Origin of the sequence: Pararhodobacter sp. (genome assembly GCF_034676545.1) — a bacterium.
In the GTDB taxonomy this organism is placed as follows: Bacteria; Pseudomonadota; Alphaproteobacteria; order Rhodobacterales; family Rhodobacteraceae; genus Pararhodobacter.
In genome coordinates this window covers 1-56,583 of record NZ_JAUCBZ010000012.1, presented here as the reverse complement: position 1 = coordinate 56,583, position 56,583 = coordinate 1, and the positions used below count along the sequence as shown (strand labels likewise).

Below are 56,583 nucleotides of genomic sequence, written 5' to 3'. Positions count from 1 at the left end.
CGTCAAGCATCTGGACGGCACGGATGCCGAAACCTATCTGTGCGCGGCCATCGCCTGGGCCAATGACAAGCTCTATGGCACTCTGGGCGGCAATATCCTGATCCACCCCGCGACGATCCGCAAGATCGGCCACACCCGGTTCGAAGAGATCCTGGCCGAGTTCCGCTATGGCACGATTGCGATCAACGCCTGGACCGGGCTGGGCTTTTTGCTGGCACCGGTGCCGTGGGGCGGGTTCGCGGGCGCGACGCTGCAAAACGTGGAATCGGGGATCGGCACGGTGCACAACAGCTTCATGCTGGACGCCACCGAACGCACGGTGGTCGAGGCCCCCTGGAGCCCGTTCCCGCGCAACCTCTTGTCCGGACGCTTCACGCTGTTGCCGCGTCCGCCATGGTTCATCACCAACCGCCGCCAGCACAAGATCGGCCGCCTTCTGACCCGGTTTCAGTACAAGCCGGGCTGGCTGAAACTGCCGCGGATCTTTATACACGCCTTGCTGGGGTAAACTGGGAAAGGTATGGGCGCGGCCATGACCGATCAAAAGCCGATAGGAAAGCTCGCGGTGCGCGCCGCCACCAAGGGGGCCAAGCGCGACGCCAAGAAACGCGAGCTGGCCGAAAGCGCCATCGAGGCGCTCAAACGCTATGGCTACGCCAATACCACCCTGCGCGACATCGCCGCGCAGTCCGATTTCTCCTTGGGCATGTTGCACTATTACTTTGAAAACAAAGAGCAACTGCTGATCTATTGCGTGCGGCTCTACAAAGAGCGGTTCGCCGCCGAGATCAGCGCCCGCATTGCCGGGGCCGACACCCGCGAAAGCCTGTTTCGCGCCTTTGCCGAGGGGTTGGCCGCCGCGATTGTCGAGGACGCGGACACCCACCGGCTGTGGTATGACATCCGCAATCAGGCGCTGTTCGACCCGGTCTTTCAGCCCGTCGTCACCGAGATCGAAGCCTCGCTGATCGGGCTGGTGGCGCAGATCGCGGGCGAGGGTGCCTCGGGGGCGTCGATTCAGGTGCTTTACGGCGCCGTGGACGGCGTTTTCCGGCATCTGCTCGAGGGTCAGATTGCCGGAAACCGGCGCGGTATCCCGGACCTCGCCGAAGAATTTTGCGCGGTCCTGGCGCTGGCGCGTTGATTGCCCCCTGACGTGTCGGCGTCGACCCTGTGCGGCGCGGTTCCGGCGCGGGTCTGGCGCGCGTCCGAACCCTGTTCACGCGCCCGTGCAGAGCGCCGAGGTGGACCTCGACCTCTGGCGCAAGACCCGGTAATCTCGGCTGAAATGACGCTGCACCCCACAAAGGAAACGCTATGAAAAACATTGCCCTCGGTCTTGCCCTGCTGGCCCTGACCGCCACGACGGCAACCGCCGATACATCGCTTGCCATCACCATCGAGCTTGACGATGCCTATCTCAACACCACAACCTATCAATGCGGTGCAAAGGGAACTGTGCAGGTCCATTATGCCACGTCGGAAACCGACAGTCTGGCGCTGGTGCCGGTTGACGATGACACCCGCGTTTTCGTCGGCGTTATCTCGGCATCCGGCGCGCGCTATGTCGCGGGGCAATATGAGTGGTGGTCAACCGGCGAAGGGGCCACGTTGAAAAACCTCATGACCGAAGAAACCGTTTTGGACTGTGTCACCGAGGGGCAATAAACCAGCAACCGCGGGCCAAAGGCGCAAAACAGTCGCGCCAATGGCCCGCAACGCGCCGTCCAAACCGGGTCCGACCGTTAGCCGCCATGCGCCGCATGGCTGTGATCGAAGCCGAATTTCGACGTCTCACGGCAGACATGGCGCGCGCATTCCAGCTCCAGCACCGTGTGATCAATGTCGAACTGCTGATGCAGCGCGGCCTTGATCGCCGCCTTGATCGCGTCAGCGCGGCTCCATTCCCCCGCCACGATCACCACATGCGCGTTGAAGGCCGCGCGATGCTCGGTCATCTGCCAGAAATGCGCGTGATGAATGCCGTCCACGCCCTCGGTGGCCAGCACGGCCTGCAACACGGCCTCGGTGTCGATATCGGGCGGGCTGCCCAGCATCAGGATGCGGATGACCGGCCCGATTTCAAGGAACGCGTGCCACAGGATATAGCCGGCGATCAACACCGTCACGATCGGGTCGATGATCCACCAGTCATAGAGGATGATCAGCGTCCCCGCGACGATCACCGCCACCGAGCCCAGGGCATCGGCCACGTTGTGCAGAAAGGCCGCGCGGATGTTCATGCTTTCTTTGGACAGCGAATAGGTCAGCAGCGCCGTGGCAACATCCACCGCCAGCGCGATCCCGGCGATGATCACGATCATCCAGCCCGCCACCGGCTGCGGCTCGAGGAACCGCCCGGCGGCCTCATACAGCAGATACAGCCCGAGGATGATCAGCGTCGTATAGTTGACCAGCGCCGCGACGATCTCGATCCGGCCATAGCCAAAGGTCATCGCCGCATCGCGGGGTTTGCGGGCAATCTTGCGGGCGGCAAAGGCGATGATCAGCGAGATCGCGTCGGAAAAATTGTGCAGCGCATCGGCGATCAGCGCCAGCGACCCCGACAGAACGCCGCCGATCACCTGCGCGACGGTCAGCCCCATATTGACCGCTATCGCGGCAAAGACCCGGCGGTCGCCGGCCTCTGGGTCAACGTGGTGGTGGTGATGTCCATGTGCCAAGGTCAAATTCCTTCAAATGCCATGCCAAGGGGCGGTGATTCCCGCTAGCCTGATAGGCTTATGCAAGCTACAGTCGCTATAGGGTCAAGAGGAAAAGCTCAATGGCGCAGTATTCCATCGGCGACATGGCGCGCCGGAGCGGCGTGAAGGTCACCACCATCCGCTTTTACGAGGCGCGCGGCGTGTTGCCGGAACCGGACCGAACCGAGGGCGGGCAGCGCCGATACGGTCAGGCGGCGCTGGAACGGCTCACCTTCATCCGCCATGCGCGTGAACTGGGCTTCGAGCTGGACGATATCCTGGAACTGGCCAGCCTGACCGATCGCCCGGATCTCTCGTGCCAGCACGCGCATGAAATCACCGACCGTCATCTGAAAACCGTGACGCGGCGCATCGCCATCCTGAATGATCTGCGCGATGAGTTGGCGCGGATGCTGGCGCGCTGCGAAGGCGGCGAGGTGGGGCATTGCCGGGTGATCGAGATCCTCGGCGATCACCGGCTGTGCAAGGCGCAAACGCATCGCTGATATCACAGACCGGCGGGCGATCTTCAGCGTTGGTGCTTTGCCGGATTGCGCCACGGCGCGGGGGCTGCGCAGGCTCGGCGAGGGTGACACAGAGGGCTGGTTGCCCCTTCACACCCGCGCCTGGTTTGTCGCGACGCGGGATGCGGGTGGCGTCGCCGCCGCGGAAATACCGTCCCGCGACCTTCGGTCGCATCCGCTCCACGGCGCAAGCGCGAACCTTTTCGCTGGCGCGGAGCACGGGGCACCGGTTCATGCGCTTACGGCTGGGCAACGCCGCATTCACGGTGCCAATCGGGGCCTTTTGCCATCATCCATGCCAATCTTGCCTCTGCCATGGAGGCGGCGAATTTCTCTGGGGAGCGTGGCGCGCGGAACCGTCGGGCCAATTCCGTCGCGGGCGCGGTGTTTCTCGACCCGGCGCTGTTGACTTCGTTGGCGTGACTCCAAATAGTGAGAAAAAAAACACAGGTGTAATTCCTGTCCGCGGGAGGCAGCATGCTTTTGATCCGAATGATCGACGGACTCAATGAGGTCGTCGGTAGAGTAATCTCTTGGGTTGCCATAATTTTTGCCGGTTTGATCATCTATGACGTCGTGTTGCGCTATGTGTTCAATGCGCCGACACTTTGGGCGTTTGATCTGACCAAACATCTCTATGGATTCTACTTTGTCCTGCTGGGCGGCTATGCCCTGCGACATCAGGCGCATGTGCGCGTGGATCTGGTGACGGGTATCCTGAAACCTCCGGTGCGGCGCATTGTCGAGCTGTTGGGCTACCCGCTTTTCTTCTTTCCCTTTGCCTGGGTGTTCACCCATCAAAGCTACCTTTTCGCGCTGCGCTCCTGGAATCAGGGCGAAACCACCTATGGCTCGATCCAGATGCCGGTGTATCCGGTCAAGATCGCCATGGCCGTCGCGGCCGTGCTGCTGTTGCTGCAAGGGATATCAGAGTTCTTGAAGCTGGTACTGAACAAGACCGAGGAGACCGCCGATGTCGGGTGAAACGATTGCCCTGATCATGGCAGGGATTCTGGTGCTGGGCCTGTTCATGGGTCACCCGCTGGCCTTTGTGCTGGGGGGTACGGCGATTCTGGGTGCGGTGATTGCCGGGCGGACACAGATCCTGGGGATCGTCGTGAACCGGATTTATGGCGATGTGCTGGATAACTATGTCCTGATCGCCATTCCGCTCTTTGTTCTCATGGCGCGATTCCTGTCCGACAGCGGCGTGACCGACAAAATGTTCGAGGCGCTGCGCCTGCTCTTGGCGCGTGTCACCGGCGGGCTTGGCCTGGCGGTCGTGGTGATCTCGATCCTGCTGGCCGCAACCACCGGCATCATTGGCGCGTCGATCACCGTGATGGGGGTCATGGCGCTGAAGCCGATGCTGCAATACGGCTATTCCAAACGCCTGAGCACCGGCCTGATTGCCGCCTCTGGCTGCCTGGGTATCCTGATCCCGCCGTCGATCATGCTGATCCTGATGTCGACGAACTCGTCGCTGTCGGTGGGCCAGCTTTTTGCCGGGGCGATGGTGCCGGGCGTGTTGCTGGGGCTGCTTTATGGCCTCTATGTTGCCGCCGTCGCGTTTTTCCGCCCTGATCTGGCCCCGGCCGTCAAGCTGGATGAGCGCATCAGCCGTGGTGCCCTGATCAAGATGCTGATGGTCGAGGCCCTGCCGCCCCTGTTGCTGATCTTCGGCATTCTGGGCACGATGCTGGCCGGGATCGCCACCGCGACCGAGGCCTCGGCGGTTGGCGTGTTGATGGCGCTCTTGATCGTGATTTTCCGCGGAAAATTCGAGTGGGCAAGCTTTACCAGCGCCATGCGCGAAACCGCCCGCACCTCGGCGATGATCCTGTTCATCGTGGTCGGCGCGACGGCGTTCACCGGCGTGTTCAACATCACCGGCGGTTTGCGCGCGACGCAAGCCCTGCTGAAGTCGCTGGACATGGAGCCCTGGATGCTGATCACCGTGATGATGCTGATCGTCTTTGTGATGGGCATGTTCCTTGACTGGACCGGGATCGTGCTGCTCAGCTTCCCGATCTTCCTGCCGGTTGTGCAGGAAATGGGCATTGATCTGTTGTGGTTCGTGGTGCTGATGGCGGTGGTCTTGCAGACCTCGTTCCTGACACCGCCCTTTGGTTACGCGCTGTTCTATATGCGTGCCATTGCCCCGCCCGAAGTCAGTATCTCTGACATCATCATCGGCGTCCTGCCCTTCATCGGGCTGATCGTGCTGATGGCGATCGCCATCGCGTTCTTCCCGCAGCTCGTCACCTGGCTGCCGGAGACGTTGTATACCAACTAAACCTAAGACCAACGACTTGGAGGAGTTTCGACATGACACTGAAAACAACCGCATTGGCAGCCGTCGGCGTCCTTGCCGCAGGCATGGCCGCACCGGTCGCCGCACAGGAAAACTGGACCATGACAACGGTCTGGCCAGCATCGCTGGAACTGATCGAAATGGATCGTCATTTTGTCGAATTGGCAAACCTGTTGACCGGCGACGCCCTGTCGATCGAGCTCTTTGACGGCGGCACTCTGGTGCCCGCAGGCGAAGTGTTCGGCGCCGTGGAATCGGGCACCGTTCAGGCGGGCGCTGACTGGCCGGGTTACTGGGCAGGGCGTGACACCGCGTTCTCGCCGCTGGCCACCCACGCCAGCCTGTTCAACGCCGTGGACTATGTGAACTGGATCCAGCAATGGGGCGGTTTCGAGATCTACAACGAGATCTATGGCCAGTATGGCATGGTGTACCTGCCTTACGGCGTGACCAACAACGAATCCGGCTTCCGCACCAACACGCCGATCTCCACCACCGCCGACCTGCAAGGTCTGCGTCTGCGCCTCTCGGGGCTGGAGCAAGGTCGTCTGTTGACCCAACTCGGCGGCAGTCAGGTGTCGATGGCCGGTGGCGAGATCTATCAGGCGCTTGAGCGTGGTGTGATCGACGGTGCCGAATTCTCGACGCCGAACGTTGACTGGTCGGGCGGTTTCCAGCAGGTCACGACGCATTGGTCGCTGCCCGGTTGGCACCAGTCCTCCTCGGTCTTTGGGGTGATGATCAACAAGGCCGCCTGGGATGCGCTGAGCGACGAGACCCGCGCGCAACTGCGCGTCGCCGCTGACGCCACCATGCTGTGGTCGCTGGCCTTCACCGAGCGTCGCTCGAACGAAGCCTACGCCCAGTTCCAGGAGGCCGGGATCGAGATCACGCGTCTTGACGATGCCACGCTGGCCACCATTCAGGAAATGGCCAACGCCACGATCGAAGAAGTCGCCTGCGAAAACCCGCATTCTGCGCGCGTTTATCTGAGCCAGGTTGAATATCTGAACGACTACGCCCATTGGCGTGACGCGTCGGCTCCGTTCAACCTTGGCCGCACGCCGAACGGCCCGGACGTCGAAGTTCTGCGCGCCTGCGCCGAGCGCTAAGACCCACCATTGCCGGTTTCAACGGCGGCCCGCCCGGTTCACGCCGGGCGGGCTTTTCAGGGTCAAAAGGGGTCGCTGATACGCAAGCAGCGACCCCTTGATATTTCAACTGCGGCTGGTTGATCGCGTGACACCGAGGCCCGCGCGCCCTGCCCCGGCGATCAGGCGGGGCGCGCGGATGTTTCAGGTCATCGAGCGCAGGCGCAGCTTGAGGTGCTTGGCCTGAAGATAGGTCTCCAGCCCCTCGGGGCCGAGTTCACGGCCAAAGCCGCTCATTTTCCAGCCGCCGAACGGGGCTTGCAACTCGCTGGTGTCGTTGACGTTGACACCCACCGCGCCGAAATCAAGCCGTTCGGCAATCGACCAGGCGCGCTCCAGATCGCCGCTGTAGACATAGGCGGCGAGGCCGTATTCCAGCCCGTTGGCGATTTTCAGCAGCTCTGCGGTGCTGTCAAACGCGGCCATGCCCACCACCGGACCAAAGGTTTCCTCGGTCATCGGCAGGCTGTCGAGCGGCGCGTCGGCAATCACCGTCGGGCGATAGAACAGCCCGTCGTCAAAGCCACTGCCGGTGGCGCGCCCGCCGCCCGCGACCAGCCGCCCGCCGCGTGCCGTGGCATCCGCCACATGGCGGTCCATCCGCGCAATCACCCCGGCGTTCTGCACCGGGCCATAGCCGATGGCCGGGTCCATCCCGTCGCCGATCACCGTTTCATCGGCAAGGCTGGCGAAAATCTCGGCAAAGCGCGGCGCCACGCTTTTCGCCACCAGCACCCGGTTCACGGTGATGCAGATCTGGCCCATGTTGGAAAAGGCGCGGCGATGCGCGGCGCGCGCGGCTTCCTCCAGATCGGCGTCGTCGAACACGATGAACGGCGCGTGGCCGCCCAACTCCAGGCACAGACGTTTCATGTTGCCCGCCGCGGCGCGCATGATCGCCTGCCCCGCCGGCACCGAGGCGGTGGCCGACAGTGCCCGAATGCGCGGGTGCGTTGACAGCGCCTCGCCGGCGATCGGGCCAAGGCCCGGCAGATCGGCGATGGTGCCCGGCGGAAAGCCCGCCTCGTGCAGGCAATCAACGAACATGGCGATGGCCAGCGGGGTCTCGTGCGGGGATTTGACGATGATCGGGCAACCCGCCGCCAGCGCCGGGCCGATCTTCCACGCATAAAGGTCAATCGGATAGTTCCACGGCACAATCGCCGCCGTCACGCCAATCGGGTGATAGGTCACCAGATTGCGGATATGCGGCGCGGACGACGGACGAATCGACCCCCCCGTGCGCACCGCCTGCTCGCCGTAATAGCGCATCACCTCGCAGCCAAAGAGGATCTCTTTCATATTGTCAGAGACCGGCTTGCCCTGTTCCTGCGTCAACAACCGCGCCATGTCCTCGGCGCGTTGCTCGACCAGTGTGGCGGCGCGGTGCAGCATGTCGGCCCGCTGGCGGGCGGGCGTGGTCGAAAAGGCCGGGAACACCGCCTCGGCGGCGATCACCGCGCGCTCGACGGTGGCGGCGTCGGCCAGCAGCGTCGAGCCGACGCGCGCGCCATTGGCCGGGTTGATCACCTCGAACCGGTCCAGACCCGAGGGCATTTCCCACGCGCCATTGATGAAAAATCCGCGATCCAGCATCTCAGCGCATCCTCAGACGACGCCAGAGTTCGGCGTAGTTCTTGTCGTTTTGCCTGGTGGCCTCGGCCTTGTCGGTGGTGTTGGGGCTGACCATCAAATACGGGTCCTTGCCCGCCGCCGCGACCAGTTCGGCGGTGGTCGAGTTGATCGCATGGCCAATCGCAATGGCAATCGAGGTCGAGGTCGCGCCGGTCTTGCCCTTCACGCCGGCAATCTCGATCCCCGCATCGCCCAGGGGCACGTCGGTGTCGATCACGATATCGGCGATTTCATACAGCCGCTTGCCGCAACTGTGGCGCGACGGCGTGGCGCTGGAATGCGGCACCGAGGTCACGGCGATCAGGGTCATGCCTTTTTTCTGCGCAGCCACCGCGATATCCAGCGTCACCGCGTTCAGACCCGAATGCGAGAAGATCAGCATGGTGTCGCCGGGGTCGGTCTGATGGCTGGCAAAGATCGCGTCGCCGTAGCCTTCCTGCCCGTGAATGAACCGGTATTGCAGCGCGCCCGCGTCGCCCAGCACCCGGTGAAACGAGATCATCGAGCTTTCCACCATCGGCCGGAACCCGGTGACGGTGCCGGTGCGCGGATACATCTCCATCGCCGCGAACGAGCCGTGGCCGGTGCCAAAGGTGAACACCAGCTTGTCGTTGAGGATCGACTTGGCGCAGGCCTCGGCGGCGGCGGCGATCGCGTCGCCTTGGGTGTCGCGCACTTTGGTCAAACGGTCGATCACCGTCTGCAAATAGCGGTGTGGCATATCTGTCATGGTCTGTCCTTTCAGTCTGCCGTGATCGCGTCGAGCGCGAGTTTGAACATGGTCAATTCACCGGATTCGAGGGCCTCGGCCCCCAGCTTTTCCTGACTCAGCGCGTCCACCGTGCCGTAGCACAGGGTCGCCACCGCAACGCCCAGATCGCGGCCCGCCGCCAACAGCGCCGAGGTCTCCATATCCACCGCGACGACGCCTTTGGCCGCCATGTCGCGGCGCATCTGTGCGGCGCGCGCGTTGCCCTTGGCGTCGATGCCGAACATGTCGCGGTAAAAGGCGTCATAGGTGGCATAAAGCCCGCGCGTCGGGGTTTCGCCCGCCGCAGTGGCGCTGGCGGCCAGCCGGTCGGCCAGCGATGTGTCAGCCGCCACCCGCTCGCCCATTGGCACGCCATACGCCGGCGAGGTGCCGTCAAACACCAGCGCGTCATCCGAGATCAGGAAATCCCCGCCCGAGGCCGGCGGGAAATACATCGCCGTGCCGATGCGCACGAAGCGTTTGATCCCCAGATCGGCGAATTCATGCAGCACGATGGTGGCAATCGGCGCGCCCATGCCAAAGGCGGCAATGCTGACCTTCTTGCCGTTCCATGTGCCGGTCACCGTGGCGAGGCCGCGCTTGACCGGCAGGAACACCGGATCTTGCAGCAGCGCACCAATGCGGCCCACGCGCTCGGGGTCGCCGACAAGGATCGCGCTGGACCCCAGTTCGTCGGCGGAATGACCCGTGTACCAAGCTCTTTTCATGTCGTCATCCTTTCTAACCGCGCGTTCAGCAATGCGGCGGCGGCCTCCAGCCCTGCCTGAGCGGCCTTCATCTTGTCTGCGCCCGCCATTTCAGCGGCGATATATCCACCCGCAAAGGTATCCCCCGCGCCGGTGGCGTCCTTGATTTCGACGGCTTGGGTCGGCAATTCGCCTGACCTGCTGCCCTGCCGCACGGCAACCCCGCGCGCGCCCCGGGTTTCCACGATCACCGCCTGCGTCGGGCCGATCAGCCCGACCTCGGACGCGTTGCAGAAAATCACATCCGCCCGCGTTGACAGCCGCGCCCGCAGCGCGGGCGGGAACGCGTCGGGGTCGTTTTTCACCGCCCAATAGAGCCGCGCGCCCGTCGGGCAGGCATCGAGGATCTGATCCATCAACTGCGGCGGCCCGACCGATATGCACAGATGGCTGGCCTGCGCGATCAGCCCGCGCTGCGCCTCGGTCAACCGTTCGCGCCGGTCCAGCGCCGGGTCATAAAGGCACATGCAACTGCCATCGGCCTGATAGATCAGCATCGAGGTTGGCGAGCGCGCAGAATCGGTGACACCGATCCCCTCGGTCGGCACCCCCTGCCCGGCCAGCAGGTCGTTGAACCGCTGCCCCTCGGCCCCGCTGCCAACCCACATCACAGGTGCTGCGTTTTGCCCGGCGCGCACGGCAGCGGCGGCGATATAGGTCGGGCAGCCCCCGGCACGCGGCCAGGCCTGCGGATCACGGCGCGCGATCAGCGTCGTGGTGTCACCCAGCGCCTGCCCGTCCAGCCCCACGGCATAGTCGAGGCTGGCGTAGCCGGTGACGACAAGTTGGCTCATGCCAGCAACTCCAGCGCCGTCTTCATGTCCACCGCCTTGCCGACATAGCGGTCGATATCCTCGATCGAGGCCTCGGCCAGATTGCGGCGGTTGGAATTGGTGGCCTCACGCGCCAAGACCACCTCGAACCCGTGTCCAAAGGCATCGGTGGCGGTGGCGCGCACGCAGACGTTGGTTTTCACGCCACAGATCACCACGCGGTCGATCTTCTGCTCGGTCAGGAACAACGCCAGATCGGTGCCGAAAAATGCCGAATAGCGGCGCTTGACGATGGTGATTTCGCGCGCGCGCCCGGCGGGGCCAAAGCCCTCGTAGAACGCGGCGTTGAACGCGCCGGATATGCAGTGCGTGGGCAGGCGGCGCTGCTCGAAATCCTCGAACCCGGCGCGGTGGCCTTCGGACACATGCACGATGATCGCACCGGCCTTGTCGGCGGCCTCGATCAGGCGCAGCGCCGGGGCGATCACGGCGGGCGCATCCGGGTAAAAATTCTCGCCATCAGGGTGCAGAAACGAATTCTGCATGTCGATGACCAAAAGCGCGGTGCGGTTCATTATGTCCTCCTGCGGGCGCGAACTTGGGTCAGGACCAGCGCGATCAAGACCATCAGATAGGGCAGCGCGCTGATCAAACGGGGGGGCAGACCAACGGTCTGCATACGGATCTGCCCGGCGTCGAGCAGGCCAAAGAACAGGCAGGTCGCCGCCGTCTGCCACGGCCTGTCACGGCCAAAGTAGAACGCGGCGAGCGCGATGAATCCGCGCCCGGCGGTCAGCCCTTCGTTGAAAATGCCCAGCGAATAGAGCGCCAGATGCGCCCCCGCGAGCCCCGCGAAAAACCCGGCAAACGCGGTCGAGGCCTCTTGCACCAGCGCGGGCTTCAGCCCCACCGAACTGACCACCGGCGCGGCATTGCCGGTCGCCCGCACCCACAAGCCGATGCGCGTCGAACTCAGCAGGAACGGCAGGACTGCCACGCAGATCCACGCAAACACCGTCAGCGGATCCAGCGCCGCCAGAATCGTGCCAACCAGCGGAAGATCGGCCACCCAGTCGGACGGAAGGCGCGGCAGCAGCGCCATGTCGGGCAGCCTGAGCGTGCCCGATGAGCCATAAACGATGGTCATCACAAAGCCCAACGCGCCCGCCGCCAACACGTTCAGGCCAAGCCCGGCGATGATCATGTTGGCACCCAGCCGGGTGATGCTCAGCGAGAACCAATAGCCGATCACCGCGCCCGAAACCGCCGCCGCCATCAGCGCCAGCGGCCAACTGCCGGTTGCCGATGACACGATCACCGCGACAAAGGCTCCGACCAGCATCTTGGCTTCCAGCGCAATGTTGACGATGCCCGCTTGCCGGTTCACCAGCCCGCCAATCGCCGCCAGCAGGATCGGCGTGGTCTGCACCAATGCTGCGGCGAGTATCAGTTCAATCATGCCCGTGCCCTCCGTCGCAGGGTGATGCGGCCCAGTTCCACCACCGCGAAAATCATCACGATGCCCTGAATGATGTTCACCAGATCCAGCGGGATATTCGAGAACAGCTGGATCGTCGCCCCCGACGAGGCCAAGGCCCCGAACAGGATCGCGCCCAGCAAGATGCCGACCGGATGGTTGCGCCCGAGCAGCGCCACCGCCATGCCGGTAAACCCGTAACCGGCAGAGAACCCGTCGGTAAAGCGGTACAACTGGCCCAAGCCATGCGCCGCCCCGCCCAGCCCCGCGACCACGCCCGACAGCACCATCGCGCCAATGATCGTGCGCGGCACCGAGATGCCGACCGCGCGGGCAAAGCGACGGTTGAGGCCAACCCAGGCGCCCTCGACCCCGGCCGGGGTGTGGCGGCTCCACAGCGCATAGGCGATCAGCACCGCCAGCCCGATCAGAAACCCGCTGTGCAGCGTCGAGGGCGGCATCAAGCGCGCCAGTTCCGCCCCGTCATGCACATTCGGCGTGACATTGTTGCCCGATTGGCGCGACAGGAACGGGCCGTTGACCAGATAGCCGGTGATCCCCACGGCGACGAAATTCAACATCAGCGTCGAGACCACCTCATCCACCTCAAGCCGCGCCAACAGCCAGCCGGGCACGAACAGCCAGATCGCGCCAAACGCCGCCCCGACGAACAGGCAGATCGGAATCAGCGCCCAGCCCCACTCTGCGGGCAGGCTGAAACCCGCCACGACGCTGGCCAGACCGGCGACGACAAACGCCCCCTCGACGCCGACGTTGAACACGCCCGCGCGGAAACACAGGGCGGTGGCGACCGCGGTGAACAACAGCGGCGTTGCCGCCGACAGCGTCGAGGCAATCCGCCGCGCCGAGCCAAACGACTCGGACAGGATCAACGAGAACGTGTCGAGCGGGTTTTCCCCGATGCTCAACAAAACGACCGAGCTGACCAGCACGGCGATGATCACCGGCACGGCAAAGCCGAACCCTTTTTCGAGCCATTCGCGAACCATCACCGATTTCATTGCGCGCCCTCCATCACCATCATGCGGCCGATCTGGCGGCGGTCGGCATCGGCGGCGACCTCGCCCACCAGACGCCCGTCGGCCATCACCAGAATGCGGTCGGCGAGGATCTGCAATTCATCGAGCTCCTCGGACGCCAGCAGCACCGCACCGCCCTGCGCCCGGAAATCCTCCAGAATGCCGTGAATCGCCGCAATGCCGTTCAGATCGACACCGCGGGTTGGCTGCGAGACCAGCAAAAGCGGCGGCGAGGATGCGATTTCCCGCGCGAAAACAACACGTTGCTGGTTGCCGCCCGACAGGCTGGAAATCGGATCGCGTTGTCGGCCAAAGCGCACCGCCAGCCGCGCCAGCCGCGCGCCAGCCTCGGCACGCAGGGCCCGGCGGTTCAGCCACCAGCCGCGCCCGATGGGGGCACTCCGCTGCGATCCGGCCACCACGTTATCCTCGATCGAGGCGGCCATCGCCAAGCCCTCGTGACGGCGATCTTCGCTGATAAAGCCGATCCCGGCCTGACGGCGCGCCTTGGTGCCAGTGCCCGACAGATCCGTGTCGTGCAAGGTGACGCGGCCTTGTGCGCGGCGCAGCCCGATCAGCGCCTCCATCAACTCGACCTGCCCATTGCCCGCCACGCCCGCCAGCCCGACGATCTCGCCGGCGCGCACCTCGAAATCAATGGCGTGCAGGGCTTGTGACTTGTTGATCGACGGCGCGTTCAGGCCACGGACCCGGAACACCGGCGCACCCGGCGTCTTGCGCGGCGTGCTGTCGCGTTCGGGCGGCGCGCCGTCAACGATATGCCCGGCGATTTCCTCGCCGCTGGTGTCGGCGATAGTGGCGCTGAAGGCCAGCGCGCCTTGCCGGATCACCGTCACCCGGTCGGCCAGCGCGGTGACTTCGCGGATTTTATGGCTGATGAACAAAATGGTGGTGCCGTCGTCGCGAATGCGGCGCAACAGGTCAAAAAGCTCGTTGACTTGCTGCGGGGCCAGCACGGCGGTCGGCTCGTCGAGGATCAGAATCCGCGTGCCCCGGCGCAGCAGGCGGATGATTTCCACGAATTGCTGGATATGCACCGGCGCCGTGCCCGCGCGACGGTGCCAATCAACCTCGATGCCGATCCGGTCGGCCAGTTCGCGGCCCTGCGCCTCGGCCTTGGTCCAGTCGATGCGGGCAAGCGGGCCAAAGCCACCGCGCACCGGCTCATCGCCCAGCACCAGATTTTCCAGCAGCGTCAACTCGGGTGCCAGCATGAATTCCTGATGCACCATGCCGATACCCAGCCCGAGCGCCTCGGCGGGGCCGGAAAACTGCACGGGGGCGTCATTGACGATGACATGCCCGCGATCCGGCCGCTCCAGGCCCTGCAACATCCGCATCAGGGTCGATTTTCCCGCGCCATTCTCGCCGACGATGGCATGGATCTGACCGGGGGCGACCTCCAGCGAAATTCCGCGGTTGGCCTGAACCGGGCCGTAGGACTTCCAGATATCGGACGCGCCGAGGGCAATGTCGGTCATGGGAAAAGGCTCCGGACAGGCGGGATTTGTGCCCGCGAACCGATGCCGGTTCGCGGAGTTTCACGGTTGGGCAGACGCCCGATCAGAACCAGCGTTACTGGAAGAACTCTGGATAACCCTGCTCGGACACGTCCCAGACGTCGATCTCGCCGGCGATGATCGCCAGACGCGCGGCCTCGACCCGGTCAAGGAATGCCTGCGGGATGATATCGCGGGTGTATTCCATCGCCGACAGGCCAACGCCGTTTTCGGCCAGACCAAAGGTCACGGTTTGACCACCGGGGAAGTTGCCCGCGGCATAGGCCTCGACCAGCTGCTGGGTCGCCACATCGACGCGCTTGATCATCGAGGTCAGAACGTGGCCCGGTGCCATCCCGTCCTGATCGGTATCCACGCCAATCGCGTAATGCCCCGACGATTCTGCCGCCGCAATCACGCCAATGCCGGTGCCGCCCGCGATGTGATAAATGATATCCGCGCCGGATTCGAACATGGCGTTGGCCATCTGCTCGCCCTTGGTCGGATCACCGAACGTATCGGCATAGCTGACCTGCACATCAATATCCGGGTTGATCGCCATCGCGCCCTGCATGAAACCGACCACGAATTTGTCGATGCCGGGGCTGCGGATTGCGGCAATCACGCCCAGGATCGGCTCGGGGTTGATGCCCTCGACGCCCTCGAGCGTGGTCATCTGCGCGGCCAGCATCCCGGCCAGATACGAACCCTCATGCTCGCCAAACAGCACCGAGGCGATATTGGCCCCCTCGCGCACCTGATTGTAAATCACCCAATCGGTATCCGGATAATCCTGCGCCAGGGCAACCATCGGCTCGCCATGCGAATATTCGAGGCTCATCACCAGGCCGAAACCGGCATCCGCCGCGCGGCGCATGATTTCTTCGCCTTGCGCCACAACGTCGTTGGATTCAAGCGGCCAACCTTCGATTCCGGCGGCGGCGATCCCCGCCTCGAACCCGGCATAGGCGGTATCGTTCCACGACCCATCGCCAAGGCCGCCCTGCGCCACGATCAGCACGGCGGGCGCCGCATCCGCCAGCGCCGACCCGGCGGACAGCATCAGCGCACTGGCAAGAACCACCGGTTTCGCCGCGATATTGAGTTTCAACGTCATCTTCTCTCCTCCTCCAAAACCGTCCAGAACGACGGGTTACTGCACCAGCGACAGCCGTTGCGGGGCCTTTTGCGCGTGGGTGCGCACGAGGTCCAATTCATAAGAATAATACTCGGCGTTATAGATCGCCTCGGTGGCCTCGACCGGCGCACCGGCCGCGTCAAAGCTCTTGCGCACCACGATGATCAGCGCCGCAGGCGGCGCGATATGCAGCGTCCTGGCCTCATCATCGGTTGCCAGCCGTGCCGTCACATGCTCCGAGCCGCTGCTGATCTCCAGCTTGGCATTTTCGAACGCGGCATAGAGGGAAAAATTGCTCTCGGTGCTTTTGAGAAACTGTCCGAGGATCTCGGCGGGCAACATGTCAAGAATGCGCTGCGGGATCATGGCGCGGTGTATCGCGCAGGGCACGCCATCCACCAGACGCAACCGCACCAACAAGGCGGCAGGCTCCTGAATGCCGAACGCGCGGGCCTCCTCGATGCTGGCGTGTCCGAACGACAAAACCCGCTGCGACGCCTTGTGGCCCTGCGCATCGACGGTTTGGCTAAAGGATTGCAGCCGCGACGAGCGCCGGTGCAGCGTGGGTTGCGAGACAAAGCTCCCGGCCCCTTGCCGTTTGGTGACGATGCCTTCGGACACCAGCACGTCAATGGCCTTGATCACGGTGCCGCGGCTGACACCGAAAAGCTGCGCCCATTCGGCTTCGGTCGGCAAACGCGCGCCCGCCGGATAGGCACCGTCAGCAATCCGCATCCGCAATTCGTCGGCAAGCACACGGTAGCGCGGCGGTGAGGCCTGTGGCTCATCCATGCTCGTGTCCTCCCGTACCTGAGCAGGTTGTATAGTCAAATTGATAGATTGTGAAATTGGACCGGTCAAGTAACAATTTTTCCGCGGTGCGCTACATAGACGTCATCAGAGCCGCGGCGCGGCCCTTGCGCTTCAATAGTTCGTTCAGTCTTGACTGAACATCTAATATGCGTATGGTGCGCCGATCAAAACCGGAGTGCCCCAGATGAGTCCGCAGACCATGACACCGTCAAAAGACACCCCAAGCGCGGCACCCGCGCCCGGACAGAAGCCCGATTGGGCAAAGTCCGATCGTCAGCTTGGGCGGGATCTGCGGATTGCGGCGGGGCAACCTGTGCGGCGTCGGGTGTGGCCTTGGGTTTTCGGCCTTGTTCTTGTCGCGGGTGCGGGCGGCTATGGTTACTACGCCACGCAGATGGCCCCCGCTGCGCCCGTCGAGGTTGCCGCCACGCCCGCCCCGGCGCTGGTCCTGCAGATCAACCCGGACGAAGTCAGCGTCCTTGCGCCGCAAACGCTGGAACGTCGGGTGCGCGCATCCGGCACGGTCGAGCCTTGGCGCAACACGCAATTGTCGTCGCAGGCGGGGGGCGAGGTGCGCGCGGTTGCGGTCAGGCCGGGCGATACCGTCGACGAGGGCGCGCTTTTGGTGCAACTGGACGTCGAAACCCTCACGCTGGACCTGAATCAGGCGCAAAGCAGCGAGGCGGCAACGCAGGCACAGCTTGAATTGGCGCTGATCCAACTGGAGCGCGTGCGGGCTTTGGTCGAACGCGGTGTCACCACCTCGGCCAGTCTTGACGAGGCACAGAACACGGTCACGCAAACCCGCGCCAACCTCGATGCGCTGCAAGATCAGGTGGCGAGCGCGCAATTGCGGTTGCGTCACGCGACGGTGCGCGCGCCGTTCGCGGGTATCGTTGCCTCGCGGTCGGTCGAACCGGGGCAATATGTCGGCCCCGGCACGCCGTTGGTCAGTATCGTTGACCTGAGAACCGTCGAGCTGCGCGCCAATGCCGCCGTGGCCGATGGCGCGCTGCTGCGACAGCGGCAAGCGGTGCTGGTGAGCGTGGACGGAATCGAACGACCGCCCTTTGAAGGGGTCGTTTCGCGCATCAACCCGGTGGCGCAGGAAGGCACGCGCACGGTGCCCGTCTATATCACCATCGACAACCCCGATGGCGTCTTGCTGGGCGGGATGTTTGCCACGGCACAGGTGGTCATTGACTCTGTCCCTGACGCCCTTGCCCTGCCCACGATTGCCCTGCGGGAAGACGCCGAGGGGCCGTTTGTGCTGCGCGTTGTCGACGACCGTCTGGAACGCGCCGGCGTGGAAACCGGCGGAACCTGGACCGGCGGCCTGACCAGAATCACCCAAGGGTTGGCGGCGGGTGACCGTGTGATCACCGCGCCACTGTCCTCGTTGCAACCCGGCGATGCCGTCGAATTGGTGGGGCGCTAACCCATGTTTCTGACCCGTATCAGCGTCAACCAGCCCGTTTTTGCCACCATGATCATGGTCGCCCTGATGGTCGTGGGGATCTATTCTTTCCAGCGCCTGCCCATCGAGCAATTGCCCGATGTGGATTTTCCGGTGGTGGCGGTCGTCGTCTCCTATCCCGGCGCCTCGCCCGAGGCGGTGGAGAATGACATCATCATCCCGATCGAGGACGCGGTGAACACGATCAGCGGCATCGACAGCATCCAGAGCACGGCGCGCTCGGGTCAGGCGATGATCATCCTGATGTTCGATCTGGGCATCGACAGCGCCAGCGCCGCGCAAGATGTGCGTGACCGGATCGCCACCATCGAAGCCACGCTGCCCGACGCCGCCGATACGCCGATGCTGTTCAAATTCGACCCGTCGGAACTGCCGGTCTTGTCGCTGGCGGTCAGTGCCGAGGGCATGTCGTTGCGCGACCTGACGGCGCTGACCGAGGACGTGATCGAGCCGCGCCTGTCGATCATTCCCGGTGTCGGCCGGGCCACGGTTGTGGGCGGCGTGCCGCGCCAGCTCAACGTCGAGATAAACCCCGACCGGCTGACCGCCTTTGGCGTCGGCGTCGGCGAAGTGACCTCGGCGATTCGTGCCGAGAACCAGAACATGCCCGCCGGGGACATCGAACAAGGGCTGATCGTGCAAACGCTGCAGATCGAGGGCCGGATCGAACAATCCGAGGATTTCCTGGATATCATCGTCTCGCGCACCGGCGGGCAGCCCGTGCGGCTGCGTGATGTCGCGCAACTGGTCGATGGCGAGGCCGAGCCGACCAGTCTGGCGTTGCTCGACGGGGAACAGGCGCTGGCCGTGGATGTCGTCAAGACACAGGGCGCAAACACCGTCGCGGTGGCCGATGCCATCCGTCACGCGATTGCCGAACTGATGGCCGATGACCTGCCCGAAGGCGTCACCATCGAGGTGGTGCGCGACAACGCATTGCCGGTCGAGCAATCCTATCACGGCGTGCAGAACATGATGGTCGAAGGGGCCGCGCTGGCGGTGCTGATCGTGTTCTTGTTCCTCAACTCGTGGCGCTCGACGGTGATCACCGGCCTGACCCTGCCGATTGCGGTGATCGGCACGATGACGGTGATCTATGCGCTGGGGTTCACGCTGAACATCATGACGCTGCTGGCGCTGTCGCTGGCGATTGGCCTGTTGATCGACGACGCCATCGTGGTGCGCGAGAACATCATGCGACACCTGCATATGGGCAAATCGCACCGTCAGGCGGCGCTGGATGGCACCAACGAGATCGGCCTTGCGGTGCTGGCGACGACGCTGTCGATTGTCGCCGTGTTCCTGCCGGTGGCCTTCATGGAGGGCATCATCGGCCGGTTCTTCCTGCAATTTGGCGTGACGGTCTCGGTTGCGGTGCTGATCTCGATGTTCATCGCCTTCACGCTGGACCCGATGCTGTCGTCGGTCTGGTATGACCCGGCGGCGGAACCCGGCGCCAAACGCGGCCCGTTGGGCCGTCTGGTGGCGCAATTCGGGCGGTTCATCGACTGGCTGTCGGCGGGATATCGCAATTTGCTGCGCTGGTGCCTGCGGTTTCGGCTGATCACCATGGGCGTGGCGCTCGCGGCCTTTGTCGGCAGCTTCGCGCTGGTGCCCTTGGTCGGAATCGAATTCATCCCGCCCGAGGACAACAGCCAGTTTCAGGTCAATGTGGAAACGCCGGTCGGCTCGTCGTTGGATTACACGGCGGGGAAAGTGCGGCAGATCGAGCGTCTGTTGCGCGACTTCCCCGAGGTTGTCAGCACCTATGCGACGGTCAATGCCGGCACCGAGGCGGGCGGTCAGAACGTGGCGACCATCGTTGTCGCCATGCTGTCCCCTTCGCAACGCGAGCGCAGCCCGCAAGACATGACCGCCCCGGTGCGCGCCGCCTTGCAGACCATTCCCGGCATCGACTTTGTAATCGGCGCGGCCAGCGGTATGGGCGGGTTGGAAGCCCCGGTGCAGGTCAATCTGTTCGGCGAAAATCTGGATGTGCTGGCCCCGTTTGCCGACCGGTTGGTGCGCCAATTGCAGGGGATCAACGGGTTGGTCGACGTGGAAACCAGTCTGAACGCGGCGCAACCGGTGCTGGGCGTGCGCCTGAACCGCGACGCCGCCAGCGATCTGGGCGTCAGCCTGCAACAGGTCGGGGCCACGCTGCGGCCGATGCTGGGCGGCGAGGAAGTCTCGGACTGGACATCGCCGGACGGGCGCAACTTCAGCGTCCGGGTTCGCCTGCCCGCCGATCTGCGCAACGATCTTGAGGTGCTGCGCGCCCTGCCGATTGCCCAGAGCGGCGCGACCGGCAGTCAAGGCATGGTGCGGCTGGATCAGGTGGCCGACATCGTGCCCTCGTTTGGCCCCTCCGAGATCGAGCGGATGGACCTGTCACGCCAGATCACCGTGACGGCAAATCTGGAAGGCGCGACCCTGGGCGATGTGATGCCCCAGATTCAGGCGGCGATGGACGCGCTGCACCTGCCTGCGGGCTACCGCGTGCAGGCGGGCGGCGATGCCGAGCAATTGGCCGAAACCGCCTCGTCAGCGGCCTCGGCGCTGCTGCTGGCGGTGGTGTTCATCTATCTGGTGCTGGCCTCGCAATTCGGCTCGTTCCTGCAACCCTTGGCGATCATGGTGGCGCTGCCGCTGGCCCTGATCGGCGTGCTGTTGGGGCTGTTGGTGGGCGGATCGACGCTGAACATGTTCTCGATGATCGGCTTCATCATGCTGATGGGTCTGGTGGTCAAGAACGCGATTCTGCTGGTCGACAACGCCAATCAGCACACCCGCGCCGGGATGAACCTGTATGACGCTTTGCTTGAGGCGGGCAGCACGCGGTTCCGGCCGATCATCATGACCACCTTGGCAATGATCTTTGGCATGTTGCCGCTGGCGCTGAATATCCATGAGGGATCAGGCCAGAACGCGCCGATGGCGCATGCGGTGATCGGTGGGCTGATCTCGTCCACCCTGCTGACGCTGGTCGTGGTGCCGGTGGCGCTGACCTATGTCGATGGGTTCGGGCGTTTCGTGCGCCGGTTCCTGCCCAAAAGCCCCGACCACGCCGAGGACACCCCCGCATCGGCCCGGGAGGGGGCGCTGGATCAGGTGACCTCCAAAGCCTGAACCGGGCGCAGGCCACGGAAATCCCAGACGTCGATCAAGGACACCGGCGGCGATCTGGCGGCGATCTCAGGCGTCGCCGGTGCCGAGGCTGGGAGTCTCGCGCAAAACCCGCGCGGTCTCGATCATGCCGTCGCTCATGGCATGATAATAGCGCGCATATTCCTGAACGCGCTGACGCGGGCCCACTTCGGTGTCGGGTATCTCGCGCAGCAACTCTTCGATATCCGCCGCGGCGCGACGCATCCGCAAGACCGAGGCTTCGATCAGATTGGAAAAGGCGTTGGGCACAATCTGGAAATAATCCTGCCGGTCGCCGGGTTGTGCGACGCGTTTGATCAACTGTTGCGTTTCCAACAAGCGAACGCTGGAACTGATGCTGCCACGACTGACTTGCAGCGCCTCGGCCAGCTGGCCAAAGGAGGCCCGCTCGCCATCATAGAGCAACATCGCCAACACCCGCCCGGCAATGCGCGGCAACCCTTCGGTCTGCACGATCACACCGATTTTCTCGATGAAGTCAGAGCGTGCTTCCGCGGCGGGTTTTGCTTGAACGGATTTGTTCACGTCTCTCTCCGGTGCCAGGTGTGGTTGACAACCTGTCAAACAACGCCGTGTCTGTCTAGTGTGTTCAGTAGACAATGAACATCACAAAGCAGGTCTACCTGAGGCCGGATGCCTATTCAACCAGACGCCGGACACCCTTGTCCTTGCGCTGAAATCGGTCAACTTTGGCACAGCGGACAATTTCGAAAAGGCCGCCAAAGTGCTGGAAAGCCACGCCCCATGACAAGCGCACCGCGGTGATGCGGATGCGCGGGGTCCCGGCCCGCAGGTTGACGCCAGCGCAGGTCACCGATCTGGTGACCGATTATTAATAGTGAGTGGGACGACGGATGCAATTCTCGGCCAATCTTGGGTTCCTCTGGGCTGATCTGCCGCTGCCTGACGCCATCCGCGCCGCCCATGCGGCGGGCTTTCAGGCGGTAGAATGCCATTGGCCCTATGCGTTTCAACCCCGGCAGATCAAAACCGCGCTGACCGAAACCGGGCTGACGATGCTGGGGCTGAACACGGTGCGGGGCGATGTCTCGCGCGGTGAAAACGGCCTTTGTGCCCTGCCGGGCCGCGAGGGCGATGCCCGCGCCGCGATTGATCAGGCGATTGCCTATGCGGCTGCCATCGCGGCGCCGAATGTTCACGTCATGGCGGGGTTCGCGACTGGCCCGCACGCGCGTGACACATTCATCGCCAACCTGCGCTACGCCTGCGATGCCGCCGCCGCGCGGGGTATCACCATCCTGATCGAGCCGCTCAACGCCTATGATGCGCCGGGGTATTTCCTGCAAACCACCGATCAGGCGATCAAGGTGATCACCGATGTCAGCGCGCCGAATATCAAGCTGATGTTCGATTGCTATCATGTGCAGTTGATGGAAGGCGATCTGACGCATAAATTGCAGAAGCTTCTTGGCCATATCGGCCATATCCAGTTTGCCAGCGTCCCCGACCGTGGCCCGCCCGATCATGGCGAGGTGAACTACGCGCATGTGTTCAGCGTCATCAAGGCGCTTGGCTACACGGCGCCTCTGGGGGCTGAATACAAACCGCAGGGGCCAACGGATCAAACGCTCGGGTGGTTGAGGGCCTAGCCGGGTTCCGGGTTTGCTCGCCCGACCCCAACCCGGTGGGCGGCCCGGAAAAATGCGGCCATGATCCGCGAGAGCGGCGCGCCGTTGCCAAGGGCGGTGATCGCCCGGCTGGTGTTGGCGCGGCTCACGGGTGGCGACTCCGACACTCGCACCAACACCGACCAGATCGAGCGCGGCATCGCTTATAGATCATATCTATAAAAATATAGCTGCCATCAATTTGCTTTATAACTTTGCGTGATCCAACATCGCGTCAAATTCCGTCATTGAAGGTCAAACGATGCCCACATTTTCTGACATCAAGGCGCGGATGCGCCTGCCGTTGATTGGCTCTCCACTGTTTATCGTCTCTTATCCGGAACTGGTCGCGGCGCAATGCAAGGCCGGGATTGTCGGATCATTTCCCGCTCTGAATGCACGGCCCGAGGGGGAATTGGTGAAGTGGATCGAGTTTCTCAACGAGGAGCTGGCGAAATGGGACCGTGACAACCCCGATCGCCCCTCGGCCCCCTATGCGGTCAATCAGATCGTGCACAAAAGCAACACGCGGCTGGATGACGACATGGGCGTGTGTGTCGATTACAAGGTGCCGCTGATCATCTCGTCACTGGGCGCGCGGCCCGAGATCAACGACGCGGTGCACGGCTATGGCGGGCTTGTGCTGCATGACGTGATCAACAACCGCTTTGCCAAGAAGGCCATCGAAAAGGGCGCCGATGGGCTGGTCGCCGTGGCCGCCGGGGCCGGAGGGCACGCCGGGCGCCTGTCGCCCTTTGCGCTGATGCAGGAAATCCGCGACTGGTTCGACGGCCCGGTCGCCTTGGCCGGGGCGATCAGCAACGGGCGTTCGATAGTGGCGACACAGGCTCTGGGCGCGGATTTCGCCTATGCCGGGACGGTGTTCATCGCCACCGAAGAGGCCCATGCCTCGCCTGCCTATAAAGACGCCATTGTCGAACACGCGGCCGATGACATCATCTACACCAATTTTTTCACGGGCGTGCATGGCAACTACCTGCGCCCGTCGATCGAAGCCGCCGGCATCGACCCCGACGTTCTGCAATCGGGCAATCCCGAGCAGATGAAGGTTCTCGAATATCGGTCCGAAGGCAAATCAAAGGCCTGGAAGGATATCTGGGGTTGCGGCCAGGGGATCGGCGCCATCGACAAGGTTGGCACGGTGGCCGAGGTGGTTGACCGGATGGCGCACGAATACAACGCCGCACTTGCAGACATGAAAGCACTCAACGCCGTGCGACAGCGGCAGATTTCTGGGAGGAATAGACCATGACGACACTCAAACGCAGAACCACGCTTGCAGGGTTTGTGGCGCTGACCGCGGCATTGACGCTGCCCGGAGTCACGCTGGCCGACGAGGCCTTTCCCGCGAAACCGGTGACCATCGTTGTGCCATTCGCCGCCGGTGGTGGCGGCGATTTCGCCGCGCGCATGGTGGCGGCCAGCCTGCAAGAGCACCTCGGCGTGCCGGTCAACGTCTTGAACCGTCCCGGCGGTGATGGGGTGATCGGCGCCACGGCCGTCGCCACCGCCGAGCCCGATGGTTACACGCTGCTGATGGCAACGCCCTCGCCGATGAACTACGCACCGGCGATCCACCGCACGAATCCGCCCTACGACCCGATCGCAGATTTCCGCCCGGTCTCGTCCTTTGGGCCTTATGTCTTTGAATTCGTTGTCAACTCCGAATTGCCGGTCACGACATTGGACGAATTTGTCGCCTATGTTCGCGCCCATCCGGGTGAGGTGAATTATGCCACGGGCGATTCCACCGCAATCGTCGCCACCGCGCAATTTGCCGAGGCCGCCGGTCTGGACATGGTGCATATCCCCTACAGCGGAAGCGGCGCGGCCTTGCCCGATCTGGCGGCGAACCGCGTGCAGGCGATGTTCCTGACCCTCAGCGCGATTCGTCAACTGGAGGACAAGGTGCGCCCGCTGGCGGTGCTGTTCCCCGAGCGCACGCATATCGACCCGGACTTGCCGACATTCGTGGAGCTTGGCTATGCCTCGGTCGATCTTGACCCGTGGTCGGGCTTTTTCACCACCGCTGGCGCGCCGGATGATGTGGTCAACCAGATGTCCGAGGCGCTCAACGTGGTCTTGAGCCAGCCCGAACTCGTCGAGCGCTTTGCCACCTTCGGCACCATTTTGCAGCCGGGAACGCCCGAAGAACTGGGCGAAACCCTGGCATATCAACTGGGTGTCTGGCGGCGCATGGTCGATCTGATCGGCATTCCGACGGACTGATCACGGTCTCAATGGATTGCCGGCCTCGGTCTTGAGCCCCGTCATGGCATCAAGGCCGGGGTCGGCAAGTTTCTGGATGGTTTATGGCTCATATTTCTCAGATTGCAGCGCAAAGCGGTGACTCGGTCGCCTTTATTGACGACGCCACAGGCCAACGCATCCGCTTTGGCGCGCTTGAAGCGCTGATCAACCAGACGGCGCGGTTCCTGATCGCGCAGGGTGTCCGGCCCGGCGGCAATATCGCGTTCTGTCTGCCCAACGACCTGAGTCATGTGGTGTTGATCCTCGCGGCGCAGCGAACCGGCGCGTATTACACGATGATCCCCAGCAAATCCTCGCTGCGCGACGTGGCCTTTTTTGTCGAGGATTGCGGCGCGCCGCTGCTGATAACCGGGGCGGGTATGTTTGACGCGCAGCCCCTGGCAAACGCCCTGCCCGCGCAGACGCGGGTGCTGATGCTGGACGGGCCGGAACTGGCCTATGGCGACAGCCTCGCGGCGCTGGTTGCACCGCATCCGCCGCACCCGCACCCGGAATTTCGCACCGGCACGCAGATGAGCTATTCGTCAGGCTCGACCGGGAAGCCCAAAGGCATCCGCACGCCCCTGCCCGACCGGCCGTGGAACGCGCCTGATCCGCGAAACGAACGCGCCGCGGCGGATTCCGGGTTGGACGGCACGGCGGTTTTCCTCAACACCTCGCCGATTTATCACAGCGCGCCGCACCGTTTTGTGTGCGCGGCCCTCTCGGCGGGCGCGACGGTTGTTTCCATGCGTCACTTCGATGCACTCGCCGCACTCAAGGCCATCGAGAAATACCGCTGCACCCACGGGCTTTGGGTGCCAACCATGTTCCACCGTCTGCTTTCGCTGCCCAAAGAGCAGCGTGAACGCTATGACCTGTCCAGCATCCGCTCGGCGATACATGGCGCGGCCCCCTGCCCGATTGCCACCAAAGAGGCGATGATCGCCTGGTGGGGGCCGGTGCTGGACGAGTATTATTCCGGCACCGAGGGCATTGGAAACGCGATTATCTCCAGCAAGGAATGGTTGCAGCACAAAGGGTCGGTTGGGCGACCACTCCATTGCACTGCGCATATTCTGGACGACAATGACAACGAGCTTCCCACCGGCGAGGTCGGCGGGATCTATTTCGACAGCCCCGCCAGTTTCAGCTATTGGAACGCTGCCGAAAAGACCAAGGCCAGCATCAGCCGCCAAGGCTGGAAGACCTTTGGCGATCTTGGCTATGTCGATGCGGATGGCTATCTGTATCTCACCGGGCGGCGCAGTTTCACCATCATCTCGGGTGGCGTGAACCTCTACCCGCAAGAGATCGAGGCGGCGCTGATCGCCTGCCCCGATGTGGTGGATGCGGTGGTCATCGGCCTCCCCGACCCCGATTTTGGCGAGCGTGCGGTGGCGTTGATCAATCTGCGCGATGGTTTGCAGCCAACCACCCGAACCCTTGCCGCGATAAAACAGCGTTTGCGCGACGAACTGGGGTCGATCAAGACGCCAAAAGCGTTTCATTTCATCCGCACGCCGCTGCACAACGACTCGGGCAAGGTGCAACGGCCCAAGCTGATCGAGGCGTTTCTGAAGGGCGCGGTTGCCGAATGGCCCGTGCTTGAAACCGAAAGCGGAGCGATTGACAATGGCCAGTAACCGGCGCGCCGAAATCCTGGGGGGCCTGATCCTGCTGGTCATCGGTCTTGCCACGGTCCTGTATACGCGGGCGCATTATCCGCTGGGCACGTTGCGCCAGATCGGGCCGGGGTTTGTGCCGACCGCTCTGGGCGTGTTGCTGGTCCTTCTGGGTGGTGCCATCGCCTGGGTCGCGCGGCCGCGCGAAACACGGCCAATGCGCGGCGGCATGGGCAATGTCGCGGCCATTGCGGGCGGCGTTCTGGCCTTTGCCGTGCTGCTGGAGCGCGCGGGATTCGTCATCGCCATTGCCGTTACCGTGCTCATCGTCACCCTGCCCTGGACGGATCGCGGCTGGCTGTCACGGGTCATCGTTGCCGGCGTGACAATCGCCTTTGTCTGGCTTGTCTTTTACTGGGGGCTGGACATGCAAATCCGCCCCTTTGCGTTTTGAGGTGCGGCCATGAATGATCTTGACGGAGTTCTGGCGGGGCTGAGTTCGCTCTTTCAGTTGCAAACCCTGCTGTCGTGTTTCAGCGGCGTGTTTCTGGGCACGCTTATCGGCGTTCTGCCCGGCGTCGGTCCACTGGCGGCGCTGTCCTTGCTGCTGCCATTGACCTATTACATGGACCCCGGTGCGGCGCTGATTTTCCTGTCAGGGGTGTATTACGGCACGCAATACGGCGGGGCGATCACCTCGATCCTGCTCAATATTCCGGGCACTGCAACCTCGGCGGTCACCTGCATCGACGGCGGCCCGATGGCCAAGGCCGGGCGCGCGCATCAGGCGCTGACCGCCGCGCTGACCGCCTCGTTTGTCGGCTCGATGATCGGCATCGCGGTGATCTTGCTGTTCGCGCCGCTGCTGGCCGTGGTCGGCTTCATGTTCGGCCCGTCCGAGTATTTCGCGGCGCTGTTGCTGGGCTTGATTGCCTCGGCGTCGGTCGGTGGCAGTTCCGCGCTCAAGAATATCGCCATGGCGGTTCTGGGCGTCCTGCTGGGCGTGATCGGGCTTGATGTGAACTCGGGCATCCCGCGGTTTTCCTTTGGCGTGCATGAGCTTTACAACGGGTTGAGCATCGTCGCGCTGGCGATGGGTCTGTTTGGCATCACCGAGGTGATGGGCAACATCAACCTGTCCCGGCTCAGCAGCAGTGCCGCGGATCTTTCGGCGCGCACCTCCCGGTTCTGGGCAAACACCTGGCCGCTAATCTATCGCCCGATTCTGCGCGGCTCGGCAATCGGCGCCTTTTTCGGCACGCTGCCGGGGACCGGGCCGGGGATTTCATCGTTCATGGCCTATGCCTTTGAAAAGAAGGTGGCAAACGAGCCCGACCGCTTTGGTCATGGCGCAATCGAAGGTGTCGCCGCGCCCGAAGCGGCGAATAACTCGGCGGCAATGACCGCCTTTATCCCCACGCTCATGCTCGGGATTCCGGGCGAGGTTGTCATGTCGCTCTTGCTGGGTGCGATGATCATTCACGGGCTGCAACCCGGTCCGATGCTGGCGACCACCCACCCGGATATCTTCTGGGGCCTGATTTTCAGCTTTGGCTTGGGCAACGTGCTGCTGCTGGCCATGAACCTGCCGCTGTTGCGGGTCTGGGCGGCGCTGCTGAAAGTGCCCTTCAACCTGCTCTATCCGATGATCGTCGTGCTGATCTGCATTGGCAGCTACAGCGTCGGCTACAGCACTTTTGATCTCTACGTCGTCGCCGCCACAGGGGTTATCGGCTATTGGCTGGTCAAGGCCGATTTCAGCCCCGCGCCCTTGCTGCTGGGGTTCGTGCTGGGCCCGATGGTCGAGGAAAACTTCCGCCGCGCCATGCTGATGGCGCGCGGCGATCTGATCCAGATGGCCTCGGGGCCGATCACCGCGGGCTTTCTCCTGTGCAGCGCGGGTTTGCTGTTCTTCACCATCCGCGCGGAACTGACCGGCCGTCGCGCCGCCGCACTTGCTGAAAAATAAGGGAGGACATCATGTCCGAAGTCACCTTGAAACGCGACGGCCATGTGCTGATCATCACGCTCAACCGGCCCGATGTGCTGAACGCCTGGAACACGGCGCTGATCCACGGGCTGCACGCGGCATGGAAAACACTTGCTGCCGATCCTGATCTGCGCGTCGCCGTCCTGCACGGTGCGGGACGGATTTTCACCGCCGGGCTGGACCTCAAGGAGGTGCCGCGCGACGGGATCCTGGGAATCCCCAACATGACGGTGCCCTGCCGCAAACCGATTCTGGTGGCGGTCGAAGGCGCGGCGATCGGCTATGGTGCGGTCACCGCGATGTTCGCGGATATGGTGTTTGCCGCAGAGAGCGCCTATTTCCTTTACCCCGAGGCAAAAATGGGCGTTTTTCAAGGGCTTATGGGCGGCTTTCCGGGGCGCGTGCAATACAAGGCCGGCCTGCAATGGCTGTTGACCGCCGAAAAGCTGGGGGCCACCCGCGCGCGTGAAATCGGGCTTGTGAACGAGGTTCTGCCCGATGGTCAGGCGTTTGACCGCGCGCTGGAAGTCGCCCGGAAAATCGCCACGCATGCGCCTTTGGTGGTGCAAGCCATCAAGGACATCGCGCTTGGCACGATCCCCAAGGGCCCGATGGAGCAAAATCTCGGTGTCAACCGCATGATCGAGGCGGTGATGTCCAGCCATGACGCGCAAGAAGGCATGAAAGCCGCACAAGAACGCCGCGTTGCCGATTTCAAAGGCGATTAAGCCGGGTCAACGGACCGGCGGCTTGGGGTTTGTGTCAGGGTGGCAAGTGCGTATACTGGGCTGGTGAAACAAAATGGCCCGATCATGCGCCTTGTTCTGTCTGAATTGCGCTATTTTGTCGAACTGGCCCATCGCCTGAGCTTTACCAATGCCGCCGAAGCTCTGGGGATCACGCAACCGACCTTGAGCACGGCGATCCGTCAGCTCGAGGGCAAGCTGGGTCAAAAGCTGTTCGACCGCGACACGCGGGGCGTGCGTTTGACCCCGTTTGGCAATGAGGCGTTGCGGTTGTCGCTGCGGCTGCTCGAGAACGCGGTTGCAACCGAACGCGAGCTGGCCGATCTGGCCGCCGGGCGCGTGGGGCGCTTGCGCATTGCCGCGCCGTCAACCTATTTCGCCACCATCCTCAAAGAAGCGCTGGTGCAGTTTCGACGGGAAAACAGCGCGATCCAGATCGAGATCGAGGATACCGACGGGGATTCCGCCACCGAGCTTTTGCGCCGCGATCTGGTGGATTTCAGTGTCACGCCTTTTGTGCCCGGAGGCCGCGAATTGACCGGGTTCCAGATCGGGTCGATGCAGGCCGTCGCCGTGTATCATCCTGATTTCGAGCCTGAATTGGGCGCGTGTGTGACCTGGGCGGACCTGTCAAAGCGGGTGGCGATCATTCTGCGGTCGCGCGATTCCGCCGGGCGTCTGTTCAACGAGAATATCCGCAAGATGGGGGTGACCTTTGCCGGCATCCATCGGCTCAACGAGTTTCAAGCGGTCCGGGGCCTGATCGAATCCGGTTTCGGCGTTGGCGTCATGTCGGACCTGACCGCCAGCCAATTCGGCCCGCCGTTTCGCATTGCCAAAATTACACCAACCGCCAAGCCGGTTGACCTGTATATCTATAAATCCGCCTTGCGCACCCAAACGCCGATAATGGGCCGATTTCTGGACATCATCCGCGCGAATTTTCCGCGCAAGTAGCGCACGGGTTGCCGCGCGGATGCAAGGCGGGTCTCTGCGACGGTATCACCCGGCGTGGTTAAGCACTTCCCATCCCCGGATCACGACATAGCCGGGATTTGGCTGATGGGAATGCAGACTACCGAGGAAAAAGCGCCGGTTCAGCCAGTCCCATTTGCCCTTTGGCGCGGTCACCAGCACCCGGGAAACCGCATAGCGATGCGGCTGCGCATTGGCATCAACCAACACCTGATTGTCGATGTTCAGAACGGTTCCGTCAGCCACCCGCATCTCGTAAATCGCGCGCAGTTCCTTGATGCCATCCGCGCGCAGGAGTTGCCGGTCGGCGCCGCCCGCAAGGATGGTCCCGTGGAAATCCGGATACGTCGGCCCGCCCCGAAATTGCCCGCCGGTGATCGGCACCATGCCCCTGTGACCCAGTGGGCCCGCGCCCAGATCCATCCCCGGCGCAATGGTCACGACGGCTTCCCACGCCAGTTGCTGCGCGAACGGACTGCCCGGCAGGTCTATCAGACACTGGTTCAGATCAATATCTGTCATCGTCATGTCAGTGCCGCCAACCAAGCCGACATGGTGCGCAGCGACTGACGGCTGGCCTCGCAAAATTCCATGGCCCGCATATAGCCGTGGATAAGCCCTTCGCCGTGGTCCAGTGTTACGGGCACCCCGGCAGCCTGCAACGCCTCGGCATAGGCCAAACCCGAGTCGCGCAAGGGGTCATTCTGTGCGACCGCGATATAGGCCGGGGGCAGGCCCGCATGGCTGGCGGCCACCAAGGGCGCAACTCTTGGGTTGTTGTGCAATTGCGCGGTGTCGGGGGAATAGAGCGCGTTAACCAGATCCATGCCGCGGGTCTGCAACAAGGGCGCGTTGGCGTTTTCGGTATAGCTGGGGCGCGACTGGTCAAAATCGCACGCGGGATAGATCAGCAACTGGCCCGTCAGCGCAACCTCGGAGCCGCGCAAATCCAGTGCCAACGCCGCCGCCAGGTTGCCGCCCGCGCTATCGCCGCCCACGGCAATGCGGTCGGGGTCAATGCCCAGCGTTGCGGCCTTGGCATGAACCCAGCGCGCCACGGCGTTGCACTGGTCGATCGCGGCAGGGAACGGGTGCTCGGGTGCCAGCGCGTAATCGACACTGATCACGGTCATGGCGGCATCGGCGGCAATCCGGGCGGTGATATCGGCGTGGGTTTCCGGTGATCCCTGCATCCAGGCACCGCCGTGCATGTAGATCAAGGCAGGCTGAACCGCGCCGGTTTCTTTGCGATAGACCCGCACGCGCACCGGCCCGGCCTTGCTGTCGATCCAATGCTCGGCGCTGTCGGTCACGCCGTCAGGGAACGGCAGGCGCATCTCGGCGGCGATGACTTCGAATTTTTTGCGCCGATCGGCGGGGCTGGCGCCTTGGGGTAAACGCGCCCATTTGGCATTCCATGCGTCGAGGAACGGCAGCAGTTCAGGGTTCAGCATCGGCCTGTCCTTTAAAGGGGTTCCAGTTTGCGGACGTGGCGTCACCAGCCGCAAGACGGCCTCGACGGTCTGCGCCTTGAGCCGCGCTTGCCCACTGTTTGAAAACAGCGACGCGCCAAAACTCTCGGTGAAGCTGGGCCGGTTCGAGACGTTGAAGAATGACAGCGCCGAGATATGCCAGTGCAACTCAAGCGGGGTGATGTCGGTGCGAAACACGCCCTGTTTTTGACCACGCGCCAAAAGGCCAGCCAGTTTCTCGACGGCTCCGGCGTTCACCCGGCCCATCAATCCAGAGGCTTGCAGATGCACGGCATTGTGGACGTTTTCAATCATCACCAATCGGATGAAGTCAGGGTTGGCGCGGTGGTGCTCAAAGGTGAAATCAACCAAGGCTCGCAGCGCATCCAACGGATTGAGATGGTCCAGCGCAAGCGCATCCTCGCCAGCGCGGACCTTGGCGTAAGCCGCCTCGAGGACCTGTAGATACAGCCCCTCTTTGTCCGCAAAGTAATAATACACCATGCGCTTGGAGGTCGCGGTCTGTGCGGCGATGTCCTCGACTCGCGTCGATGCATACCCCTGTCGCGCAAACGCGGCCGTCGCGGCATCGAGGATTGCGCGGCGCACCCCCTCTGGATCCTGCTTCCATTTCTGGCGGCCATTGCCGCCGCTCATCACGCCTTCACCCATCTGGCCCGCGCTCCCTGATTCTCACTCAATTTAACCTAAAGGAACATTTGTGTTGACACAATTAACTTCTGAGAACATTTTGAACCGCAGATCCTGGGAGGGAATCACTGAACATGCCTGCGCCAGCACACAACCTGCCGAGCCCCAACGCCCTGCGTGTCGTCCGTGCCGGGTTGATCGGTGCGGGAATCGCGGCATCCCGGACGCCGCGCATGCATATCGAGGAAGGGCGCGCTCAGGGGATCAACTATGCCTATGAGCTGATCGACACCGACACGATGACCACCGCACCGGACATCGACACCTTGCTGACGCAAGCTCAGGCGCGTGGGCTTGATGGGGTCAATGTAACGTTTCCGTTCAAGCGCACCGCTTTGGCGCATGTCGATGAGATCGCCGCTTCGGCGGCCGCAGTGCGGGCAACCAACGCCATCGTTTTCCATAACGGGCGGCGTATCGCGCATAACACCGATTATTCCGGGTTCTCGATGGGCTTTCTGCGCCAGATCGGTGCAAGGCCCCACGCCACGGCGCTGCTGCTGGGGGCGGGCGGCGCCGGGGGGGCGGTCGCCAATGCGCTGCTCGATGCGGGCGTGCATCTGCTTTTTATCCACGACAAGGACGCGCAAGCCGTCAAGACGTTGGCCGCGACACTTGACGCGCGCCTTGGTCTGGGCCGCGTGCGGGCGGTCACGGATATGCGGATTGCCGCGGCGGCTGCCGATGGCATCGTCAACGCCACGCCGGTTGGCATGGTCAAGCAGCCGGGAACGCCGCTGGACATGGCACTGGTCGAGGCCCGGCACTGGGTCGTGGATATTGTCTATTTCCCGCTGGAGACAGCGTTTCTGCGCCAGGCCCGCGCGCTTGGCTGCCACACGATTGATGGCTCGGGCATGGCGGTGTTTCAAGCCGCCGCCGCGTTCGAGCTGTTCACCGGGCTTGCGCCCGACCCGGACCGGATGCGGGCGACATTCGACAGTTTTACCTGAAATCCGGTGCCTTTCGCGGCCCGGCAAACGCACATGGGAGGATACTATGCGTTTTACCCTCAAGACCACTCTGGCGGCCGGCGTGGCCGCTGTTGCCCTGACCGCGAACGCCGCCTTTGCGACGGTTGATCTGGTCTATTCGGACACCGTCACGGATGCGGATATCCGCTCGCAACTGCTGCAATCGGAATTCGGCGATTGCCTTGGCGACGAGTTCAATTTTCAGGCCTATCACGGCTCGACCCTGTTCGCGCAGGGCACCGAATTGACCGCCATGCAGCGCGGCAACCTCGATATGGCCAACCTCGCGATCTTTGACTTTTACAACCAGGTGCCGGCGACCTCGGTGCTGGGTCTGCCGTTTTTGTTCCGCGACTATGAGCATATGCGCGCCACCTATGACAGCGACGTGCTGGATGCGCTTTGGGCGCAGGTCGAGGAAGCCACCGGCGTCAAATTCCTGGCCTTTCCCTATATCGGCGCGCGCCACCTGTCCTATATCGGCGATCGCCGTTACATGACGCCCGAGGATCTGGCCGGCGTGCGCCTGCGGATGCCCGGCGGCGAGGGCTGGCAGTTTGTCGGTCAGGCGATGGGGGCAAGCCCGGTTCCGGTCCCGTTCACCGAGGTGTATACCGCGCTGCAAACCGGCGCGATTGATGCGCAGGACAACGGTTTCCCCGCGACCCGCTCCATGCGGTTCGACGAGCTGATCACCCATATGGCGCTGACCAACCACCTGATCGCGGCGAATGAATTCACCATCTCGCTGTCCAAGTGGAATTCGATGACCGCCGACCAGCAAGCGCGCGTGCAGATGTGCGCCGACCAGTTCGAAGCGGCGCTGGATCAGGTGACGCTGGATCAGGAAGCGACATTGCGCGGTGAATTCGAAGCGCAGGGCATCGACATCTATGTGCCCGACATCCCGGCGTTCCAGCGTCACGTCACCGAGGTCTACATGGCCTCGCCGTATTCCGCGGATTGGCCCGAGGGCCTGGTCGAGGCAATCGGCGCGCTCTGATCTTTCGCATCCAGAGGGCGGCACATGGCGTGCCGCCCACCCCCGCCCAAAGGATAAGGCCATGCCCAGCATCGCGCCGCTCGTCGGCTGGCTCTCGCGCCGCGCCGAGAACCTCATTGCCCTGTTGTTGCTGACCATGTTCGCGACATTCCTGTTGCAGATCATCTTTCGCTATGTGCTGGCGCTGCCGGTGTCGTGGACAAACTGGACCATCGAAGTCGTCTCGATCGCGTGGCTGTGGGGCATCCTGTTCGGGTATGCGTTCGTGGTCCGCGATGTCGATGTGATCCGGCTGGATATCGTCTATAACGCCCTGCCCCTGACCGCACGTCGCACGCTGGACGTGATCACCGGCCTGTTCGTCGCCGCAGTGCTGGCCTGGACGCTGCCGAAATGCTGGGACTATGTGCAGTTCATGCGCATCGAGCGCACCCCGGCGCTGCGCCTTCGCTACAACTATGTGTTCGGCATCTATTTGGCCTTCGCCGTCGCGGTGATCTTTCGGTCGCTGCTGGATGTCTGGGGCGGAATAACCGGTCGTGCCGCGCGCTATGCCACGCCACGCCACCCCGAGGGGCATGACTATGATTGATCCCTTTACCGTCACGATGCTGTTGATCGTCGCCTTGGCGATCATGGGCCATTCGATTGGTGTCTCGATGCTGGCGGGCAGTTTCGTCTACCTGCTGCTCAAGGGCTATGACGCCTCGATTGCCGCCGAGACGATGATGCAGGGCCTGTTCAACGGCTACACCTTGCTGGCGGTGCCGCTGTTCATTCTGGCCGCCGATATCATGAACATCGGCTCGCTGGCGGATAAACTGCTGAAATTCGCGCAGGCCCTGGTGGGTCGGTTCCGGGGTGGTCTGGGTCATGTCAACGTGGTGTCGTCGCTGATCTTTTCGGGCATGTCCGGCTCTGCGGTCGCGGATGCCGTGGGCATGGGCAAGATCATCATCACCATGATGACCAAGGACGGCAAATATACCGCCAGCTATGCCGCCGCGATCACCGCTGCCACGGCCACGATCGGCCCGATCATTCCGCCGTCAATCCCGATGGTGCTCTATGCGCTGGTGTCCGAGCAATCGGTCGGCTACCTGTTTGCGGCGGGCATCCTGCCGGGCCTGTTGATGGCCTTGCTCATGGGCGTCACCAACGGCGTGATGGCGCGGCGGCGCAACTTTCCCGTCGACAACAGCGTGCCTTTGCGGGAGTTGCCCAAAGCCACAGTCGAGGCAATCCCGGCGCTACTGCTGCCTGTCATCCTGCTGGGCGGCATCTATGGCGGGATCATGACCCCCACCGAAGCCGCCGCCGTCGCCGCCGCCTATGCGCTGTTCATCTCGGTGGTCCTGTATCGCTCTGTCACACTGCGCAGCTTTTATGGCGCGCTTCTGGGCTCGGCGCGCTCGACCGCCTCGGTCGGGATTCTGATCGCCGGGGCGCTGGCCTTCAACTATGTCATCACCCGCGAGAACGTGCCCGACAGCGTTGCGGCCCTGCTCAACGCGATGGACCTGGGGCCGGTGGGCTTTCTGATCGCCGTGAACGTGCTGTTTCTGGTGCTGGGCTGCGTGCTGGAGGCCGGGGCGCTGCTGCTGATTGTCGTGCCGATCCTGATTCCCGCCGCGAATGCGCTTGGCATCGACCTTGTGCATTTCGGGGTTGTGGTGGTCGTCAACGCCATGCTGGGCCTGATCACGCCGCCCTATGGGTTGCTGTTGTTCATCGTCGCCTCGATCACCAAGCAACCCTTGATGCCGATCATCAAGGATCTGGCGCCGTTCATCTTCATCCTGATCGTGGCGTTGATCATCATCACCTTCTCACCCGACTTCGTGTTGTTCCTGCCGCGCCAACTCGGCTATGGGGGCTGACCGATGTTGCACGCCATCGCCACAGTCTCGGTGCCCGGAACCCTGCGTGACAAGATCACCGCCATTGCGCAGGCCGGATTCAAGGGCGTTGAAATCTTTGAGCAGGATCTGATTGCCTTCGACGGCAGTCCGCGCGACGTCGGCGCGATGGTGCGCGATCATGGGCTGGAAATTGTGCTGTTCCAACCGTTTCGCGACTTCGAAGGGTTGCCGGAACCCTATCGCCACCGCGCGTTCATGCGCGCAGAGCGCAAGTTTGACCTGATGGCCGAATTGGGTGTCGCGGATATCCTGATCTGCTCATCGGTGCACCCGGCCGCTCTCGGTGGGGTCGACCGCATGGCGGCTGATTTCGCGGAGCTGGGCGAAATCGCCGCGCCGCGCGGCATCCGCGTGGGCTTCGAGGCGCTGGCCTGGGGCAAGCACATTTTTGACCACCGCGACGCGTGGGAAGTGGTGCGCCGCGCCGATCATCCGCATGTCGGCCTGATCCTCGACAGTTTTCACACGCTTGCTCGCAAGATTGATCCCGACACGATCCGCCGCATTCCCGGTGACAAGATCTTTTTCGTGCAACTCGCCGATGCCCCGCGCATCGAGATGGACTTGCTCTATTGGTCGCGCCACTTTCGCAACATGCCCGGCGAAGGGGATCTGGATGTGACCGGCTTCATGCGGGCCGTCGCCGCGACCGGCTACTCTGGTCCGGTGTCGTTGGAAATCTTCAACGACCAGTTTCGCGGTGGTAACCCCCGCTCTGTCGCACAAGACGGCTACCGCAGCCTTGTGGCGTTGATGGATGACGTGCGCGCGGCCGAGCCTGAAATCGCGCTGACGGTGCCGCACATCCCGCCGCGCGCGATCGTCGAGGGTGTCGAATTCCTGGAGTTCGCGGCGCGTGGGGCTGATGCCGCCGCCCTCGAATCCCTGTTCCAGACACTGGGGTTCCGCGCGGACTCCCGTCATCGCAGTCGCACCCTGACGGTTTGGCGGCAAGGAGACATACGGCTGTTGGTCAACCGCTCGCAAAGCGATTTTGCCGGGTCGGCTTATGCGCTGCACGGAGCCTCGGTTTGCGACATTGGCCTGCGCGTGGATGACGCCAAAGACTGTGCCACGCGCGCGGCGGCGCTGGGGTCCATGCCCTTCAACCAAGCGCGCGGCGTCGGCGAAATGCCGATCCCTGCGATCCGGGGTCTGGGCGGAAGCCTTGTGCATTTTATTGACCGTAAAAGCGGCTTGACCGATGTCTGGGACATTGAATTCCAGGCCTTGCCCGGCGCAACGGCCAGCGGCACTGGCCTGACCCGTATCGACCACATCGCGCAAACCATGAGCTATGACGCCATGCTCAGTTGGTCCCTGTTCCACGAGGCGCTTTTGTCGATGCGCCGCATGCCAATGGTCGATGTCGTCGATCCCGACGGGCTGGTGCGCAGTCAGGCGCTTGCCACTGCGGATGGTGCGTTTCGGGTCACGCTGAACGGGGCCGAGACGCACCGCACATTTGCCGGAAATTTTCTGGCAGACAGTTTCGGGGCCTCGGTGCAGCATGTGGCCTTTGCCTGCGACGACATCTTTGCGACCGTTGACAAACTCGCGGCCCATGCGTTTGCGGCGCTGCCCATGGGCGCGAATTACTATGACGACCTCGCCACGCGCTTTGATCTGGACGACGGTCTCCTGGCGCAATTGCGCGCGGCAAATATCCTCTATGACGAGGACGAGCACGGGCGATTCTTTCAGATCTACTCCCGCCCTTTCGGCACTGGTATGTTCTTTGAAATCGTCCAGCGAGACGGCCGCTATTCTGGCTATGGGGCACCCAACGCACCCTACCGGATCGCGGCCTTGAAGCGATTGACAAGAGATAAAGGCGTGCCGAAGGCGTGACTTCTTGATCGGCGGCAAGAGGCGCGAGAAACACGGCGCCTTACATCAGCGACGGAAGAAACAAGATGAACGACGGAAAGGCGATTGCAAGGATCACCACGACCAGATCCGCCGCCAGAAACGGCACCACGCCGCGAAAAATCTGCGCGACCGTCGCATATTGGCTGGCGACATTCCGAATGACAAAGACATTCATCCCGACGGGCGGTGTGATCATGCCGATCTCAAGCAATTTCACCAGAAGAACGCCAAACCACACCAGATCAATACCCTCGGCGCGAAAGATGGGGAGACCCGGCAGAATTCGCGGATACGGTCGCCTTCATCGTGCGCAATCGCTACATCAATGGCGAAACCCTGCGTCTGGATGGGGCGGTGCGGCTGCGGTCAAAATAGCGACTCGCTTGGCAAGGGCGCCTCTGCATGTATACATTGTGTGTATACATGGGGGCGCTATGGCTGAATCCAAAAGCATCAATCTGACCAAACGCGCGGCCTATGAGTTGCGCCAGAAGATCATTCATGGTGGCTTGCCGGGTGGCACGCGCCTCTTTGAGGTCGCGATTTCCGAGGAATTGCAAATCTCGCGAACCCCGGTGCGCGAGGCCATGTCGCGTCTGGCCGAGGAGGGCTTGCTTGAACGCGCGCGTGGCGGCGGGTTTCAGGTGCGCTCGTTCACCTTTCGCGACGTCGTTGATGCCATCGAACTGCGCGGGGTTCTGGAGGGGACGGCGGTAAGGTTGGCATCAGAACAGGGGGCTGAACAAGGTAAGCTGCGGGAAATAAATAATATTCTTATTGAGCTGGACGCGTGTTTCGCATCAGGAGGCGCGCCGATTGATTTCGATTCTTATAGCGAGAAGAACGCCATTTTCCACACGCGCCTTGCGGAGCTTTGCGAAAGCCCGGTGATCTTGCGAGAGCTCGACCGCGTGCGCTCTCTGCCCTTTGCATCGCCTTCGGCATTTGTGCTGGGTCAGGCAGATGTTGCCGGCTCGCATCAATCGCTGGTCATGGCGCAAGCGCAGCATCACGCCATGGTCAAGGCGATCGAGGCGCGTGAAGGCAGTCGCGCCGAAAGCATCGCTCGTGAACACGCGCGAATCGCCCGCGCAAACCTGGAGGAAGCCTTTGAGATTGACACAAAGGGGCGTGATACCGTGCCAGGCATGGCGTTGATCGTGCGCTAACGCCCGTCATGCATACAATTTCGGGGCTATTTCCGCGACGACCCGCAAATTCTTGTTGCCTAACATCCTGCGGCTTGCCATCTTGTATACATAGTTTGCTCTGGGAGGATGCGAAATGGCTGCACTGAGCCTTGAGGCGTTGATCGCCGAGCACGGCAATGCCGTGTCAATGTTGCGCAATTCAAAAATCGGAATGTATGTCTATCCCGTGGTTGCACCCGAGTTCAACAACTGGCGCGACGAACAGCGCGCCTGGGCTGAGAGCGCGGTCTTGTTCGACCAGTCGCACCACATGGACGAACTGATCGTCGAAGGCCCCGACGCGACCGCGTTCCTGTCGCAGCACGGCATCAACTCCTTCGCCAATTTCGACCTGAATCGCGCCAAGCACTTTGTCCCGGTAACGCCCAATGGCCATGTCATCGGCGACCACATCATTTTCCGCGAGCGCGAGGATAAATATATTCTTGTGGGCCGCGCGCCGACCTCGAACTGGCTGAAATTCTGCGCCGCCGTCGGCAAATGGTCGGTGCGGGTGACGCATGATCCGCGCTCGAACAGCCGCCCCGATGGCGAGCGGGTTCTGCGCACGCATTACCGTTTTCAGATCCAGGGCCCGGATGCGCCAAAGATTTTTGAAAAGATGAACGGCGGCCCGGTGCCGGATATCAAGTTTTTCCACGTCGATTGGATCAATATCGGCGGCCGCAAGGTGCAGGCGCTGCGCCACGGCATGTCCGGCGCGCCCGGCCTCGAGGTCTGGGGCCCCTATGCCGACAAACACTATATCCAGACCACCATCCTGCAAGCGGCGCGCGATGCCGGCGTCAATCTGGTGCAGTGCGGCGCGCGGGCCTATTCGACCAACACCTTGGAATCGGGTTGGATTCCCTCGCCTCTGCCGGGCATCTATACCGGCGACGGCATGCTCAAGGAATACCGCGAGTGGTTGGGGCCGGACAGCTACGAGGCGGCGGGTTCCATTGGTGGCTCGTTCGTGTCCGAGAATATCGAGGACTATTACGTCAACCCGTTCGAACTGGGCTATGATTTCTATATCGGCTGGAAAAAGGATGATTTTGTCGGCAAGGCCGCGCTTGAACAGATGAAGGCCGTTCGAGAAAAGCGCAAGAAGGTCACGTTTGAATGGAACCGTGATGACGTGCTCAAGGTCATTGCGTCCGGCTTCGAAAAAGGCACCCCCTATAAGTGGATCGACTTCCCGCAGCCGAACTATGCCTCGACGTCGGCGGATATGGTGATGAACGGCGACAAGATGGTGGGAATGTCCATGTTCAACGGCTTTTCATTCAATGAACGCTGCATGTTGAGCCTTGGGGTTGTCGATTGGGATGTTCAGGTCGGCGACGTGCTGACGATGAAATGGGGCGAGCCGGAAACCACCGGCAAGACCTCGACCGAGGCGCACAAGCAAACGGAAATCCGCGTGCGGGTCTCGGCGACGCCCTATGCTGCGCAGGCGCGTGAAAACTATGCGGATAGCTGGCGCACACGCAGTTAAGATACTTTCCCGGCGCGCGCGATCAGGTGCGCTCGCCGGTTTGACGCGCATCGACAACAATGGGGCAAATGCCCGAATTCTGGGAGGATGTATTATGCTGAACGTTTCTACATTCCGGCTTGCTGCCGCTGCGGCTGCTGTCACACTGATGACCGCCCCCGCCACCGCAGAGACACTACGATTGGCGCATTGGGTGCCACCCGCGCATACCCTGACTGCCTCCACCATCGTTCCGCTGCAGGAAGCGGTTGCGGGGTCGGGTTTGGAAATCCAGGTCTATCCCGGTGGTGAGCTTGGCGCGGGCCCGCTGGAGCAATACGCCCGCGTTCTGACCGGCGTGGCCGATATCGTCTGGGGGCTTCAGGGCTACACATCGTCGCAATTCCCGCGCACGATGATTTCCGAACTGCCCGGCGCGCTGCCCGACGGCATGAACGGCTATGACATGATCTATAACGCCTATGACGCAGGGCTACTGGACGCCGAATTCCCCGGCACGGTGCCGCTGGCGATGTGGCTGTCCGAGCCGAACGTGTTCATCATGCGCGACCACGACATCCGAACGCCCGCCGATCTGGCGGGTCTGAAGATCCGCGTGTCCGGCTCGGCGGCGGCGGCGGCGGTCGAGGCCTTGGGCGCGACCCCGGTTCAGATGCCGGCAGGCGAGATCTATAATGCGCTGCAAACCGGCCTGATTGATGGTGTGATCACCGGCTCGTCGGCCATCGGCGATTTCCGGCTTGATGAAGTGGCGAACAGCTATACGCTGGGCGCGCCACTCGGCCGGATTTCGTTCTATCTGCTGATGAACGCTGATCGCTACAATGGCTTGCCAGAGGCAGAGCTGGCGGCGCTGTCCGCGATTGCCGGGCGTCCGCTTTCGGCGTCGGCCGAAGCTGGCTGGAACGCCCGCGCTCTTCAGGTCATCGAGCAGATTTCGGCGACGGGCGATAACACCGTCTACACGCTGACCGACGACGAGGCGGCGGCTTTTGCTGCGCTGACCCTTCCGGTTCGTGACGCTGTCGTAAGTGGCATCGAGGGCGGTGCCGAAGTGCTCTCCACGATGCGCGGCGGCATGTAAGTGCTTGCACTGCTTGACAAGGTTGCGGCCAGATTGACCCATCTGGCCGCCATGATTGGCACCCTCGGTTTGATCGCCGAGGTTGTCATCATCTTGATCGACGTGATCGGGCGTTATTTCGGCGTTCCCCTGCGCGGTGCGCAAGACATCACGCAAATGTCGATGTTGGTCCTGGTCTTTGGCGGCATGGCGTTGTGCGACCGTACCGGAGGGCACATCGCGGTGGATATCTTCGAAAAGGCATTCCCCCGTTGGTTGAATGCCTTGGGTGATATCGCATCGGCGCTGATCGGTGCGATCCTCTTTGCGGGAATTTCCTATAACATGTGGTTCAGCGCCAAAATGTCGGATATGTTGAACCAGTCCACAAACATCATCAACCTGCCGTTTTCGTGGTTCAAGATGTTTGTTGTCGTCACCTGTGCGATTACGGCCTTTGGCATGATTTTGCGCGCAATTTCCCTGATATTGGGCGGCCAGGGCGCCAAAGGAATTTCTTTCATGAGCGGTTTTGCCATCGGCCTTTGGGGCATCGGCGTGCTGTTTGTGTTGTTGGCCCTGCGCATCCCGGTTGCCTTCGCGATGTTCGCGGTGGGCTTTGGCGGGATCGCGGCATTGAATGGATTTCCGGCCGCGATGAGCTATCTAGCGACCGAAAGTTTCACGCTGGGCAGCAGCGCAGAGTTGGTGGTCGTGCCGCTGTTCATCCTGATGGGCAACGTCGCCACCGAAACCGGGATGAGCCGCAGGCTTTATGATGCGGCCTATGCGATCATTGGTTCGGTGCGCGGTGGTCTGGCCTCGGCGACGGTCATCGGCTGTGGTGGTTTCGCGGCGCTGTCGGGCTCGTCGGTGGCCTCGGCGCTGACCATGGGCAAAGTGTCCCTGGCCGAGATGGAGCGGTTTGACTACGACCCCAAACTGGCGACGGGGGCGGTGGCGGCGGGCGGCACGCTGGGAATCTTGATTCCGCCCTCGACCGGGTTTGTGATCTACGCAATCCTGACCCAGCAAAGCATCGGGCGGCTGTTTCTGGCCGGGGTTCTGCCCGGATTGCTGCTGCTGCTGATGTTCGTCGGCACCGTCACGCTGCTGTGCTGGATCAACCCGGCCATGGGCCCCGCCGGTCCGCGCACAACCCTGCCGCAAAAGGCCCGCGCCATGCTGGGGGCCTTGCCGATCCTGGGCGTGATCGTTGCAACGATCGGCGGCATTTACACCGGCATTTTCTCACCGGTCGAGGCCTCGGCGGTCGGCGCTGGCCTGATCATCGCCATCGGTCTGCTGACCCGCGTGCTGACCCTGCGCGCCTTTTGGGCCGCGGCGAAAAGCTCGGTCACGACCACGGCAACGGTGATGCTGATTCTGATCGCCGCGCATATGATCAATCCGTTTCTGGCGCTCAGCCACATTCCGCAAGCCTTGGGCGCGTTCCTGATGGGCCTCCATCTGCACCCGCTGGCAATTCTGGGCGTGATCCTGGCCTGTTACCTTGTGCTGGGATGCTTCCTCGAGGGGTTCGCGATGCTGGTCCTGACCATGCCGATCTTCTTTCCGATCATCGTGCAACTGGGCCTTGATCCGATCTGGTTCGGCGTGTTGGTGGTGCTGACCCTGGAAATGGGCCTGATTTCGCCGCCGGTCGGGGTCAATGTGTTCATCGTGAAATCGGTGGCGCCGAATGTTGACCTCAGCACGATCTTTCGCGGGGTAATCCCCTTTTGGTTCGCCATGTTGGTGACGTTGCTGATTCTTGTGGCCTTTCCGCAGATCTCGCTGATCCTGCCCAACACGATGATCAATTGATGCCCATGACCGTACTTTTGATCCCCGGCCTGCTGTGTGATCGCACCGTTTGGGGGCCGGTCTTGCAACGACTGCCCGCCGAGGTCGCCGATCTCTCGACCCAAGACAGCCTTACGCAAATGGCCGAAGACCTGTTGGCGCGCTATCCCGGCCCCTTGCGGGTGGCCGGGCATTCCATGGGTGCCCGCGTCGCGATGGAGATGGCCCGCATCGCCCCGGCGCGGATCGAACGCATGGCCCTGCTGGACACCGGCATCCACCCGCTGAAAACCGGCGAGACCGCCAAGCGCGACGAGGTTGTGCGCTTGGCCTATGATCACGGAATGCAGGCCCTGTGCGACCGTTGGTTGCCGCCGATGGTTTTTGCCGAAAATCACGCCAATGCGCCGCTGATGGAAGCCTTGCGTGCCATGGTGCTGCGCATGACCCCTGCCCTGCACGCGCGCCAGATCAAGGCGCTGGTCAATCGTCCCGATGCCAGCGCCACGTTATCGCGGGTGGCGTGCCCGGTGCTGCTGGTGGTGGGCCGGCACGACCTCTGGAGCCCGGTCGCACAGCATGAGGACATGCGCGCGCTCTTGCCGCATGCTCACCTGGAGGTGATTGAAAACGCAGGCCATTTTGCGCCGATTGAGCAGCCTCGGGCGGTGTCCGATGTGCTGGTGCCGTTTCTGCAACCCTGACCCGGTCATCAGGGTCCGGGTGACGGCCAAAGCAACCCTTCAGACCCCCACCGCTGTTTTCAAGACAACTGCCGGATTCGCCGCAAAATCCGCACTCCAAGCGACAAACGCATCAGGCCGGACCAATGCCAACGGGCCCGCCGCCGACGATAACCCCGTCATGTGTTTCAATCATAGGTCATGCGGCCCGTCATGCAGGCAAGCCTTGCTCGATATAAATGTGCTTGGTTTCCAGAAAGTCACTGAGTCCCTCTATGCCGTGCAGCCGCCCAAGCCCGGATTGCCCGTAACCGCCGGTTTCCCCTTCGGGGAACAGACGGCTGTGACAATTCAGCCAGACGGTCCCGGCACGAATGGCCCGAGACAGGCGCATGGCGCGTTCCAGATCGCGGGTACCCTCGTAAATGAAGTCGGTTCATCCCCACGCGGGTGGGGAACAGTGCCGCACTCTGCGGTTGTATGTGTTTTTAGCCGGTTCATCCCCACGCGGGTGGGGAACAGGTCAATCGTGGGATGCCGCGCGCCGTGAGACCCGGTTCATCCCCACGCGGGTGGGGAACAGAAGCCCGGCTGCGTCAGCGACGCGCTGCGCAGCGGTTCATCCCCACGCGGGTGGGGAACAGGGCGCGGGCCACGATTTTGACGAGGTCGAACGCGGTTCATCCCCACGCGGGTGGGGAACAGCGCGATGCACCCCGCCCGCAACCGCGCAGCCTCGGTTCATCCCCACGCGGGTGGGGAACAGACAGATCCGTCACCGCGCTGCGTGGCGGTGATCGGTTCATCCCCACGCGGGTGGGGAACAGTCATCCCGGCTGAACGCGGCCTGCATCGTGCCAGGTTCATCCCCACGCGGGTGGGGAACAGAGCGGCTCATCCTCGGCGCGGAACCGCCCGGTCGGTTCATCCCCACGCGGGTGGGGAACAGGCGACTCCGACGTGGGCCGCTATCCTTCCCGCCGGTTCATCCCCACGCGGGTGGGGAACAGGGTTTACAGTCAACTAACGGTTGCCTGTATGCCGGTTCATCCCCACGCGGGTGGGGAACAGTTCGACGGGATGTTGGTGGTCACATGCACCGGCGGTTCATCCCCACGCGGGTGGGGAACAGTTTGCCGCTGATGCCAATAGGCCTCCATGCGGCGGTTCATCCCCACGCGGGTGGGGAACAGGGCGTGCGGGTTGATGAGACCACGGTGATCGGCGGTTCATCCCCACGCGGGTGGGGAACAGCGGGGCGGCAGGTGCCGAGGCCCGCGCGGGCGCGGTTCATCCCCACGCGGGTGGGGAACAGGAACGCATCGAGCGCCGCGATCAGCGGGTCGATCGGTTCATCCCCACGCGGGTGGGGAACAGGGCAGGCGCAGCCGGTTGAAAAACGCCAGCGCCGGTTCATCCCCACGCGGGTGGGGAACAGGCCCCCCCCCTCCCCCTGTCGCTCGGCTCGCTGCGGTTCATCCCCACGCGGGTGGGGAACAGGATACCGCCGCCCCTGATCTGCTGCATGACGGCGGTTCATCCCCACGCGGGTGGGGAACAGGGCGGCACGGGCGGCGGCGTTTTCGTCCTGGTCGGTTCATCCCCACGCGGGTGGGGAACAGAGCGGTTTTCCTTGGTCATGCCGATTCCCCCCCGGTTCATCCCCACGCGGGTGGGGAACAGGACGGATAATTGACGCCATCGATGCAGAGCGGCGGTTCATCCCCACGCGGGTGGGGAACAGCCAGAGCGCCATGCGACGGCCTGACGCCGCCGCGGTTCATCCCCACGCGGGTGGGGAACAGGTACCGCGACGAAACAAATTCATCAGCCCCATCGGTTCATCCCCACGCGGGTGGGGAACAGATCGTCAGGATCGGGATCTCGCCGACGACGATCGGTTCATCCCCACGCGGGTGGGGAACAGTCGGCTCGCTGCTTGGCACCGTCGTGGCACCGCGGTTCATCCCCACGCGGGTGGGGAACAGCGCAACGGCATCTCAGGACTCAGCCCGATGGGCGGTTCATCCCCACGCGGGTGGGGAACAGTGGATCCACTGCGCCACGGTGTAGCGGTGGCCCGGTTCATCCCCACGCGGGTGGGGAACAGTAGCGCGAGGGAATGGAGTTCGCCGCGATCCACGGTTCATCCCCACGCGGGTGGGGAACAGCGTTTGGTCGATACTCAGCCGCCGCAGATCCGCGGTTCATCCCCACGCGGGTGGGGAACAGACGAAACCCGCGCGGGCTTGCGACTGGTGGCCCGGTTCATCCCCACGCGGGTGGGGAACAGGGTGGCCGCATCCGACAGATCGGACTCTGCGCCGGTTCATCCCCACGCGGGTGGGGAACAGACTTGCGGCAGGATACTGATTCCATGCAGTTTTTCAATTGTCAAAAAGCGTACCGATTTACGGGTCGCGTGTCTTTGGCGCAAAGCCGACCAGTTTTAGCCCGTCAAAATCAACCGGCATGCGGCGATTCCGGCCGACGGTGGCAAAGTCGAAGCCCTGATCTGTGGGCGCCTTCCAGATCATCACCGCGTCGCCCTCGTCGATGAAGGCCACCACCTGTTCCCAGATCCGTTCCCGCGTGCGGCGCGAATAATCGCCCACGAACACCCCGGCCCGCACCTCGAGCAACCAGGCCGCCAGCCGCCCCCGCAGCCGGGGAGGCGCGCGTTCAACCACGATGACCATCATCGCCGGACCTCTCGTCGTCAAAGGCCGGGCCAAGCGCCTCGGGCGGTGGATCCGGGCGCGGCAAGTCGCCGGCGGACAGAACGTCTTCGATCTGCGGGATGATCTTGGCCAAAAGCCCACTGCTGCGGAATGCATCGCGGCAGGCCAGCCGAACAGCGCGGTCAGGCACCATATCCAGCCGCCCCTTGGCGTGCTGCCCGGCAATGCGGAACGCCACGGGCACGACGGTGCTCAGCTTCCACAGATCAGCGATGTCATAGACAAAGCTCAGCGGTTTGCCGGTGTGCAGGAACCCGATGGCAGGCGCATAGCCGGCAGCCAGAACGGCCGCCTCGGTCAAGCCGTGCAGGCACGCCGTCGCCGCCGACAGGCAGCGGTTGGGGATATCGCCGGCCTCCCAATCCTTGGGATCATACTTGCGCCGCTTCCAGTCAACGCCGTGCTGGCGGGCCAGCAGCGCGTAGCTTTCGCGCACCCGCACCCCCTCGATGCCGCGCAACTGGTCAATCGAGCGCCGGGCCGGGGCCTCGTCGCCAAAGCGCAGGGCGTACATCTTGCGCACCACCCGCAGCCGCGCGGCAGGGTCCAGCGCCAGTTGCGCCTGCCATAGCAGCCGATCGGCGCGCGCTCCGCCGGGTTGCCCCGCCGAATACAGCCGCACGCCCCCCTCGCCAACCCAGGTCACCAGCGTGCCAACCCGCGCCGCCAGGGCAATCGCCGCATGACTGATCCGCGCGCCGGGCTCCAGCATCAAGCCCGCCAGGCCCCCCACCGGAATATGGGTGCGTGTGCCATCCGCGTTCACCGCGACAAAGGCCCCGTCCTGCACATCCAATTGCGCGCGTTCCACAAACACCAGTTGCGCCCGGTCATGCATCGGGATCGGGCGTGGTGGGGGCAGGCCGGGCATCGTCATGCGCGGCGGATCAGCATCAGGCCGCAGCCAAACGCCCGCGCCCGGCCAAAGCCCTGCGCCAGTTTGGCCAGCAGCGCGGGTGGGTCGGTGACGGTGAGCGTGCCGCTCATCTCCAGGATACCGAACTGCGGCTGGCCCTTGCGCCGCGCCCCCTGCCCCGGCAAGGCCAGCACCGCGTAATCCGCGACCGTGACCGCATCCACCGTGAACCCAGCCCGCGCGCCCTGCCCTTGCAGCCACGCTTGCCCAGCCTCCTGCGCGATCCGCATGCGCACCTCGGCCCGCTGCTCCTTTGGCACCGCATGCAACGCGTCCATCACCACATCAACGCGGCCAATGCCCTTGCGCTGCCGCGTTGCATTGGCGCGCAGCACAAAGGCCAGCCGGTCGCCTGCCCGCAGATCCGGGGTAAAAGCGCGGATGTCCGGTGGCTCGAACAGCGGCGACGGGTTGGGCGGGCGATGGGACAGGACCACGAACGCCCCCTTGCCATCCGCCCGCCACAGGAAATCGCGCGTGGCGTCGGGATCGCCGGCAAAGGCCGACCACAGCAACCGGTGATTGGCGTCGGTGCGCGCGGCGGTGTCGTCGGGCGCGATCAAGGCCGACAGCGCGGCAATCGAAGGGTCACGCGAGACCTGCAACCGCGACAGATACAACGTCATGCCCTGTCCCCCCTCGGGTTGGAGCCCGGCGCGATGGCCACGGCGCGCAGCCTGACATGCCGCGCCTCGAAATGCCACAATGCCCGGTCGCGGGGTTGGTCGTGGCGGGTCTCGATGCGCCCGGCCCCGGTCGCGTCCTGATCCGCGTCACAGGCCAACATCCGCGCCACCGCCCCGCGCCGCCACGGCGGCAGATGCAGCGCGTCAAGCGCGGCTTCGGGGGTTTCGGCCTCGATCAGACGCGCGCCGACCGGGGCGGCCAGCGGGCAGGATTTGCGCCCCAGATACAGCGTGAACACCGGCCGGTCCAAGGCATCCCGCAGCGCCGCAAGCCCTGCGCCCCAAACGACAACGCCAAACAGAGATCCCGCACGATAGTCGCGCAGCGAGATGGTCGTATTCACCTTCAGCCCGGCCAGTGCCAAAGCCTCGGGCCGCGATTGCGGGCGCTTCACGGCGGCACTGGGCACGGTCTGCGCGGTGTGAAAATCGCGCAGCGGCACGCCTTCGTCAAACACCGCCACCGCCACGCCCAAGGCATCGAGCGCCGCAAAATCGCCGTCGCGCCGGATCCCCAGCGCCGCCGCCAGCAGCCCCAGGATCGCCGAACGGCCCGGCCAGGCCAGCGAGCCGCGCCGCTCATGCCCGGCCAGATCCCCCATCGCGCCAAGTGCGGCGGTGAGCGTGAAAACCAGATGCTCAGGCATTGGCGGAAGCCGCCGCAAATCCTGCGATCTGGTCCAGCGTCCCCCCCTGCCCCACGCGCATCACCGCGCTGTCGTCACAGGTCGCCCCGTAAGCCGCGTCGATATCCGCCAGCGTCGTCTCCAGCGCGTGCACCGAGGCCGCCAGCAGATCATCGCCCTTGATCGGCGCGAAAAATGCCCCGGACAGGTCGCGCGGTTGCTGGCTGCCGCGCTCGGCCCGCACATAGGCGGCGCGCGGGTGGTGAGCATGGCTGTTTTGCTTGCCGCGCGGCGTCGCCGTGGCCAGGGCGCGCGCCAAGGCCTCCAGCCCTCTGGCCGCCAGCACCCGGTCGCCGCCGAGGTTCTCCACCAGGAGATCCACGTTGACGCACGCGTAAAGGTAATAGACACCCGAACCAAACGCCGTCTCGCCCAGATGCCCCGCGCCCGGCCCATCCTCGCGCCGGTTCAAATCATCGACCGCCGAGAACCAGTCATCCTCGGCCAGCGCCCGATGCGTGGTGATCGCATGCGCCACCTGCACCGCCGCGTCGCGGTTGAACTCTGGGTCATCCGCCAGCATCCGACCAAACATCGCCACATCAACCGCGCCGTCGGCACGGCGAAGAACCAGCTTTTTCAAGTCCTTATCCTTGGGCAGATCCTCGCCAGCCAGAATCTTCCGCGCCAGATCCCGCGCCATCCCCCACTCCTCGGGCGAGACAAACGCCAGCGTCGTTGTCACCGGCAATTGCGCAGCACCCTTCTTGGGCGTTTCCAGCTTGCTGAACACCGCGGCCACGGCAACCGCCACCTCGCGCGCTTTGGTGGGTTCAACCCCCTGCCCGATCAACTCGGTTTCCAGCTCGACGCCCAGCTTTTTGGTGCGCGTCCCCAAATGCCCGGCCAGCCCGGCCTGAAACGGCGCGCTTTCGCGCAGCGCCCGCTTGATCGACTGCGACGACAGCCGCAAACGCGGTGCGCCGCCAAGACTGGCTTGCTTGGGGCGCCCCTGATCGTCGCGGTTGGGGTTCGAGGGCGGGTAGGCGGTCAGCAAATGGAATTGAACGAAGGTTGTCATGTCTCGGCCTCAGGCTGAAGGGAAGCGGGCGCAGCGGCCCCAAAATAGTGAAAACACCAGCGCGCGCGCACGCTTTCGCCGTGCTCAGGGTGTGACCACAACAACAGGTCGCGCCCCAGAGCCCCGACATTGCAGGTGCGCTCCACCATCGGCAGCGCCCGGCGCAGGGCTTGCGGCAGCTCATCGTCCGTCGCGCGGATCAGGCGTTGAAACCGCAGGGTTGACAGCGGCGGCACCTCGCCCGCACCGAGCAACTGTGGCAAGTGCCGCGACGTATTCGCGCGAATACCGGCCAGCACCTGCGCCAGCGCCGCCAGTTGCACCGGATCGCGCAACGAAAGTTGACGACCAAGCACCTGCACAGCGGGTTCAGCCAGCGCGCCAATCCGGTCGGCCCGTCCCAAACGAGCCGCCAAGGCGCGTGAGGCCGGGGCCTCGCGGTTGCCGATGTGACGCGCCCACCAATCACGGATCGCCTCGCTGCGGTCATCTCCTGTCATGCGGCATTCCTTTGTGATTTGGGCTTTTGCGCGTCGGGAACCGGCAGACCCAGCATCGCAAACGCCGCGTCCCCCAGCTTGCCGCGCCCGGACAGGGTGGCGCGCAGGCTGGCATGCGCCCGAACGATCGCGTGCTGCGCGGTGGTGTTGCGCTGATCCAGACCGGGCAGCGCGAGCGCCTCGAAAAGCGTCAACACCGTGCTGCGCATCATCGTCAACCAATCGCGCGCCACGGCCTGCGGATCGCAGTTGACAGCTGTCAACTTTGTTGCGGCCTCTTCAAAACCGGATTGCGTGTGCAGGAAAAATTGCTCGCGTTGCGCCTCACGGGCCTCGCCCTCGGCCAGCACCTCGCGCAGGGCCCCGCGCAGCGCGCTGGCAAAGACGCTCGCGGCCTCGACAAACCCCGCCAGAAGCCTCGCGCGTTCGGGGTCGAGTTGCAGCAGCGGCGCGCGGGAATAGGTGAAATCGCGCGGCTTCATGTTGTCCATCGACCAACCGGCCACCAGAACATCCGCCAAAGCACCTTGCCCACGATCATGCCAGCCGACGACAACCTCGGCGCGTTGGTGCAATTCATTGCCTGGATCAGCGGCCACAATGCCAAGCCAATTGCGATAGCCAAACACCCCGGCGCGGGGATGAACCGGCAACAACTCCGCCCCTGGTTTCTGGCGGTAATAGGGGGTCAACGGATGCACCCAGCCCGCATAATTTGTGCCATAGGGACGCTGCACCACACCCGTGATCTGCGCGCCGTCATCCACCAACCGTAACCGGCGCGGCATGCCAAAGAACGCCTCGACGCGGTGCGTTTGCGCCTCAAAAACCTGCTGCCCCGCCTCGGAGGTTCGGGTCGGCCGCATCCAGGGCAAAGCCTCGATCGGGGCCGCTGCGCCCTCGGGCACGTTTGCCCAGATCAGCGGCCACACCCCCTGCCCCGGATCGACCAGCGTGACCATCGGCCCCCCGCCGCGCATCGAGGTGCGATTGCCCGCGCCGCCAGTCGGCGCAAAGGCCTGCAACGTATAAAGCGCCATCGCCGCCAGGGCCGGATCGAGCGCGGCGTATCGGTCGCGGTGCACCAGAAGATCCGCGTTGTTGCGGGCAGAATTCGCCCCGGCGCTGTCGATGAACAGCATGTCCGGCGGGATCGGATCGCCATCGAGCGGCGCACGGTCTTGCAGGAATCGCGGCCCCTCGCCAGAGAGTTCAAACGCTGCGGAATAAGGCTCTAACCGCTGCTTTAGTCTCTGTTCTGACCGGCCCGCATCCCAATCCCCGGGGTCTTTTGGAGGGTCACTGAGAAACACCAAGCCAATCAGAAATTCGAGACAGGCGATATTCAGATCAGGCCGTGGCCAGTCGGGGAATGCCAGATCGGAAGCCGCCATCTGCCAAGGGGCAATGATCCGCTGAGCACCGCTTTTGGTGCGCATGGGAATCCACGGGTCGGTGATGAGGTTCAGACGCATGGAAACAACCATTCAGCTACTAGACCCTCATCCTGCAATCTTGAGGTGACTCATTCAAGCGTTTTCCTTGGCGGTAAAAAGTAGCCCTTTATCAACGCGATACCGCAACCCCTCGCAGATCGTGCCATCCTCGCGGACCGGGCACACGGCAATGGATTTTTGCTTCCAATCAGGCAACGCGGCAATCAGTCGGGCAATCTCGGGCGTGTCCTGATCCGGCAACGACACTTGACCAAGGCGGGCGGCGCTGGCGGTCACTTCGGAGAGTTGACAGCTGTCAACATCTGACCCAGCCTCGGCCCAAAACCGCAGACCGTCGCCAACACGCCGCGCCAGAACCAAGACCCGTTGCTCGCGCCCCAGGCGCGTGGGATAGTCGCTGTCCTCGAACCCTGCGCCGCCAAGCCGATAGCCTTTCTCCAGCTTGACCACATTCTGCCGCCCCAAATTTTGCGAGGCGAAAAACTTGCCCTCGGTCTCAAACTCAACCCGCTCTAATGCGGCGGGCACTGGCGCGGCTTTGGGGCCGTGCACCGCTTCGATCAGCGCGCGCAATCCGGACGGGGCGACAATCTGACCGACCCGAAACAGCGTGTCCGCCGTGCGCCACTGCACATCCTGCGGATAGACCCACGCGCCCGCGTCGAGGACATCGTGAAGCCATCGCGCGGTGTCGACACAATCAGGATCAGGTGCCACGACATGCAGGGTCGCAATCGGGGTGGGGCGGTCAGTCGCGGGGCGCAAATCCATATGACGCCACAGCCGCCCGGCGCGCTGGATCAGGGCGGCCATCGGTGCCAGGTCAGAGACCATCACGTCAAAATCGAGATCGAGCGAGCTTTCCACCACCTGCGTTGCCACCAGGACACGGCCAGCGCGGCCCTGTCCCGTCTTGCCAAACCGGGCCAAGGCGGCTTGCTCATGCGTCTTGCGATCACACAGGGCGAAACGCGCATGCAAGAGATCGGCCGCGATGCCATGGCTGCGCAGGGCCTCGACAGCCTTGATGGCATCGTCCACCGCGTTGCGCACCCAGACACAGGCAGCCCCGGCGTGGGCCTTGTCGGTCAAGAGCGCAACAGCTTCGGCAAATCCGGGCACCCGCGCCACAGAGATGGGTCCGCGTGCGCCAGTGGTTTGCGCAAAGTCACGCCGCGTGGCCCCATGCGCAAGGGTCAGCGCGGGATAGGCCGGATCAGTATCGGGCAGCGTGGAACGCCCGGCACCGGCCTCGAACGCGGCAATCAAGGCGGCGCGTTGGTCAATCGGCAGCGTCGCCGTCAGCAGGATCGCCGAGCCGCCATTCATCGCCTGCGCCCTGAGCAATTGCGCCAATTCGGTTGCCATATAGGGCTCGCCGAGTTCGTGCACCTCGTCAACGACCAAGATCTTGCAGGACAGGCCGAACAGGCGCAGGCAGGCATGTTTCGTCGGCAGCACGGCCAGAAGCGCCTGATCAACCGTGCCAACGCCGACATCTGCCAAGAGCGTGCGGCGGCGGTTGTCGGCCAGCCAATCAGAGCAGGTCGGCGCATCGGGGGTGTTGCCGACGCCGCCCCGCAAAGCGCGGAAGTCATCCGACAGGGCGGCGCGCCCATGCGCCAGAACCAGCGAGGGCGGGCCGGTGAAAAGACCCGAAACCATGCCGCGCGCGCGGGCGAACATGGCGTCCGAGGTTGCCATGGTCGGCAGGGCAAAGAACAGCCCGCGCCCTTTGCCCGCCTGCATCATGCGATGCGCGAGGATCAGCGCGGCTTCGGTTTTCCCCGCGCCGGTCTCGTCCTCGATGATCGCCAGCGTCGGGCCGTCTGGCAAGGCCACGGTCGCGCACGCCTGTTGCATCGGGCGCAGGGTGACATCAAAAAGCGTGGCGTTGGAAATCCCGCGCGTTTCCAACCCGGCCTCGCGCACCGCAACCTTGGCCAAAGCCCGCGCACGGTTGAGGTAGCTGGCAAGATCGGGTCCGGCGGGGCAGGGGGCAAACCAATCCGTGTGCGAGCCGATCCAGTCGGCTGCGGCGATCAGGCCGGGCAGCCACCAGCTTAACGCGGTGATATCGGCGTCGTGAATTGATGCCTCAGGCCAGAGCGCGGAAAACGCGGCGATGACGGTGCCACTGTCGGCCCGCGCGGCGGGTCCGGCGGCGTCCAGCATCCGGGTCAGGCCGTGACCCTCGGCGCGCGGCGGGCGGCCGTGATGCCCGGCGCACGAGGCATAGAGCGCGCGTCTTTGCCGCTCGGTGCCGCCCAAATCTTGCAACCGCGCGGTGTGATGGGTCAACAACACTTCGGTCATTTCCCAATGTGCGCCAACACCTTGCGGCTTGCCGTCGCGCAGCATGGCGCGGAACGGATCACCGATCTTGCCAAGATCATGCAGCGCGGTGAACAGGATCATCGCCTGTTTCAGCGCGGGCGCGTGGGGCAGGGGCCCCAACAGGATCTCGGCAACCGCGGCAACATCCAGCATGTGATACACGGCGGGATGTTCCGGGCCGCCGGGCAACAGCGCGCTTTTCCCGGGCCAATTGGCGATGATCTGCGTGAGGCGGCCTTGTTCCGGCATTTATCGCCCTTTCTAGGCTGCTCTGCTGCTTTCGGCGCGCAACAGCGCCATCACCATCGGCCCCGGCGAGAAGGTTCCTGCGGCAGCTTTTGCGCTCAAGGCTCGCAGATAGCCACCGGGGCGGGAAATCGTGTCCATGCGTTGCACTATACAGGCAATGACGATGGCCGCCACGCCCGGACCCATGATGCGCTGCGCCTCGGCAAAGGCATCGGGGCTGATGCCGATCATCGGGCGCACGATATCGGCGGCGCGGATCAGATCGTGCCACGTGTGTAATTTGTCCGGCGCATAGAGCGCGATCTCTGGCACCGCCTTCAACACCAACCCCAGGGGCAAAGCCGGTTCGGAGGGGTGCGAGGCCGAAACCTCTTGCTGTTCCAAGCAAGGTTCAGATTCATAAGAGTCTGTCCTTGAATTCTGATAGTGGCGCTCATTTTGAGCGTCTTTGCCGTGCATATCCGGTGTTTCCAGACATTTTATCCGCGCCTTGACCTGCCCCAGCAACGCCGCGGCCTGATCGCGCAAGTCGCGCAGGTCGTCGGCCTCAAGCCGCCTGCGCAAGGCGCGTTGTGCCAGGCGCACGCCGTCCTCGATCGCGTCGAAATTGCCGCCCATTTCCTCGCGCGCCCAAGCCGCCAGCTTGCCCGCGTCGCGCAGCAGCATCACCACGCTTTCGCGCAACCGCTTGAGGCGCAGAGCCGCGGCGCGCGCGTCATCGGCCTTGGCGGCGATCTCTGGGCCGCGCACCAGCAGCGGGCGCAGGTCAAAGCCGAACACCGCCTGCACCTGACCGCCTTGACCGCGTGCCGCATAGCGCTTGCCGTTGGGGCTGTCGCGGCGCGCCAACAGGCCGGCGCGCACCAGGGCGGCGAGATGGCGGCGCAGGGTGCTCTCGGCCATGCCATGCGCGCGGTCGCACAGGCTGGCGTTCGAGGGATGCACGACCAGTTGCGCGCCGTCTTTCAGCGCCGCATCGGGGTGAAAGGACAACAGCGCCGCCAGCACCGAAAGATCGCGGTCGGTGATACCAAAGGCGGCGCGCGCGGCGGTGAGATCGCGCAGGATCGTCCATTTGTCGGCGCTGGGTTGCGGGGCAGGGGCCTGCGCAAGCTGTTGGCTGTGAATCAGGCGTGCCGTCATCGGCTGACGCCCGAAGGGGGTCAGGGAAATGTGATTCATTTTCGCTGTCACGCGGCAAAATTCGACCCCGCGTCCCAAAGACGTTGTTGACAGCTGTCAACGTTGAGCCGTATCCTCAGATTGCTAGATAAGAAGATGGGCCCTTCGGAATGTCATGTTCCG

The 56,583-nt window shown here is 63.5% G+C and carries 53 protein-coding genes, 1 pseudogene and 1 CRISPR repeat array (1 of these 55 only partly in view); of the genes and pseudogenes, 29 read left to right on the top strand and 25 right to left on the bottom strand.

The window, feature by feature from the left end:
• From VDQ28_RS02810 to VDQ28_RS02800, 3 genes are all read left to right on the top strand, one after another.
• On the top strand, positions 1–508 hold the final stretch of the coding sequence (locus tag VDQ28_RS02810; RefSeq protein ID WP_323034493.1) for an aldehyde dehydrogenase family protein. Its footprint begins 1,232 nt before the window's first position; only the last 508 of its 1,740 coding nucleotides appear in the window; its start codon lies beyond the left edge, outside the window; the stop codon is at positions 506–508.
• A 24-nt stretch (positions 509–532) separates the two neighbouring features.
• The gene (locus VDQ28_RS02805; protein ID WP_323034492.1) at positions 533–1,144 is read left to right on the top strand and encodes a TetR/AcrR family transcriptional regulator; all 612 of its coding nucleotides are present in this window, start codon (positions 533–535) and stop codon (positions 1,142–1,144) included.
• Between the two features lie 173 nt (positions 1,145–1,317).
• On the top strand, positions 1,318–1,668 hold the full coding sequence (locus VDQ28_RS02800) for an MliC family protein (RefSeq protein ID WP_323034491.1): 351 nt from the start codon (positions 1,318–1,320) through the stop codon (positions 1,666–1,668).
• Between the two features lie 77 nt (positions 1,669–1,745).
• Here the strand turns inward: VDQ28_RS02800 and VDQ28_RS02795 are convergent, their stop codons facing one another.
• The gene (locus tag VDQ28_RS02795) at positions 1,746–2,684 is read right to left on the bottom strand and encodes a cation diffusion facilitator family transporter (protein WP_323034490.1); all 939 of its coding nucleotides are present in this window, start codon (positions 2,682–2,684) and stop codon (positions 1,746–1,748) included.
• Between the two features lie 101 nt (positions 2,685–2,785).
• Between VDQ28_RS02795 and VDQ28_RS02790 the strand changes: the two genes are divergently transcribed.
• The 4 genes from VDQ28_RS02790 to dctP (VDQ28_RS02775) all read left to right on the top strand — a co-directional run bounded on the left by VDQ28_RS02790 (position 2,786) and on the right by dctP (VDQ28_RS02775) (position 6,655).
• Positions 2,786–3,211 (top strand): helix-turn-helix domain-containing protein, encoded by a 426-nt coding sequence (locus VDQ28_RS02790; protein WP_323034489.1) that lies wholly within the window; start codon positions 2,786–2,788, stop codon positions 3,209–3,211.
• 495 nt (positions 3,212–3,706) lie between these two features.
• The gene (locus VDQ28_RS02785) at positions 3,707–4,213 is read left to right on the top strand and encodes a TRAP transporter small permease subunit (protein ID WP_323034488.1); all 507 of its coding nucleotides are present in this window, start codon (positions 3,707–3,709) and stop codon (positions 4,211–4,213) included.
• Positions 4,203–5,525 carry a TRAP transporter large permease subunit gene (locus VDQ28_RS02780; RefSeq protein ID WP_323034487.1) on the top strand — a complete coding sequence of 441 codons (1,323 nt, stop codon included), beginning with the start codon at positions 4,203–4,205 and terminating at the stop codon, positions 5,523–5,525. Before VDQ28_RS02785 ends, VDQ28_RS02780 begins: the two co-directional genes overlap by 11 nt.
• A gap of 32 nt (positions 5,526–5,557) precedes the next feature.
• Positions 5,558–6,655: a TRAP transporter substrate-binding protein DctP gene (gene dctP / locus VDQ28_RS02775; RefSeq protein ID WP_323034486.1), complete on the top strand. Its 1,098-nt coding sequence runs from the start codon at positions 5,558–5,560 to the stop codon at positions 6,653–6,655.
• Between the two features lie 183 nt (positions 6,656–6,838).
• Here dctP (VDQ28_RS02775) and VDQ28_RS02770 read toward each other — a convergent pair whose 3' ends face one another.
• From VDQ28_RS02770 to VDQ28_RS02725, 10 genes are all read right to left on the bottom strand, one after another.
• On the bottom strand, positions 6,839–8,290 hold the full coding sequence (locus tag VDQ28_RS02770) for an aldehyde dehydrogenase family protein (protein WP_323034485.1): 1,452 nt from the start codon (positions 8,288–8,290) through the stop codon (positions 6,839–6,841).
• A 1-nt stretch (position 8,291) separates the two neighbouring features.
• Positions 8,292–9,059, bottom strand: coding sequence for a sugar isomerase domain-containing protein (locus VDQ28_RS02765; protein ID WP_323034484.1), 768 nt, complete (start codon positions 9,057–9,059; stop codon positions 8,292–8,294).
• An 11-nt stretch (positions 9,060–9,070) separates the two neighbouring features.
• A complete protein-coding gene (locus VDQ28_RS02760; protein ID WP_323034483.1) occupies positions 9,071–9,808 on the bottom strand; it encodes a hypothetical protein in 738 nt (245 codons plus the stop codon).
• Positions 9,805–10,641 (bottom strand): carbohydrate kinase family protein, encoded by an 837-nt coding sequence (locus tag VDQ28_RS02755; protein ID WP_323034482.1) that lies wholly within the window; start codon positions 10,639–10,641, stop codon positions 9,805–9,807. Before VDQ28_RS02755 ends, VDQ28_RS02760 begins: the two co-directional genes overlap by 4 nt.
• Positions 10,638–11,195, bottom strand: coding sequence for an isochorismatase family cysteine hydrolase (locus tag VDQ28_RS02750; RefSeq protein ID WP_323034481.1), 558 nt, complete (start codon positions 11,193–11,195; stop codon positions 10,638–10,640). Before VDQ28_RS02750 ends, VDQ28_RS02755 begins: the two co-directional genes overlap by 4 nt.
• Complete coding sequence (locus VDQ28_RS02745; RefSeq protein WP_323034480.1) at positions 11,195–12,079, bottom strand: ABC transporter permease; 885 nt, start codon at positions 12,077–12,079, stop codon at positions 11,195–11,197. The genes VDQ28_RS02750 and VDQ28_RS02745 overlap by 1 nt, the downstream gene beginning before the upstream one ends.
• Entirely contained in the window at positions 12,076–13,119 is a 1,044-nt protein-coding gene (locus tag VDQ28_RS02740) for an ABC transporter permease (RefSeq protein WP_323034479.1), read from the bottom strand. Before VDQ28_RS02740 ends, VDQ28_RS02745 begins: the two co-directional genes overlap by 4 nt.
• Complete coding sequence (locus VDQ28_RS02735; protein ID WP_323034478.1) at positions 13,116–14,639, bottom strand: ABC transporter ATP-binding protein; 1,524 nt, start codon at positions 14,637–14,639, stop codon at positions 13,116–13,118. Before VDQ28_RS02735 ends, VDQ28_RS02740 begins: the two co-directional genes overlap by 4 nt.
• A gap of 94 nt (positions 14,640–14,733) precedes the next feature.
• Entirely contained in the window at positions 14,734–15,774 is a 1,041-nt protein-coding gene (locus tag VDQ28_RS02730) for a BMP family protein (protein WP_323034477.1), read from the bottom strand.
• A gap of 36 nt (positions 15,775–15,810) precedes the next feature.
• Positions 15,811–16,587 (bottom strand): GntR family transcriptional regulator, encoded by a 777-nt coding sequence (locus tag VDQ28_RS02725; RefSeq protein WP_323034476.1) that lies wholly within the window; start codon positions 16,585–16,587, stop codon positions 15,811–15,813.
• A gap of 205 nt (positions 16,588–16,792) precedes the next feature.
• On the opposite strand from VDQ28_RS02725, the gene VDQ28_RS02720 reads away from it, so the two are divergent.
• Together VDQ28_RS02720 and VDQ28_RS02715 are read left to right on the top strand one after the other, a co-directional pair.
• Positions 16,793–18,046: an efflux RND transporter periplasmic adaptor subunit gene (locus tag VDQ28_RS02720; RefSeq protein ID WP_323034475.1), complete on the top strand. Its 1,254-nt coding sequence runs from the start codon at positions 16,793–16,795 to the stop codon at positions 18,044–18,046.
• A gap of 3 nt (positions 18,047–18,049) precedes the next feature.
• Positions 18,050–21,214, top strand: a complete 3,165-nt coding sequence (locus VDQ28_RS02715) for an efflux RND transporter permease subunit (RefSeq protein ID WP_323034474.1) — start codon at positions 18,050–18,052, stop codon at positions 21,212–21,214.
• A 66-nt stretch (positions 21,215–21,280) separates the two neighbouring features.
• On the opposite strand, the gene VDQ28_RS02710 is transcribed toward VDQ28_RS02715, so the two are convergent.
• Positions 21,281–21,778, bottom strand: a complete 498-nt coding sequence (locus VDQ28_RS02710) for a GbsR/MarR family transcriptional regulator (protein ID WP_323034473.1) — start codon at positions 21,776–21,778, stop codon at positions 21,281–21,283.
• 329 nt (positions 21,779–22,107) lie between these two features.
• On the opposite strand from VDQ28_RS02710, the gene VDQ28_RS02705 reads away from it, so the two are divergent.
• From VDQ28_RS02705 to VDQ28_RS02665, 9 genes are all read left to right on the top strand, one after another.
• On the top strand, positions 22,108–22,863 hold the full coding sequence (locus tag VDQ28_RS02705; RefSeq protein ID WP_323034472.1) for a hydroxypyruvate isomerase family protein: 756 nt from the start codon (positions 22,108–22,110) through the stop codon (positions 22,861–22,863).
• A 60-nt stretch (positions 22,864–22,923) separates the two neighbouring features.
• The gene (locus VDQ28_RS02700; protein ID WP_323034471.1) at positions 22,924–23,064 is read left to right on the top strand and encodes a hypothetical protein; all 141 of its coding nucleotides are present in this window, start codon (positions 22,924–22,926) and stop codon (positions 23,062–23,064) included.
• Between the two features lie 79 nt (positions 23,065–23,143).
• On the top strand, positions 23,144–24,154 hold the full coding sequence (locus VDQ28_RS02695) for a nitronate monooxygenase family protein (protein ID WP_323034470.1): 1,011 nt from the start codon (positions 23,144–23,146) through the stop codon (positions 24,152–24,154).
• Complete coding sequence (locus VDQ28_RS02690) at positions 24,151–25,131, top strand: tripartite tricarboxylate transporter substrate binding protein (protein ID WP_323034469.1); 981 nt, start codon at positions 24,151–24,153, stop codon at positions 25,129–25,131. Before VDQ28_RS02695 ends, VDQ28_RS02690 begins: the two co-directional genes overlap by 4 nt.
• Before the next feature lie 83 nt (positions 25,132–25,214).
• Positions 25,215–26,798 carry an AMP-binding protein gene (locus VDQ28_RS02685; RefSeq protein WP_323034468.1) on the top strand — a complete coding sequence of 528 codons (1,584 nt, stop codon included), beginning with the start codon at positions 25,215–25,217 and terminating at the stop codon, positions 26,796–26,798.
• Complete coding sequence (locus VDQ28_RS02680; protein ID WP_323034467.1) at positions 26,788–27,231, top strand: tripartite tricarboxylate transporter TctB family protein; 444 nt, start codon at positions 26,788–26,790, stop codon at positions 27,229–27,231. Before VDQ28_RS02685 ends, VDQ28_RS02680 begins: the two co-directional genes overlap by 11 nt.
• A gap of 9 nt (positions 27,232–27,240) precedes the next feature.
• The gene (locus VDQ28_RS02675) at positions 27,241–28,746 is read left to right on the top strand and encodes a tripartite tricarboxylate transporter permease (protein ID WP_323034466.1); all 1,506 of its coding nucleotides are present in this window, start codon (positions 27,241–27,243) and stop codon (positions 28,744–28,746) included.
• 11 nt (positions 28,747–28,757) lie between these two features.
• On the top strand, positions 28,758–29,495 hold the full coding sequence (locus VDQ28_RS02670) for an enoyl-CoA hydratase/isomerase family protein (RefSeq protein WP_323034465.1): 738 nt from the start codon (positions 28,758–28,760) through the stop codon (positions 29,493–29,495).
• Positions 29,496–29,579: 84 nt separating this feature from the next.
• The gene (locus tag VDQ28_RS02665) at positions 29,580–30,470 is read left to right on the top strand and encodes a LysR family transcriptional regulator (protein WP_323034464.1); all 891 of its coding nucleotides are present in this window, start codon (positions 29,580–29,582) and stop codon (positions 30,468–30,470) included.
• A gap of 45 nt (positions 30,471–30,515) precedes the next feature.
• Here VDQ28_RS02665 and VDQ28_RS02660 read toward each other — a convergent pair whose 3' ends face one another.
• Positions 30,516–31,016 (bottom strand): DUF3237 domain-containing protein, encoded by a 501-nt coding sequence (locus VDQ28_RS02660; protein WP_323034463.1) that lies wholly within the window; start codon positions 31,014–31,016, stop codon positions 30,516–30,518.
• Positions 31,013–32,632 carry an alpha/beta hydrolase fold domain-containing protein gene (locus tag VDQ28_RS02655; RefSeq protein ID WP_323034462.1) on the bottom strand — a complete coding sequence of 540 codons (1,620 nt, stop codon included), beginning with the start codon at positions 32,630–32,632 and terminating at the stop codon, positions 31,013–31,015. Before VDQ28_RS02655 ends, VDQ28_RS02660 begins: the two co-directional genes overlap by 4 nt.
• Before the next feature lie 113 nt (positions 32,633–32,745).
• Here VDQ28_RS02655 and VDQ28_RS02650 point away from each other — a divergent pair, with 113 nt between their 5' ends.
• The 5 genes from VDQ28_RS02650 to VDQ28_RS02630 all read left to right on the top strand — a co-directional run bounded on the left by VDQ28_RS02650 (position 32,746) and on the right by VDQ28_RS02630 (position 38,421).
• Entirely contained in the window at positions 32,746–33,624 is an 879-nt protein-coding gene (locus VDQ28_RS02650) for a shikimate dehydrogenase (RefSeq protein ID WP_323034461.1), read from the top strand.
• A gap of 46 nt (positions 33,625–33,670) precedes the next feature.
• Positions 33,671–34,648, top strand: a complete 978-nt coding sequence (gene dctP / locus VDQ28_RS02645; RefSeq protein WP_323034460.1) for a TRAP transporter substrate-binding protein DctP — start codon at positions 33,671–33,673, stop codon at positions 34,646–34,648.
• Between the two features lie 61 nt (positions 34,649–34,709).
• Complete coding sequence (locus VDQ28_RS02640) at positions 34,710–35,240, top strand: TRAP transporter small permease (RefSeq protein WP_323034459.1); 531 nt, start codon at positions 34,710–34,712, stop codon at positions 35,238–35,240.
• On the top strand, positions 35,233–36,528 hold the full coding sequence (locus tag VDQ28_RS02635) for a TRAP transporter large permease (RefSeq protein WP_323034458.1): 1,296 nt from the start codon (positions 35,233–35,235) through the stop codon (positions 36,526–36,528). The genes VDQ28_RS02640 and VDQ28_RS02635 overlap by 8 nt, the downstream gene beginning before the upstream one ends.
• A gap of 3 nt (positions 36,529–36,531) precedes the next feature.
• On the top strand, positions 36,532–38,421 hold the full coding sequence (locus VDQ28_RS02630; RefSeq protein ID WP_323034457.1) for a bifunctional sugar phosphate isomerase/epimerase/4-hydroxyphenylpyruvate dioxygenase family protein: 1,890 nt from the start codon (positions 36,532–36,534) through the stop codon (positions 38,419–38,421).
• Positions 38,422–38,461: 40 nt separating this feature from the next.
• Here the strand turns inward: VDQ28_RS02630 and VDQ28_RS02625 are convergent, their stop codons facing one another.
• Positions 38,462–38,659: a TRAP transporter large permease subunit gene (locus tag VDQ28_RS02625; RefSeq protein WP_323034504.1), complete on the bottom strand. Its 198-nt coding sequence runs from the start codon at positions 38,657–38,659 to the stop codon at positions 38,462–38,464.
• Between the two features lie 217 nt (positions 38,660–38,876).
• On the opposite strand from VDQ28_RS02625, the gene VDQ28_RS02620 reads away from it, so the two are divergent.
• The 6 genes and pseudogenes from VDQ28_RS02620 (at position 38,877) to VDQ28_RS02595 (ending at position 44,706) form a co-directional block, all read left to right on the top strand.
• Positions 38,877–39,611: a GntR family transcriptional regulator gene (locus VDQ28_RS02620; RefSeq protein WP_323034456.1), complete on the top strand. Its 735-nt coding sequence runs from the start codon at positions 38,877–38,879 to the stop codon at positions 39,609–39,611.
• Between the two features lie 115 nt (positions 39,612–39,726).
• Positions 39,727–41,133, top strand: coding sequence for a vanillate/3-O-methylgallate O-demethylase (gene ligM / locus VDQ28_RS02615; protein WP_323034455.1), 1,407 nt, complete (start codon positions 39,727–39,729; stop codon positions 41,131–41,133).
• Positions 41,134–41,227: 94 nt separating this feature from the next.
• Positions 41,228–42,217: a TRAP transporter substrate-binding protein gene (locus tag VDQ28_RS02610; RefSeq protein ID WP_323034454.1), complete on the top strand. Its 990-nt coding sequence runs from the start codon at positions 41,228–41,230 to the stop codon at positions 42,215–42,217.
• 51 nt (positions 42,218–42,268) lie between these two features.
• Positions 42,269–42,673 (top strand): annotated as a pseudogene (locus VDQ28_RS02605) (TRAP transporter small permease); the annotation flags it as partial.
• A gap of 45 nt (positions 42,674–42,718) precedes the next feature.
• A complete protein-coding gene (locus VDQ28_RS02600) occupies positions 42,719–44,023 on the top strand; it encodes a TRAP transporter large permease (RefSeq protein ID WP_323034503.1) in 1,305 nt (434 codons plus the stop codon).
• Entirely contained in the window at positions 44,023–44,706 is a 684-nt protein-coding gene (locus tag VDQ28_RS02595; protein WP_323034453.1) for an alpha/beta hydrolase, read from the top strand. The genes VDQ28_RS02600 and VDQ28_RS02595 overlap by 1 nt, the downstream gene beginning before the upstream one ends.
• A gap of 190 nt (positions 44,707–44,896) precedes the next feature.
• On the opposite strand, the gene VDQ28_RS02590 is transcribed toward VDQ28_RS02595, so the two are convergent.
• The 10 genes from VDQ28_RS02590 to repC all read right to left on the bottom strand — a co-directional run bounded on the left by VDQ28_RS02590 (position 44,897) and on the right by repC (position 56,460).
• Positions 44,897–45,091, bottom strand: coding sequence for an aldehyde dehydrogenase family protein (locus tag VDQ28_RS02590; RefSeq protein WP_323034502.1), 195 nt, complete (start codon positions 45,089–45,091; stop codon positions 44,897–44,899).
• A gap of 26 nt (positions 45,092–45,117) precedes the next feature.
• A CRISPR array of direct repeats spans positions 45,118–47,039; the repeat unit is 29 nt; unit sequence CGGTTCATCCCCACGCGGGTGGGGAACAG.
• A gap of 57 nt (positions 47,040–47,096) precedes the next feature.
• Complete coding sequence (gene cas2e / locus VDQ28_RS02585; RefSeq protein ID WP_323034452.1) at positions 47,097–47,387, bottom strand: type I-E CRISPR-associated endoribonuclease Cas2e; 291 nt, start codon at positions 47,385–47,387, stop codon at positions 47,097–47,099.
• Complete coding sequence (cas1e, locus tag VDQ28_RS02580) at positions 47,368–48,303, bottom strand: type I-E CRISPR-associated endonuclease Cas1e (protein WP_323034451.1); 936 nt, start codon at positions 48,301–48,303, stop codon at positions 47,368–47,370. The genes cas2e and cas1e overlap by 20 nt, the downstream gene beginning before the upstream one ends.
• Positions 48,300–48,968: a type I-E CRISPR-associated protein Cas6/Cse3/CasE gene (cas6e, locus tag VDQ28_RS02575; protein WP_323034450.1), complete on the bottom strand. Its 669-nt coding sequence runs from the start codon at positions 48,966–48,968 to the stop codon at positions 48,300–48,302. The genes cas1e and cas6e overlap by 4 nt, the downstream gene beginning before the upstream one ends.
• Positions 48,965–49,675: a type I-E CRISPR-associated protein Cas5/CasD gene (gene cas5e, locus VDQ28_RS02570; protein ID WP_323034449.1), complete on the bottom strand. Its 711-nt coding sequence runs from the start codon at positions 49,673–49,675 to the stop codon at positions 48,965–48,967. The genes cas6e and cas5e overlap by 4 nt, the downstream gene beginning before the upstream one ends.
• Positions 49,668–50,735 (bottom strand): type I-E CRISPR-associated protein Cas7/Cse4/CasC, encoded by a 1,068-nt coding sequence (cas7e, locus tag VDQ28_RS02565; protein ID WP_323034448.1) that lies wholly within the window; start codon positions 50,733–50,735, stop codon positions 49,668–49,670. The genes cas5e and cas7e overlap by 8 nt, the downstream gene beginning before the upstream one ends.
• Positions 50,732–51,235: a type I-E CRISPR-associated protein Cse2/CasB gene (casB, locus tag VDQ28_RS02560; protein ID WP_323034447.1), complete on the bottom strand. Its 504-nt coding sequence runs from the start codon at positions 51,233–51,235 to the stop codon at positions 50,732–50,734. Before casB ends, cas7e begins: the two co-directional genes overlap by 4 nt.
• Positions 51,232–52,710, bottom strand: coding sequence for a type I-E CRISPR-associated protein Cse1/CasA (gene casA, locus VDQ28_RS02555; protein WP_323034446.1), 1,479 nt, complete (start codon positions 52,708–52,710; stop codon positions 51,232–51,234). The genes casB and casA overlap by 4 nt, the downstream gene beginning before the upstream one ends.
• Before the next feature lie 54 nt (positions 52,711–52,764).
• Positions 52,765–55,278, bottom strand: coding sequence for a CRISPR-associated helicase Cas3' (gene cas3 / locus VDQ28_RS02550; protein WP_323034445.1), 2,514 nt, complete (start codon positions 55,276–55,278; stop codon positions 52,765–52,767).
• Between the two features lie 12 nt (positions 55,279–55,290).
• Positions 55,291–56,460, bottom strand: a complete 1,170-nt coding sequence (gene repC / locus VDQ28_RS02545; RefSeq protein WP_323034444.1) for a plasmid replication protein RepC — start codon at positions 56,458–56,460, stop codon at positions 55,291–55,293.
• Positions 56,461–56,583 lie beyond the last annotated feature (123 nt).

Coding starts and splice junctions, on each gene's coding strand:
- VDQ28_RS02805 (WP_323034492.1), top strand. CDS start 533: ATGACCGATCAAAAGCCGATAGGAAAGCTCGCGGTGCGCGCCGCCACC.
- VDQ28_RS02800 (WP_323034491.1), top strand. CDS start 1,318: ATGAAAAACATTGCCCTCGGTCTTGCCCTGCTGGCCCTGACCGCCACG.
- VDQ28_RS02790 (WP_323034489.1), top strand. CDS start 2,786: ATGGCGCAGTATTCCATCGGCGACATGGCGCGCCGGAGCGGCGTGAAG.
- VDQ28_RS02785 (WP_323034488.1), top strand. CDS start 3,707: ATGCTTTTGATCCGAATGATCGACGGACTCAATGAGGTCGTCGGTAGA.
- VDQ28_RS02780 (WP_323034487.1), top strand. CDS start 4,203: ATGTCGGGTGAAACGATTGCCCTGATCATGGCAGGGATTCTGGTGCTG.
- dctP (WP_323034486.1), top strand. CDS start 5,558: ATGACACTGAAAACAACCGCATTGGCAGCCGTCGGCGTCCTTGCCGCA.
- VDQ28_RS02770 (WP_323034485.1), bottom strand. CDS start 8,290: ATGCTGGATCGCGGATTTTTCATCAATGGCGCGTGGGAAATGCCCTCG.
- VDQ28_RS02765 (WP_323034484.1), bottom strand. CDS start 9,059: ATGACAGATATGCCACACCGCTATTTGCAGACGGTGATCGACCGTTTG.
- VDQ28_RS02760 (WP_323034483.1), bottom strand. CDS start 9,808: ATGAAAAGAGCTTGGTACACGGGTCATTCCGCCGACGAACTGGGGTCC.
- VDQ28_RS02755 (WP_323034482.1), bottom strand. CDS start 10,641: ATGAGCCAACTTGTCGTCACCGGCTACGCCAGCCTCGACTATGCCGTG.
- VDQ28_RS02750 (WP_323034481.1), bottom strand. CDS start 11,195: ATGAACCGCACCGCGCTTTTGGTCATCGACATGCAGAATTCGTTTCTG.
- VDQ28_RS02745 (WP_323034480.1), bottom strand. CDS start 12,079: ATGATTGAACTGATACTCGCCGCAGCATTGGTGCAGACCACGCCGATC.
- VDQ28_RS02740 (WP_323034479.1), bottom strand. CDS start 13,119: ATGAAATCGGTGATGGTTCGCGAATGGCTCGAAAAAGGGTTCGGCTTT.
- VDQ28_RS02735 (WP_323034478.1), bottom strand. CDS start 14,639: ATGACCGACATTGCCCTCGGCGCGTCCGATATCTGGAAGTCCTACGGC.
- VDQ28_RS02730 (WP_323034477.1), bottom strand. CDS start 15,774: ATGACGTTGAAACTCAATATCGCGGCGAAACCGGTGGTTCTTGCCAGT.
- VDQ28_RS02725 (WP_323034476.1), bottom strand. CDS start 16,587: ATGGATGAGCCACAGGCCTCACCGCCGCGCTACCGTGTGCTTGCCGAC.
- VDQ28_RS02720 (WP_323034475.1), top strand. CDS start 16,793: ATGAGTCCGCAGACCATGACACCGTCAAAAGACACCCCAAGCGCGGCA.
- VDQ28_RS02715 (WP_323034474.1), top strand. CDS start 18,050: ATGTTTCTGACCCGTATCAGCGTCAACCAGCCCGTTTTTGCCACCATG.
- VDQ28_RS02705 (WP_323034472.1), top strand. CDS start 22,108: ATGCAATTCTCGGCCAATCTTGGGTTCCTCTGGGCTGATCTGCCGCTG.
- VDQ28_RS02700 (WP_323034471.1), top strand. CDS start 22,924: ATGATCCGCGAGAGCGGCGCGCCGTTGCCAAGGGCGGTGATCGCCCGG.
- VDQ28_RS02695 (WP_323034470.1), top strand. CDS start 23,144: ATGCCCACATTTTCTGACATCAAGGCGCGGATGCGCCTGCCGTTGATT.
- VDQ28_RS02690 (WP_323034469.1), top strand. CDS start 24,151: ATGACGACACTCAAACGCAGAACCACGCTTGCAGGGTTTGTGGCGCTG.
- VDQ28_RS02685 (WP_323034468.1), top strand. CDS start 25,215: ATGGCTCATATTTCTCAGATTGCAGCGCAAAGCGGTGACTCGGTCGCC.
- VDQ28_RS02680 (WP_323034467.1), top strand. CDS start 26,788: ATGGCCAGTAACCGGCGCGCCGAAATCCTGGGGGGCCTGATCCTGCTG.
- VDQ28_RS02675 (WP_323034466.1), top strand. CDS start 27,241: ATGAATGATCTTGACGGAGTTCTGGCGGGGCTGAGTTCGCTCTTTCAG.
- VDQ28_RS02670 (WP_323034465.1), top strand. CDS start 28,758: ATGTCCGAAGTCACCTTGAAACGCGACGGCCATGTGCTGATCATCACG.
- VDQ28_RS02665 (WP_323034464.1), top strand. CDS start 29,580: ATGCGCCTTGTTCTGTCTGAATTGCGCTATTTTGTCGAACTGGCCCAT.
- VDQ28_RS02660 (WP_323034463.1), bottom strand. CDS start 31,016: ATGACGATGACAGATATTGATCTGAACCAGTGTCTGATAGACCTGCCG.
- VDQ28_RS02655 (WP_323034462.1), bottom strand. CDS start 32,632: ATGGGTGAAGGCGTGATGAGCGGCGGCAATGGCCGCCAGAAATGGAAG.
- VDQ28_RS02650 (WP_323034461.1), top strand. CDS start 32,746: ATGCCTGCGCCAGCACACAACCTGCCGAGCCCCAACGCCCTGCGTGTC.
- dctP (WP_323034460.1), top strand. CDS start 33,671: ATGCGTTTTACCCTCAAGACCACTCTGGCGGCCGGCGTGGCCGCTGTT.
- VDQ28_RS02640 (WP_323034459.1), top strand. CDS start 34,710: ATGCCCAGCATCGCGCCGCTCGTCGGCTGGCTCTCGCGCCGCGCCGAG.
- VDQ28_RS02635 (WP_323034458.1), top strand. CDS start 35,233: ATGATTGATCCCTTTACCGTCACGATGCTGTTGATCGTCGCCTTGGCG.
- VDQ28_RS02630 (WP_323034457.1), top strand. CDS start 36,532: ATGTTGCACGCCATCGCCACAGTCTCGGTGCCCGGAACCCTGCGTGAC.
- VDQ28_RS02620 (WP_323034456.1), top strand. CDS start 38,877: ATGGCTGAATCCAAAAGCATCAATCTGACCAAACGCGCGGCCTATGAG.
- ligM (WP_323034455.1), top strand. CDS start 39,727: ATGGCTGCACTGAGCCTTGAGGCGTTGATCGCCGAGCACGGCAATGCC.
- VDQ28_RS02610 (WP_323034454.1), top strand. CDS start 41,228: ATGCTGAACGTTTCTACATTCCGGCTTGCTGCCGCTGCGGCTGCTGTC.
- VDQ28_RS02600 (WP_323034503.1), top strand. CDS start 42,719: ATGAGCGGTTTTGCCATCGGCCTTTGGGGCATCGGCGTGCTGTTTGTG.
- VDQ28_RS02595 (WP_323034453.1), top strand. CDS start 44,023: ATGCCCATGACCGTACTTTTGATCCCCGGCCTGCTGTGTGATCGCACC.
- cas2e (WP_323034452.1), bottom strand. CDS start 47,387: ATGATGGTCATCGTGGTTGAACGCGCGCCTCCCCGGCTGCGGGGGCGG.
- cas1e (WP_323034451.1), bottom strand. CDS start 48,303: ATGACGATGCCCGGCCTGCCCCCACCACGCCCGATCCCGATGCATGAC.
- cas6e (WP_323034450.1), bottom strand. CDS start 48,968: ATGACGTTGTATCTGTCGCGGTTGCAGGTCTCGCGTGACCCTTCGATT.
- cas5e (WP_323034449.1), bottom strand. CDS start 49,675: ATGCCTGAGCATCTGGTTTTCACGCTCACCGCCGCACTTGGCGCGATG.
- cas7e (WP_323034448.1), bottom strand. CDS start 50,735: ATGACAACCTTCGTTCAATTCCATTTGCTGACCGCCTACCCGCCCTCG.
- casB (WP_323034447.1), bottom strand. CDS start 51,235: ATGACAGGAGATGACCGCAGCGAGGCGATCCGTGATTGGTGGGCGCGT.
- casA (WP_323034446.1), bottom strand. CDS start 52,710: ATGCGTCTGAACCTCATCACCGACCCGTGGATTCCCATGCGCACCAAA.
- cas3 (WP_323034445.1), bottom strand. CDS start 55,278: ATGCCGGAACAAGGCCGCCTCACGCAGATCATCGCCAATTGGCCCGGG.
- repC (WP_323034444.1), bottom strand. CDS start 56,460: ATGAATCACATTTCCCTGACCCCCTTCGGGCGTCAGCCGATGACGGCA.